We start from the raw sequence: 57,671 nt of genomic DNA on the forward strand, positions 1-57,671 counted from the left end.
GAGCTGCGCGAACGTTTCGCCCTTCTTCAAGTACGCCAGCGTCATCAGCGCCTGCATGCCCGCCGTCAGTGCCCGGCCCTTGCTGCCGGCCTGCTTGCGGTGGCGGCCGACGACCCCGGTCACGTACTGCAGCGTCTGACGCGACAACGGCAGCGAAGAACGGTAGAAAAGCATGTGAAGCCTCTGGTGGGATCGGGCGGGGGTGAGAGACCACCCGTCCTACCAGGGCTTCTTTACGTTCCAGGGCCCGCCACACCGCCCGCGATCATGATGTGATCACGCACCGTCGGACGCTGCTGGAAAAGGTTCACTGAGTCGGGTCATTGCCTGGGTCGTGGTCGTCGTAGGTTCCGGCGATGACTCGAGCCTGCTGGTCCAAACTCCTGCTGGAACCGCTGAAGGAGTAGACGTCCTCGTTCTTCTCGGGATCACGGTCGCGCCAGTACGAACTATGCCCCTCGCCGTCGGTCACCAGCCGCCGCCCCCCGAAATCCTCGTCGGAGGGGACGTTGGGGGTTCCGACCGCCGAAGCGATGCCGGGAATGTATCCGCCGCCTCCATGGCCATACCGCCCGACGCTCGGAACCGGATCGTTGTATGCCTCTTGGGCCCAGACATGACCGGCTTCGATACCCAGGGCGTCCGCATGGGCCACCCGCATACCCGGACTGCCCGCGACCACGATGTCGTCCACGGGAAGCCTGTCTTCGGGATGCCGGGCGGCCTCACCGATCACGGTGGAACCGTAACTGTGGCCCACGGCTGTCATGTGCGCACCGCCGTTGCCCGCTCCGGCCTGTGACTCGCGGAGGCCGTCGATGAAGCTGTTGAACTGCGGACCGCCCTCGTTGGCATAGTTTCCGAACGGCGAGTCCTTCTTGATGTCGTCCGGTGCGTCGTAGCCGAGCCAGGCGATCGTTGAGACAGGGCCGTCCGCGTACATGCGCGTTGCCTCGTAAAGGTTGTAGGCGCGATGCATGCTTCCGGTGAAGCGGTCCAGGTTCTCTGTGGTTCCCGGTACATAGGCGGCGCTGTGCACAGCGTGGTCCGGATTGCCGAACGCCACGATCGCGCGCCCGTCGGAGCCCTCTCCGTCACGGCTCTCGGCCTCGGCCGTGCGGGTTGAGTCGATGCCGAGAAGGTAGAGGTCGTGGCCCTTGTTCTCGTACGTCGTGAGCGCGATGTTCAGCTTCTCGAGCCGCTGGAGGTCGCGACGCTCGAACTCGCTGATGCCCCCGCCCTTCGCGTGCAGTTCCGCAAGACGGCTCTCCAGGCGGGTGCGGTTGGCCTCGTCGCGGTCTTCGGACGGTATGCCGTCGAGCCAGCCGATCTTGTCGGGGTAGGCGTTCATCATGAGGTGGCGCTGCTCTTCGGGGAGGCCGCGCCACCAGTCCGCGACTTCCTTGGGCGACGTGAGGTCGCGGGGCGGGATGCCGGCGGGGTCGAACCCGGCGAGTCCGGTCGCGACGCCCGCGTCCTTCCGGAGGCCCGCGAGCGGGTTCCTGCCGTCGAGCACGTCTGATCGGAGTGCACGGAGGGCGCCCGCGATCTCGTTGTCGGCGACGGTGGCCTTCTTGACGGCAGCGACGAACTTCCCCTGGATGTCCCGGGCGACTTTCTGTAGCTCTTGCCAGTCGGAGTAGCGTGCGGGAAGGGACTCGGGGAAGTCGATCGAGCCGTCGTGGCCGACCTTGAGGTACTGGCTCTCCGCCGAAACGATCGCGGATTTGAGGTCGTTCTGCGCGGCCCGGAACCTGCCTTGTGCGGTGTTGAGGACGCTCGCGACGGCCGACGCCTCGCCGGACGCCACGCGGATTCGTGTTCGTACCGGCAGCAGCGTCCGCATGGCGGCCTCGGCGTCCGCCCCCTGCCAGCGCGCGCCCCGGACCCCTTTGAGGAACTTGCCCTGGTACACGTCCTCGGCTTGTTCGAGGTGCTCGACCAGCTTCCGCCAGGCGCGCCAGGCCGAATCCAACTCGCCGATCTCGGCGTCCCGGAGTTGGGCGAACGAGACCACCGTCAGCGTGCCCCCGTCCGGATCCGGTTGATGCTCTCCTTCATCTCCTGTTCGGCCCACTGCGCGTTCGTGGCGCACCTCTCGACGGCGTCACCGAGAAACTCGATCTCGTCCGTCATGCGGGTGAGCGTTCGCAGCCATTCGGACGAGACCTGCCTCATGGCGTCCGCCGTCGCCCAGCCGCCTCCGAGGGCGCCGGCCGCCTGGTCGGTCTCGGGCGGAAACGCCTTGCCGCCCGCCCGGATGTGGGAGTTGACCTCCGGAGCGGTCCTCCCCGCGTTCCGCAGCGCGGTCGGGTCCATAGCCGCGACGCTGGAGCCGCCTCCGGCGTCGGTCGCCGGGGGTTTGTGGGGTGCTGGCGCGCCCTCCGTAGGAGGAGCCTGCGGCGGGGTCGGATTGAGCAGGCTGTTGATCCTGTTCTCGGTCACGCTCGTGAGTTCCTTCTACGGAGAATGAGGGCGAGAGACGCTCCGGCCAGAGTGATGAGCACCGCTATACCCGCCCCGATGAGGGCGAGGGGGCGCGAATCGAGCAGGGCGCCGCGCTTGTCGGTGGCGGTGGTGTGGGCGGCAGGAGGTGACGCGCCGGGCTGTTTCTGTAGTTCGTCCCACTCCGTGTACACGGGATTGGGAGCGTCCGCGGGCACGTCGGCGGTCAGCGCCTTGTGCGGGTTCACGACGCCGTAGCCGGTTCGGCCGTCCCAACCGGCCGGGCCGGCGTCCTTGGCGGTCGCGATGACGCGCTGCACCACCTGCCGCGCCGGCATTTCCGGGTGCTTCGAACGCACGAGTGCCACGGCGGCGGAGACGAGCGCGGTGGACGCACTCGTGCCACTGCTCCGGACGAGCCGGCCCCTCCGGTCGAGATTGGCGACGTCCACGCCCGGGGCCGCGACATCGACGGACTTCTGCGGGGTCGAGTCGGCCCAAGCCCGCAAGCGGTGGTCGACGGCTCCCACGGTGAGCACGCCCGGGCAGCCGCCGGGCATCGTCGGGATGTCGGAACGGCCGTCGTTGCCTGACGCGGCGACCACGACCACGTCATTCCGTACCGCGTGATCGACCGCGTGCTGGAAGCTGCTCGCACACTTACCGGGCCCGTAGGTGTTGACCTGCCCGGCGGACACATTGACCACCTCGGCCCCGTGGTCGACGGCCCAGCGGATACCGGTCGCGTATTCGTCGCCTTCCCTGGCGATGACCGGAAGCAGCTTCGCGCCCGGGGCGACCCCCACCATGCCGCTCGTGCCGCCTTGGGCGGCGATGAGTGAAGCCATCGCCGTGCCGTGGCCCCATCCGCCCTTGCCGTAGGCATCGGTGGCGGTGTCGACGTCTCGGCGGCCGTCCCGCCCTTGGCCGGTGGCATCGAACCCGGGGACCACGACGCCCTTGAACTCGGAGAGGTCGGCGTTCGTCCCCGAATCGACCACGGCGACGGTCACTCCTTCGCCCGTGGCGACGGGCCACACGGTCTCCTCGATGCGCCAGGTGGTGAACCACCATTCACTCTGGTGCGGTGTCGGTGTCGCCGCCTGCGCGGCCGGCAGCGGGGCGAGCGCCAGGCAGCCGGTGAGAAGACAGGCCGAAGCGAGGGCACTCCCGCGAGGCAGATGCGGCATTCACTCGCCCCGCAAGATCGGGGAGGCTTCGAGGCGCCCGGGCGGGCCTTGGACGCCTCGTCCTTCCGCTTTGCGGGCATCGACCTCGCCGTCGTTCTCCGAACCGCCGCATGCGCAACCGCATGCACAGGCCGTCGCCTGACCGTCCTGCGGCTCGACGGCGGCGGAGGGCGACGGCAGGTGGCCCAGGACATGCTCGGGGGTCGAGTCGGCGCTCCAGATCTCCGTCGACTCGTCCGCGAAGCCCGCGCCGCCCTCGGTGGCGTCGTCCGCGGACGAGGACGTGCCGATCACCGAGGCGACGGCGTCCTCCTCGGCCTTCCAGAGGTCCCGGTCCTCGGCGAGCCAGTATCGCCGGTCGCGCTCGTCCTCCCGACGTCCGGCGCCACCGGCACCCGGACCGCCCGCTGGGGAGAGCGGCATGCTCCGTGCGCTGGTGCGGCCGCCCCCGGCCGGTCCGCCGTTCGTGCTCGGGACGCTCGTGGGAGCGCCGCCGGGGGCACCACCACGGCCGGGCGAGATGCCCGCCCGTCCCCCGGCGGAGCCCGCGGGGCTGTTGAGCGGGCCCGGGCGCGGGCTCGGCGCGCCGAGCCCGCCGGCTGGGGCGCCGAACCCTGGAGGGGGAACGGGCCCGTTGGCAGGAGCGAACTGGCCTGGAGCGGCGGGGGCGAATTGCGCGGGCCGTCCACCGGCATTGCCGAACGCAGCCTGAGAATTGGCGGGCCCGCCCGTCTCCGCTCCGGCGAGCTCCGTGCGTCCGCTACCGAATGCGCCGCCCGGCGCGTCACGGGACCAGGCGGCCGGATGGACGCCGCCCGTTTCGGACCGCCCGGCTTCCGCGTGTGCGACCGCGGGACCGGCGAGTGGAGGTCTCTGCTCGCTGCCGACCGTGCCGGCCTCGTTCACGGCGGCGAATCCTCCGGTGGCGCCTCTGTCCGGTGGCACGACCGCGTTCCCACCGCGTGCGGTTCCGCTCGAAACGAGCCCCTCGGGAGTCCCGCGGTCCATGATCGCGGGCTCCGTGGTGACCGAGGCGGGGAGGCGTGTCCACGCTTCGGCGATCCGGGTGTTGAGGCGCTGCATGTACTCGCGGGCGTACTCGTCGTCGCCGTCGTCCTTGAACCACCCGCTCCCGGGCTTGTGGGCCACGTACCAGGGGAGGATCTCGCCGCCGTGCCAGTCGAGGGCCGTGCCGATCTGGCCGGTCGCGATGGCGAGGTTCTCCGCGCTGATTTGCAGCTTTCGGAGCATTCGCTGGGCGGTGGCGGCGGCCTCGTCCTCCCAAACTTCGGAGAGTGTTCTCGAGGCGCGGACGAGCAGGGCTTTGAAGCCCTCGATGTGCTGCGATGCGGCCTTGTAGGCGTCCCCGGCGGCCTTGACGGCGCCGGGATCGGTGGCATCGAGGAGGGCGCGGATCGCGTCGAGGTCGCCGTAGTCCGCCGGGTTCCCCGCAGGGGCCGCGCCGATCCTGATCGGGTAGTGGGCGCTCATGATCACTCCATCGGCTTCGCGGTCGCACGGGTCGGCGGGGCGCCGACCGGGGGATCGCTCATCTGACCGCCGACCGCGCGGATGTCGGCGACCATTCTCTCGTCGGCCCCTCGGTAGTTGTCGGCGACCTTTTCGAGGGCGTCCGCCATGGAAAGGATGCCGTCGAGGAGCTGCTGATAGGCGCGAGTGATCTGGGAGTTGCCGTGACCGACCGTTCTGCCCAGGGCTTGGGCGGCATCCCAGCCGCCGAAGGCGGACGCTGGGACGTTTCCTCGGGATGCAAGATCGGGCAGTGAGCCCGGGCCCGGGTGGGCCGCCAGCTCGCGCCGCATTTGGCGGGCTACGTCCCTGATCTGCGTGTGGTCGTATTTGGTCCCCCGGCCGGCGGGTGTCGTCACGCTTTGGTCCCCTCGTGAGCGTGTTGGACGACAAGGGCAAAAAACGACGGCCAGTATTTCGATGCGTCAGTTCGACGGTCAAGTCGAGGTCAGCGATGAGAAATTGGAACGGTCCTTTGTCTATAAGCTGGGGAAATGTAAGTTTCCTGCCGCGCCTTTGTCGGTGCCCTGGGCGGGGCCGGAACCGGTCAGGGGTGCGGAAACCTTCGAGTGCGAGTCAGGTTTCGTGCCGAGGTGGAGTGTCGCTCTCGCGGTGAAGGGAGTCGAGGGCGTCCCCGAGGTCGATCGCCCGTGGTGTCGCTCATGCGAGGAGCGATCACGTCTTCCGCGCGGAGGCGGGCCTGGGGAGAGGGGTCAGGTGAAGGTGCGGGCCATTTCGTCCAGGTGTTCGTCCACCACGGCGGCCAGGGGGCGTGGGGGGTTGGCGTCGGTCCAGGTCAGGGACGCGATGCGGAGGGTCGTCATGAAGGCGCCGGCGAGGATGCGGGCGCGGGGGCTGCCCGGGGGGAGGGCGTCGCGTTCGGCGATGAGGGACGACAGGGTGCGTTCGAAGTCGGCCCAGCGGGCGAGTTGGCGGGCGAGGACGGACGGGTGCGCGCGCGCCAGTCGGGCCTGTGCGGCCCACGCCGGGTCGGGTTCGCCGACCTCCTCCATGAGGGCGTGCAGGGAGCCGCGCAGTGCGGGCCAGGAGCGTTCGGCCGGGGGACGGGACTCGAAGATGCGCAGGAGCGACTGCATGCGCTCGCCGTCGCCGTAGAGGAGGGCGTCCTCCTTGGCGGCGAAGTAGTTGGAGAAGGTGCGGCGGGAGACGTTCGCGGCGTCGGCGATGGCCTCGACCGTGACGTTGTCGAGGCCGTGCTCGACGGTGAGGCGTATCGCGGCGCGGTGCAGGGCGCGCCGGGTGGCCTCCTTCTTGCGCTCGCGCAGGCTCTCCATGCCTCCAGGACCCTAGCGGTAGACGACCTTGCCCTCTGAGAAACTTTGCGCAGTGGGAATATATTCCGGCGCGGCGGCCTTGGAATCCCCGTTCCCACTACCTTTCCGGAGGCGTTCCTTGAGTGTGCGTGCCCCCTCGCCGCCGCCGATGACGCGGCGGCAGATCCTGGAGGCGCTCAGCGGTCTGCTGCTGGTGCTGTTCGTCGCGATGCTCAGCTCCACGGTCGTGTCCACGGCGCTGCCGCAGATCATCGGCGCCCTGAAGGGCACCCAGTCGCAGTACACGTGGGTGGTCACGGCGACGCTGCTGGTGTCGACGGCCAGCACCCCGATCTGGGGGAAGCTCGCCGACCTCTACAGCAAGAAGCTGCTGCTCCAGATCGCGATCGTGATCTTCATCGTGGCGTCGCTGGCGTCCGGGTTCGCGCAGAACACCGAGCAGCTCATCGCGGCGCGGGCGGTGCAGGGCCTCGGCATGGGCGCCCTGCAGATCCTCGTGCAGATCATCATGGCCGCGATGATCAGCCCGCGGGACCGGGGCCGGTACTACGGCTACCTCGGCGCGGTGATGGCGGTCGCGACGGTCGGCGGCCCGCTGCTCGGCGGCCTGATCGTCGACACGTCGTGGCTGGGCTGGCGCTGGTGCTTCTTCATCGGCGTGCCGTTCTCGGCGGTCGCGCTGCTGATGCTGCAGAAGACGCTGAAGCTGCCGGTGCTCCGGCGGGACGACGTCAAGATCGACTACTGGGGCGCGATGCTCATCGCCGGCGGCGTGAGCGTCCTGCTGATCTGGGTGACGTTCGTCGGCAACGACTTCGCGTGGCTGTCCTGGCAGACCGCGGCGATGGTGGCCGGCGGGCTGGTGCTGCTGGCCGCGGCGGTGGCGGTCGAGGCGCGGGGGCGCGAGCCGATCGTGCCGCTGAAGATCGTGGCGCAGCGCAACACCGCGCTGGCGATCATCGCGAGCCTGGCGGTGGGCATGGCCATGTTCGGCGGGGCCGTCTTCCTGGGGCAGTACTTCCAGATCGGCCGCGGGTTCAGCCCGACGAAGGCCGGGCTGCTGACGTTCCCGATGATGCTGGGCGTCCTCGGATCGTCCACGGTCGCGGGGCGGCTGGCGACCAAGACCGGGACGGTCAAGCGGTACATCGTCATCGGATCGGTGGTGCTGACGGCCGGGTTCGCGATGCTGTCGGTCATCGACCACGAGACGTCGCTGGTCTACCTGGGCGTCGGGATGTTCCTCATCGGCGTGGGCGTCGGCATGACGATGCAGAACCTGGTGCTGGTCGTGCAGAACTCGGTGCGGCTGAACGAGATCGGCGCGGCGAGCGGGACGGTGACGTTCTTCCGGTCGCTCGGCGGGACGATCGGGGTCTCGGTGCTCGGGGCCGTGCTGGCGAGCAAGGTCGCGGATCACATCGCCGAGGGGCTCGCGAAGCTGGGCGTCCCGGCGTCGCAGCGCGGCGGCGCGGGCGGCGACCTGGACGTGGCCGCGCTGCCGGAGCCGATCCGCGAGGTGGTGCGGGCCGCGTACGGGGACGCGACCGGGCACATCTTCCTGATCTCCGCGGCCATCGCGGTCGTCGGGATCGCCGCGGCGGCGGCGCTGCAGCCGGTGCGGCTGCGCGACAGCCTCGACCTGCCCGAGCCGGACGCGCCGGAGGACGCGGAGGCCGGCGTCCCGGCGAAGCTCGGCGGGGCCTGAACTTGTCAGCCGACTGACAACGGCGGTTCCGAAAGGCTGGGCTGAAGGAGAAGAAACCCCCAACTCCCCATCCGTACGGTCGGAAATCCGGAACGACCAGGGTGGGGAGAGCGATGAGCGGATCGGAGATCGGGCGCCGCACGGCGTCGGTCGCGCGGACGGGCGGGATGTTCGCCCGGAGCGGGCTGTGGCGCCCGGGTCCGCCGCTGCGGGTCGCGCGCCAGCTCGGCGCCCTGCGCAAGTGGGGCACCGTGCTGGGCGGGACGGTCGCGTCGGCCGCGGCCCGCGACCCGGACCGGGTCGCGGTCATCGACCACCTGGGCGAGCTGACCTACGGGGAGCTCGACGCGCGCACCGACCGGCTGGCCGCGCAGGTGCGGGGGAAGGTGGTCGCGGTGCTGTGCCGCAACCACCGGGGGATGATCGAGGCGCTGGCCGCGTGCGGCAAGGCGGGCGCCGACCTGGTGCTGATGAACACGGGGATGAGCGTCGAGCAGCTCGTCCTGGTCGTGGAGGAGCAGCAGGTCGGCGTGGTGATCGCCGACGAGGAGTTCGGCGGGTTCCTGGAGGCGCTGCCGGACGGCGTCCGCACCCTCACCGACGCGGAGCTGGAGGCGCTCGTCGCGGACGACGCCGGGGCGACGGTCGAGCCGCCCGCCAAGACGGGACGGACGATCGTCCTCAGCTCGGGCACCACCGGGCGCCCGAAGGGGGCCGACCGCAAGTCGCGGCCGGGGCTGTCGCCGCTGACGTCGATCCTGTCGCGCATCCCGTACCGGGTGCACGAGCGGATGCTCATCGAGGCGCCGCTGTTCCACACCTGGGGCTACGCGATGCTGCAGGTCGCGATCTCGCTGCGCGCGACGATCGTCCTGCGGCCCCGGTTCGACCCGGCGGAGACGCTGCGGACGATCGCGGAGACGGAGGCGACCGCGCTGGTGGCGGTGCCGGTGATGCTCCAGCGGGTCCTGGACGTCCCGGACCGGCCGGCGGTGCCGTCGCTGCGGATCGCGGCGGTGAGCGGGTCGGCGCTGCCCGCGACGCTGGCGACGGCGTTCATGGACGAGTTCGGCGACGTCCTGTACAACCTGTACGGGTCGACGGAGGCGTCGTGGGTGACGATCGCGACGCCCGCGGACCTGCGGGCCGCCCCGGACACCGCGGGCACCCCGCCGCCCGGCACCCGCGTCGCGATCCTGGACGAGTCGGGCGAGCGGGTCCCGGCGGGGACGGTCGGGCGGATCTTCGCGGCGAACGAGCTGCTGTTCGCGGGGTACACGAGCGGCGCCGCGAAGGAGATGCGCGACGGGATGATCGGGCTCGGGGACGTCGGCCGGATCGACGAGCACGGGCGGCTGTTCGTGCACGGGCGCGACGACGACATGATCGTCTCCGGTGGGGAGAACGTCTTCCCGGGGGCGATCGAGGAGGTCATCGAGGGCCTGCCGGACGTGCGGGAGGTCGCGGTCACCGGGGTGCCGGACGAGGAGTTCGGGCAGCGCGCGGCGGCGTTCGTCGTCCTGCGGGACGGCGCGTCGCCCGACGCCGACGCCGTGCGGGCGCACGTCCGCGACCACCTCGCCCGGTTCGCCGTCCCGCGGGACGTGCACTTCGTGGCCGAGCTGCCGCGGAACGCGACGGGGAAGGTCGTCCGGCGGCGGCTGTCCGCGGAATCCGAAGGCGATTCGCGAACTGTCACCTAGACGCACAAAAGCGCGGGGATCTCCGTGTCCGGCGGCGCATCGCCGCCGGGTCGCGCCATGTCACCATCCGATGAAGAACGGTTGTCCCACCGGTTAACCGGGAGGTCGGACGCCCCCGGCGTCCGGACCCACGGGAGCCGCGCCTTCGGAGGTGCGCCATGCACGCGGTCGTCCTCGCCTGCGCCGCGCAGGCGGTCTACATCGTCGCCTTCGTCATGTTCAAGACGGCCGTCGGACGGATCGCCCCGATCGGCGGCCGGCATCCGCTGCGCGCCGGGGCGGAGCTGCTGCGCCCCCGCTGGCTCGCGGCGGTCGCGCTGCTGATCGGCGGGTTCGCGATCTCCGCGGCGGCGCTGGTGACGCTGCCGGTGGTCGCCGCGCTGCCCGCCTACGGCCTCAGCCTGGTGCTGCTGCTGGTCGTCGGGATGAGCGGGTTCGGGGAGCGGCCGACGTCGCGCGAGTGGCTCGCCGCGGGCGTCACCGTCGCGGCGATGGCGACGGCCGCGCTGTCGCTGCTGGCCGGGGACGGCGGGTCGCTCGCCGGCGCGCTGCACCGGACCGGCGGCGCGGACCCGGCGGGCGCGCTGCCGCTGTGGAAGGCCGGGCTGGTGTTCGTGCCGTCGCTGGCGGTGCCGATCTGGATGTTCAGCGTCCGCGACCGTCCCGTCGCGGGCCGGCACGCGCGCCCCCTCACCGGCATCGCGTACGGGGTCGGCGCGGGCGTCCTGCTCGGCGCGACGGAGGCGTTCGGGCTCGGGACGGCGATGCTGCTGGCGGACGGCGCCGGGTTCGGCGTCCTCGCGACCCCGCACCCGTACCTGTTCCTGCTGGCGGGCGTGCTCGGCCTCGGGCTCGTGTCGATCGGGCTCCAGCGGTGCCGCCTCACGATCATCGTCACGGTCGTCACGGTGACGGCGAAGACCCACCTGCTGCTGTCGGCGACGCTGCTGTTCGGCGAGCCGTGGCCGCGCGAGGCGGCGCCGTTCGGGCTGCGGGTCGCGGGCGTGCTGCTGGCCGTGCTGGCGCTGCTCGCCTTCCCGCGCCACGAGCGCCGCCGGGCCGCCGCCGCGGCGGGCACCGCGGCAGGCACCGCGGCGGGGCCGCCGCGGGCCATCCGCCCGGGGCCGCCCGTCCCGCAGAGCCCGCCGCCCGCCGGGTGGCCCCTGCGGCCCGCGCCGCCCGTGCCGCCGGGCGTCCGTCCGGTGGGGGTGCGGCCGGACGGGCAGTGGACGGTCCCGCCCGCCCGGCGGGCGTCACGGTAGCGACCAGGCGGTCACTTCGAGGCGGCCGGTCGTGCCGAGGTCGAGCCCGCCCGGCACCCGCAGGGCCGCCGGGCGGAGCCCGCGGCCCGGCCCGACCTCGAGGAACACGCCGTCGACGGTCGTCCCGTGGGTCACCGTGTTCCGCCACACCACGACCGCCGACGCGGACCCGCCGGGCCGCACGGTGATCGCCTTCGGGCCCGGGTCGGGCACGGTCGCCGTGCCCTCGACGACCCGCACCTCGAACGGCTCGCGGGCCCCGTCGAGGACGCGCAGCGCCGGGTAGCCGTCCAGCCGGAAGGGCGCGTCGCCGCAGTTCACGAGCGTCACCCGCATCCCGCGCAGCCCCATCGCCGCGTCCGGTTCGAGGGCCTCCAGCCGGGTGCCGTCCGGGGAGCACGCCGTCCGCGCGCTCCGCGGGCCCCGCGGCGTGGGGACGGGCGGGACGGGCGGCGTCCGCGAGCCCGGCGGCGGCGACGAGCCCCGCTCGGGGACCGGCGCGGCGCCGGCGGCCGACGGGGTGTGGACCTCGGAGCCGCAGCCGGCGGCGAGCGGACCGAGCACGGCGAGCGCGGCGCCGAGCACCGCCGCCCGCACGAAAAATCGGGAGGAATGGGGCACGATGTCGATCCTCCCAGACCGACGCCCCGGACGACCGCCGCACGCGGGCGGTCGTCCGGGGCCGGACGGGCGTCAGGAGCAGAACGCGGCGTCGGCGGCCTTCGCGAGGTCGGCGCGGAACTCCTTGTCCTCCTCCAGCGCCGACTCGTTGTAGGTGATCACGGCCTGGCGCTTGCCGTCGGCGCTGGTGTAGGTCCAGGTGCGGTAGCCGGGGAAGCCGCCGTCGTGCCCCCACGCGTACCCGCAGGAGAACGCGATCCGCGCGACGCCGAGGCCGTAGTCCTCGACGATCCCGCCGTCGTTGACGGGCCGGACGGTCGTCAGCTCCCGCATCTGCCGCCGCGGCAGCAGCCGCCCGGTGAACAGGGCCCGGTGGAAGCGCGCGACGTCGTCCACCGTGGAGACGATGCCGCCGGACGCGCGGGCGCTCGACGGGCTCACCAGCGTGCTGACGTCGCCGAAGTCGTAGTAGTAGCCGTGGACGTACGGGCCGGGGAACGCGGTGCTCGTCTCCGGGTAGGACGTGCGGCGCAGCCCCAGCGGCCAGAAGATGCGCTTCTTGTACTCGTGCCCCACGGAATTCCCCGTCGCCCGCTCGATGATCATCCCGGCGAGGACGTAGTTGGTGTTCGCGTAGTTCCAGTCGGTGCCGGGCGCGTGGTGCGGCGGGGTCTCCATCGCGATCCCGACGAGCTCCTCGGGCGTCCAGGAGCGTCCGGGCTCGGCGAAGATCCGCGGATCGGACGTGTAGTCGTGCAGGCCGCTGGTCTGCGCGAGGAGCTGCCGCACGGTGATCTTCGAGCCGTCGTTGCCGTTGCCCCGGACCAGGCCCGGCAGCCACTTCTCCACCGTGTCGTCGAGCGACAGCCGCCGCTCGGCGGCGAGCTGGAGCACGACCGTCGAGGTGAACGACTTGGTGACGCTCGCGATGCGGAACAGCAGCCGGTGGTCCATGGGGCGCCCGGTGGCCTTGTCGGCGACGCCGGCGGTGGCGTGGTGCACCCGTCCGCCGCGCCGGGTCATGATGATCGCGCCGGGCGCCCCGTCCGCGACGAGCCGGTCCGCCCACGCCTCGACCGTCCGCTCGTGCTTCCCGGGACGGCCGTGCCCCCCGTGCCCGCCGTGGCGGTCGTGGGGCCCGGCCTGGGCGGCGGGGACGGCCACGGCGGTGACGGCGGTCGCGGCGGCGGCCGTCGCGAGGACGGCGCGGACGGCGGCGCGGCGCGCGGCGGGACGGCGGGTTCGGGTGCGGATGCGCGGCATGCGGACCTCCAGGGTGCGGTGCGGTTCGGCAAGATCGACTCTTCCGGCCCGCACCCCCTCCCGCACTGGGCCCAACCCCCGGCCGGGGGGTGTACCTGGCGACACCCCCGGGCCGAGAATCGCCTCCGGACGCCCCCGTCGCGAAGGAGAAGACCGTGGCCCCTCCCATCGAGCAGTGGCGCCGCTGGATCGCCGAGAACGTGCTGCTCGGCAGCGCGCCGGAGGCGATCCGCGCGGTGCTGGTGCAGAACGGCTTCGACGCGGCGGAAGCCGGCCGCGAGGTGGACGCGGCGCTGGAGAGCCCGTACGTGCAGGGCGGCTCGCGCGTCGCGAACCGGCTCCGCAAGCGCGAATGGGCGCTCACCGTCTACGGGCGCCTCGCCCGGATGCGGGCGGGCAGCGGCGTGGTCGAACGGCGCGAGCCTCTGGCTCGGCCCCGCCGGCACGAAGACGCCGTACCACCACGACCTGACGAACAACTTCATGGCGCAGGTCATCGGGCGCAAGCACGTCAAACTGGTGCCGATGCACGACACCGCGTACATCTACAACACCGTCCATTGCTATTCCGACGTGGACGGGAGCGACGTGGACGACGCGCGGTTCCCCAAGATGCGGGACGCCCAGGTGCACGAGTGCACGCTCGCGCCGGGCGAACTGCTGTTCATACCGATCGGCTGGTGGCATTACGTCGAGGGCCTTGACACCACCGCAACGATGAGTTTCACGAACTTCCGCCGCGACAACGACTTCGCTGAAAACTACACCACCTACCAGCACCTTTGATGAATCCCCGCGCCGAAGGTCAACTTTCCCGGACCGATCGACGTCATAAAACGGACAGCCGGGCGAGGGGCGGGAGCACACGTGGCCGGACGGCGCGCGACGCCGCGGGGAGCGCCGCTCCTCGCCGAGGACCCGCGGCGGATCGGGGACTACTGGCTGGCGGGCCGGCTCGGCGCGGGCGGCCAGGGCGTCGTGTACGAGGCGTACGACGAGTCCGGCGGGCGGGTCGCGCTCAAGGCGTTCCACGAGCGGGTCTCCGGGAGCCCGGAACTGCGCGCGCAGGCGGGCCGGGAGGTCGCCGCGGCCCGCCGCGCCGCGTCGTTCTGCACGGCCCGCATCGTCGCCGCGGACCTGGACGGCCCGCGCCCGTACATCGTCAGCGAGTTCATCGAGGGCCCCAGCCTGCGCGAGGTCGTCCGGGAGAGCGGCACGTACGGCGGGGACGAGCTGCTGTGGCTGGCGACCGGCGTCGCCACGGCGCTGACCGCCATCCACCAGTCCGGCGTCGTCCACCGCGACCTCAAACCGGGCAACGTGCTGATCGGCCCGGAGGGGCCCCGGCTCATCGACTTCGGGATCGCGCGCACGGACGACATGACGCTCACCGCGACCGAGGGCGTCATCGGCACCCCCGGCTACACCGCCCCCGAGGTCCTGCGCGGCGAGCGCGCCACCCCCGCCGCCGACGTGTTCGCCTGGGGCGTCGCCGTCGTCTTCGCCGCGACCGGCCGGTCCCCGTTCGGCGCGCCGGACTTCCCCGCCTCGCTGCGGCGGATCCTCGCGGACGACCTCGACCTGGGCGGCCTCGGCGAGCCGCTCCGCGCGCTCGTCCGGCGGGCGCTGTCGGTCGCACCGGACGACCGGCCGACCGCCCCGGAACTGCTGCTCGCCCTGACCGGCGGCGCCGACGCGGCGGCGATGCTGGGCGAGGGCAGCCGGATCGCCGCGGCCGTCCGGCCGCCGGAGTCGCACGCGCCGGACCCGTCCCTGCACGACCGCGCCGAACGCGCGTGCCTCGACGTCGCCGAGGACGACCGTCCGCTCGTCCCGCTGCTGCTGCTCGGCCTCGTCGGCGCCGACGGCGAGCCGCGCCCGGTCCCGCGCGCGGAGCTGCGCGCGGCGGGACCGCCCGGCTCCGCCGCCGCGCTCGACCGGATCCTCGGGGTCTTCACCGCGGCCGGGCTGATCGCGATCGACGGGGAGGAGTGCTCCCTCGCGACGCCCGCCCTCCCGCACACCTGGCCCCGCCTGCGCGGCTGGATCGCCGACGACCGCGAGGGACTGCGCGTCCGCGACGAGCTGGCCCGCGGAGCGCGCCTCTGGGACGAGCACGGCCGCAAGCCCGGCGACCTGCTGCAGGGCACCGCGCTCGCCTCGACCGCGCGGTTCGCCACCACGCAGCGGACCCGGGTCGGGCTCGGCGGGCGGGCGCAGGACTTCCTCGCCGCGAGCCGGGCGCGGGAGCGGCGGCGGGCGCACGCGCGCCGCGCCGCCGCCGCCGCGACGGCCGTGTTCCTCGTGCTGTCGCTGATCGCCGTCGGCGTCATCGAGAACCAGCGCCGCGCCATCGAACGCCAGCGCAACGCGGCGTGGGCGCGGTCCGTCGCGGCGCGCGCGGACGCCGTCCGCACGGACGACCCGCGCGCCGCGATGCTGCTGAGCGCGGCGGCCTGGCGCCTCGCGGAGATCAACGACGCGCGCGGGCCGGTTCTGGCGGCCCGGTTCCAGCAGGACGTGGCGGTGCGGGAGCTTCCCGCTCCGGGCGTCCGCACCAGGGCCCTGCTCCTCGGCGCCGACGGTCAGAGGATCCTGCACCACGACTACAGCGACGCCGGCTTCGCCGAGTTCCTGGACGTCCCGTCGCTGCGGAAGCACCGCATCGACCTCACCGGGGCGCCCGACGAGCACGGCCTGGTGGCCGCGAGCCCGGACGGCGGCCTCGCCGTCATCTGGACCGGTGCGAGCACGACGCTCTGGGACCTGGAGAAAGGACGCGCGGCGGGCGAGCCCGTCCCCGCGCTGATCCACCGGTTGCCCACCCGCGGGATCGGCGTGAGCAAGGCCCTGGAGGGTCCCGACCCGGTGCGCCTGTGGGACCTGCGGGCCGGGGAGCCGGTGCCCGGCCCGCCGGGCGGGCTGCAAGCCGGGGTCAGCGCCGACGGCCGCCGCGCGGCGATCGTCACCGACGCGACCCACGTCGAGGTCTGGGACCTGCCGGAACGCCGCCGGCTGAGCACCATCGAGATCTTCGAACCGCTCCTGGAAGGCGAGCCGGGGGAGGAGTTCGTGGCGCCCGCGTTCACCAGGGACGGCCGGACGGTCGCCCTCGCCTACGGTCAGGGCGAGGTGGGCCTCTGGGACGCCGCCACGGGCCGGGAGCACATGCACATGACGGACGGGCGCATCACCGGGACGCTCGGCGGCGTCGTCTCGCTCGCGTTCAACGCCGATGGCCGGTTCCTCCTCGGCAACAGCCCCGCGGACGGCGTGCGCATGTGGCGGACGGACGGGATGGTGGAGACGTTCGCCCGCGACGCGAAGGCGGGGCAGGCCGCGTTCGGGCCGGGCGACCGCACGCTCGTCGTCGTGGACGGTGACGCGCAGGGATCCTGGCTGCGGGTGTTCGACGTGTCCCGGCACACCCGGCCGGAGGCGGTGCTGACGTACCCCGCGGCCTCGGAGGACGACCACCGAGGCGCGTTCAGCCCGGACGGGCGCCTGTTCGCCCGGCGCGACAGGTCGTCCGTCCGCACCTGGAACCTCGACACCGGCCGGCCGGTCGGCCCGCCCGTCCCGAACGAGGTCACGGGGGTCGAGCCGGACCTGCTCGTCCGGTTCACCCCGGACGGGCGCACCGTGGTCGACAGCCACCTGCCGAGCGGCCTGCGGTTCCTGGATCCGGAGACGGGGCGGGCGACCCGGACGCTGGGGCCCGCCTACACCGGCGAGGGGCCGTCGCCGAGCAGCAGCGTGTCGTTCGGCCGCGACGGCGAGCGCGTCGCCTACACGGTCGACGGCGGGCGGACCACCCTGATCCGGGAGCTGCCCAGCGGGCGCCTGCTGCTCCGATCCCCCGCCGAAGGCGACTGGGGGATGGCGCTCATGCGGCCCGACGGCGAGGCGATCATCGTCCAGACGTCCGAGGACGTCCACCTCGTGACCGTGCCGGACGGGAAGCGCCGCGACCTCTTCGAGAGCCCCTGGGGCGGCGTCTCCGCGCAGAGCCCGGACGGCCGCCTGCTCGCCTACCACGGCCCCGCGGCGGTACGGCTGTTCGACATGGAGAGCGGGCGGATGCTGGAGCCCGGCTTCCCCCTGGACGACCAGGGCATCGTGCTGATGTCCTTCACCCCGGACGGCCGGTTCCTCGTCACGGGCGACTCCAAGGGGCGCGTGCGCCTGTGGGACGTAGAGACCCGCCGTCCGCTGACCGGCTTGATCCCGCTCCACAACGGCCCGCTGCTCGACCTGGCGTTCCGCGACGGCGGCGCGCGCCTGCTCACCGCCGGGACGGACGGCACGGTGCGGGAGACCTCGCTCGACCCGGCGGACGCCGTGCGGGAGATCTGCGACCGGGCCGGCGGCGACCTCACCGAGGCCGAGTGGCGCCGCTACGTCCCCGACGTCCCCTACCGGACGGTCTGCGGCTGAGCCCCGCGCGCGGTCGGCGTCGCCCGCGGGGCGCGTCGGGCGCGGGGCGTCAGCCGCGCGGGGCGGCGGACGCCATGACCTGCATGCAGACGGCCATCGCGCGCTGCATGTCGCCGGACGGCGTCGCGGGCGGCTGCCACTGCCGGATGTCGGCGGGGATGTCGACGCCCTTGTCGCGCATGCACTTGGTGAAGGCGTTCACGGCGGCCGGGGGTGGCCCGGTGGGGGCGCCGTTCGCGGTCCCGCCGCCGCCGGAGCCGCCCGCGCCGCCCGCGCCCCCGGAGCCGTTCGCGCCGCCGGAACCGGCGCCGCCGCCCTGGCCCGCGCCCGTCCCGCCCTGGCCGCCGCCCGCGCCGCCGTCGCCGCCGGGCTGCCCGGCCCCCGGCCCGGACGGCGCCCCGGCCGCGGGGGTCTGCGCGGACGACCCGCCGCCGGAGTCGTCCTCCCCGCCGCACCCCGTGAGGGCGAGCGCGGGGACCAGCAGCAGGGCCGCGAGATGACGTCGGTTCACGGGTGGTTCCTCTCGGCAGGGTGGGACCCGATCGGTGGCCGATCCGGCTGGACACTGCGTGCAATCCGGTCATTATGCGCCGCCCGGCGGGGGGCGGCTTTGTCACGTCGCGCAGGATCGCCGCCCCCGCCTTGTCACGCGCGTGACAACGGGCGGACGTCCGCGGTGAGGCCCCCGGGCGGCGTTCGTCCAGCGTGTCCGGCCGGTCGCGGAGGGGTTGTCAACGCGGTGACAAGTGCCCCGCCGAATCGCGTGTCCGGCTTCGTGGTGCGGGCGGGCGCGCGGGTCGATAGTCGGGACTCCGTTGCGTGTGGGGACGAGGTGGTGCGGATGGCCCGCAAGGCGTTCGACTTCGACGTCATCGTCGTCGGCTCGGGGTTCGGCGGCAGCGTCGCGGCGCTGCGGCTCGCCGAGAAGGGGTACCGCGTCGCGGTGCTCGAGGCGGGCCGCCGGTTCGACGAGGACTCGCTGCCGAAGACGTCCTGGCGGCTGCCGAGGTACCTGTGGATGCCGCGGCTCGGCCTGCGCGGCATCCAGCGGATGCACCGCGTCGGGGGGAAGGCGGGCGTGCTCGTCCTCGCGGGCGCGGGCGTCGGCGGCGGCTCGCTCGTCTACGCCAACACGCTGTACGAGCCGCCGAGCCCCTTCTTCACCGACAAGGCGTGGGGCCGCATCACCGACTGGCGGGACGAGCTGGCGCCGCACTACGACCAGGCCCGGCGGATGCTCGGCGTCGTGACGAACCCGCTGGTCACGCCCGCGGACGAGGCGGTCAAGCGGGTCGCGGACCGGATGGGCGCCGGCGACACCCACCACCCGGTCCCGGTCGGGGTGTTCTTCGGGGACGAGGGCACGACGGCACAGGACGGGACGCCGCAGGACGGGTCGGCGCAGGACGGGACGCCGCGGGGCGGGGTGACGCACGACGACCCGTACTTCGGCGGCGCGGGCCCCCGGCGGACGACGTGCACCGCGTGCGGCTCGTGCATGATCGGCTGCCGTGTCGGCGCGAAGAACATGCTGACGAAGAACTACCTGTACCTCGCGGAGAAGGCGGGCGTCCGGGTCGTCCCGGACACCATGGTGACCGCGCTGGACCCCGTCGCGTCCGGCGGCTACCGGGTGACGATCCGGCGCACCGGGTTCCTGCGGCGCCACCAGCGGACGATCACCGCGGAGCAGGTCGTCCTCGCCGCCGGGACCCACGGCACGCAGACGCTGCTGCACCGGATGCGCGGCGCGGGCCGCCTGCCGCACCTGTCCGCGCGGCTCGGCGAGCTGACCCGCACCAACTCCGAGGCGCTGCTCGGCGTCGAGCGCCTGACCGGCCGGCACCGCCCGGGGGACGTCGACCACGGCACCGGCCTCGCGATCACCTCGTCGTTCCATCCCGACGACGCCACCCACATCGAGCCGACCCGCTACGGCACCGGCAACAACCTGATGGGGCTGATCCGGACGCTGCTCGTCGACGGCGGCGGGCGGGCGCCGCGCTGGCTGAAGTTCGCGGGGCTGGCCCTGCGGCACCCGACGCTCATCCTGCGGGGGCTCTCGCTGAAGGACTGGGCGAACCGCACGGTCATCGCCCTCGTCATGCAGACCGCCGACAACTCCATCACCGTCACCGGGCGGCGCGGCCGCCTCGTCGCGCGGCAGGGCGAGGGCGCGCCGAACCCCACGTGGATCCCCATCGCGCACAAGGCCGTCCGGATGCTCGCCGAGGAGCTCGACGCGACCCCGGGCGGGACGTGGTTCGACCTGTTCGACATCCCGACGACGGCGCACTTCATCGGCGGCTGCACCATCGGCGAGACCCCCGAGACCGGCGTCATCGACCCCTACCACCGGGTCCACGGCCACCCCGGCCTGCACATCGTCGACGGTTCCGCCGTCACCGCGAACCTGGGCGTCAACCCGTCCCTCACCATCACCGCGATGGCCGAGCGGGCGATGTCGTTCTGGCCGAACCGCGGCGAGGACGACCCGCGCCCCGCGCCCGGCGGGCCGTACCGGCGCGTCGGCCGCGTCGCGCCGCGCGCGCCGTCCGTCCCGGCCGGGGCGCCCGCCGCTCTCCGCCTGCCCTGAACGGGGGGAGTCGTCCATATTGACCTATAGACTCTTGGTCACGTTTTGTAATCAAGCGACTCCATTGTGCTATAACGTGCGACATGTCGTCACTGCCGTCGGGGAGGGCCGATCCGTTCCGGCGCCGGTGTCCGTCCACGCGCCCGGAGGAGTGGAAGCACGCACATGGGGGGAGTCATATGCGGCGCGTGCGTCCAGATCCTCGCGCTGATCGCGGTGCTGTCGAGTCCCGCGTCCCAGCCGCTCGCGCGCGTCGTCGAACCGGCGCCCGCCCGCGGCTGCGTCTCCGAGCGCCTCTCCGCGGACGTCCCGGAGCCGGCCGAGGTGCCCGAGCACCGGCCCCCGCCCCCTCCCCAGGCGATGGGCATGCTGGGGAAGGTGCAGGGCTCGGAGCTGAAGTTCACGTTCTACCGCGGCATCGGCGGAGGTCTCCGGATCGTCACCACGGACGGCGGCGCGGCGTTCTCGTTCGAGGCCGGCGTCGGCCTCGGCGGCTCGTTCTCCGCGGGGACGGCCGACGACCTGCCGAACCCCGGGCCCGCCGCCGAGGGCCGCGTCTCCCTGAACACCCGCCTCCTGCCCGTCCGGCCGCCGGACTTCGGAGCGACGGTCGACGCGACCGGGAAGCTCCAGGGATACACGGACGTGAAGACAGGTAAATACCGCACCCGCTTCCACAGCAGGCCCGTCTATCTGATGGGAGACGAAGAGGCCGGGGCCGGGACGGAGGCGCCCATAGTCCGGCGCTCGTGGAGCCTCGGCAGCGAATTCAAGATCGCGATCAAGTACACCCTCCGCAGCGCGTGGGACGACGTCCTCGACCTGCTGTCCGCCCTGGCGCACATCTTCCCGTCGGCCCAGGTCCCGCCGGTCCCGCTGGCCCGGCCCGTCGACGCGTACGTCTTCACCGCGCACGCCGACCGCGGCCACACCGTCCGTCCGGCGGACGCCCCGTTCGACCGGGCGGAATGCCGCACCGCCGCGCCACCGGGCGCGGAGCGGCTGAGCCTGCTGATGGCGAAGTGCGAGCGGCGGACCCGCAACGCCCGGACGCGCCGCACGGGCCGCCGCTCCTCCTCCGCCTGACCGGCCGCCCACCCCTGGACGCCCGGCTCCCGGACGCGCGCCGGGCCGCCGTCACGCCCGTCCGGCGGCGTCCGGGAGGGCGGCGAGCTGGAGGCGGAGGGCCAGCCGCACCCGGGAGGACGCGAGGTCGAGGGGCGCCGTGTCGGCCATGCGGCGCAGGCGGTACCGCAGCGTGTTCGGGTGGATCCGGAGTTCGGCCGCCGCGCCCTTCGGGTCGCCGAAGTGGTCGAGCCAGGCGGCCAGCGTCGGCAGGTAGGACGTGCCGTGCTCCGCGTCGTGCTCGCGGAGGGCCCGCAGGGGGCCGCCGAGGACGTCCGGCCCGACCGCCCTGCGCGCGCGCTCGACGACGACGGCGTCCCACGCGTCCTCCAGCAGGACGGTGCCCGCCGCCGCGAGCCGCCCGGACGCCGCGAGCCCGTCCAGTTCGGCGGCCTCGGCCCGGGACCGGGGCAGGTCGGCCGGGGCGGCGGCGGGGCCGCCGATCGCCGCGTACAGGTCCGGGTCGCGCACGCGGGCGAGGACGTCCGCCAGCCACGGCGGCGACCCCGGCTCCCGCGCGCGGCCGCCCGGCCCGGCCGTGAGGACGGCGTGCAGCGCGCCGTCGAGGTCGGTGAGCAGCGGGCGGCGCCAGCCGAACCGGCGGGCGATCGCCTCCCACAGGTCGAGCGCCCGCCGCGCGTCGCCGCCGCCGCGGGCGCCGAGGATCGCGACCCGCCACGGCGGCGGGTCGGGCACCGCGAGCGGCGAGCCGTCCCGCAGCGCCGCCCGCAGGTGCTCCGCCGACACCCGCCGCGCGACCTCCGCGTCGGCGCGCAGCCGCAGCAGGTGCAGGGCGAGGACGGACGCCAGCTCGGTGAGCCGCCGGACCCGCGCGTCCGGGATGGGCGTGCGGGCGACCGCCCAGATCGAGCCGAGCCACTCGCCGCCCGCGCGGACCGGGACGACCAGCCGCGGCAGCATCCCGTCGGGCCCCGCGGGGACGGCGATGGGGTCGCTCGACCCGGCCATCTTCCGGAACACCCCGCAGGCGCGCAGATGCGCGGTGACCTGCGGCGGGACGCGGCGGCCCACGATCGTCGAGACCCGGGCGGGGTCGGTCGCGTCCTGCAGCCCCGAGTAGGCGAGGACGCGCGACCGGGCGTCCTCCACGGTGACCGGGGCGCCCGCGATCTCCGCGGCGGCGTCGGCGAGCGCGAACAGGTCGTCGTGCGCGCCCGGCGAGCCGGGCAGCGGGGCGCCCGCCCGGTCGACGGCCCCGCGGACGAGCCACACGAGGTGCGCCCACGAGGCGTCCGGCTGGAGTTCGACGAGCGCGGGCGCCCGGGTCCGCGCGGCGGGCGCGGCCGCCGCGGCGAGCGGGGCCTTCACGGCGACGGCGGCGGCGCCCGCGGCGTCGGCCCGCTCCAGCAGCGCGACCGCGGCCGCCGCCGAGTGGAGGCCGATGCCGAGGACCAGGTCGCCGGGCTGCCCGGCGGGCTCGCCCGGTTCGGCGAGGACGACGTCGTCCACCGGCCCGGCGCGGCCCTCGGTGAGCACCCGGAGCAGGCTCGGCCCGAGAGATCCGGCAAGGTCCGCCACGCTGATCGCCATACCCCCAGTGTTACCGACCGATTGTGCGAATCGCACAAGGTGTGCGCGCCCGATTGACCGGATCGGACGAGGCCGCGGGCGCCGCGCCGTCCCACCATCGGAGGTGAGAGGACCGCCGCAGAGAGGAACGTGGGATGGTCGCCAACGTGTCCGGTGAAACGCGCCGTGTCGCCGTCGTGGGCGCCGGGATGGTCGGCCTGTCCACGGCGTGGTTCCTGCAGGAACGCGGCGTGGACGTGACCGTGTTCGACCGGGGGGACGTCGCGGCGGGCGCGTCGTGGGGCAACGCGGGCTGGCTGACGCCGGGGCTCGCGACGCCGCTGCCGGAACCGGCCGTCCTGCGGTACGGGGTCCGCGCGGTGCTCAGCCCGTCGTCGCCGGTGTACGTGCCGCCGAGCGCGGACCCGCGGCTGCTGCGGTTCCTCGCCGGGTTCGCGCGGCACAGCACGGCCGCGCGGTGGCGGCGCGCGATGGAGGCGCTGGTGCCGATCAACCGGCTGGCGCTGCCGAGCTTCGACGCCCTGGTCGAGGGCGGCGTCGAGGCCGAGACGCGGGACGCCGCCACGTTCGTCGCCGCGTACCGGACGGCCGCCGAGCGCCGCGTCCTGCTGGAGGAGGTCGAGCACATCCGGGCGGCCGGCCAGGGGCTGGAGTACGAGGCGCTCGACGGCGACGAGGCCCGGAAGCTGGAGCCGCTGCTGTCGGACCGGATCGGCGCGGCGATCCTGCTGCGCGGCCAGCGCTACATCGACCCCGGGCGGTTCGTGCACGCCCTCGCCGCCGCCGTGCGGGCCCGCGGCGGCGACATCCGCACCGGGACGCCCGTCGGCGACCTGCACGACGGCCCCGGCGGCGTGGCCGTCCAGGGGGAGGCGTTCGACGCGGCGGTGGTCGCGAGCGGCGTGTGGCTCGGCGGGCTCGCGCGCCGGTTCGGCGTCCGCGCGCTCGTCCAGGCGGGCCGCGGCTACAGCTTCAGCGTGCCGGTGTCGGAGGCGCCGTCCGGCCCGGTGTACCTCCCGGCGCAGCGCGTCGCGTGCACGCCGCTGGGCGACCGGCTGCGCGTCGCGGGGATGATGGAGTTCCGCCGCCCGGACGCGGCGCTCGACCCCCGCCGGGTCCGGGCGATCGTGGAGGCGGCGCGCCCGATGCTGCGCGGCGTCGGCCTGGACGACCGGCGGGACGAGTGGGTCGGGTCCCGCCCGTGCACGCGGGACGGCCTGCCGCTCATCGGCGCGACCCGCTCGCCGCGCGTGTTCGTCGGCGGCGGCCACGGCATGTGGGGCATCACCCTGGGCCCCGCCACCGGCCGCCTCCTCGCGGACACGATCACGACGGGCCGCCCCCCGTCCGAACTGGCCCCCTTCGACCCCCTCCGCTGACCGCCCCGCCCCGCCGCCCGCCCCGCCGCCGGGCCGTGGGCGGCGGTCATTCGGGGGTGTCGGGGTCCATGGCGGTGCGGAGGCGGGTCAGGAGGGTCTCGAACTCGGCGAGGACGCCGGGCGGGTAGTCGGCCAGGACGGCGTCCTCGCGCGCGTTGACGGGGCCGAAGAAGTCCTCGGCGATCGTGCGGGCGTGCTCGCCGATGCGCAGCGTGACGATCCGGCGGTCGGCCCGCTCGCGGGTGCGGGTGATGTGGCCGCCCTCCTCCAGGCGGTTGAGCAGGGCGGTCATGGCGCCGGACGACAGCGCGATGCGGCGGCCGAGGAGCGCGGGGGAGAGCGGGGCGCCGCGCTGCTCGGCGGAGGCGATCTCCAGCAGCGCGAACGCGTCGGTGGCGTGGACGCCGAGGACGGTGGCGAAGCGGCGGCCCAGCTCGGTGAACTCCGCACCGTAGGCCCGCAGCCCCTCGACGAGGCGTTTCCGCTGGTCGGCGACGGCGTCGCGGTCCGCGTGTTCCATCCGGTCCTCCCGTTCGCGTTGACAACCGGTCGTGCCCAACTCTACCTTCCTCGTGAAGTAACTCCATCATAAAGATACTTCACCATGGAGGTATTCAGGGTGTCCGAACCCTCTTCCCTACGGCGCGCGCTCGGGCTGGTGACGATCTCGCTCGGCGTCGCGCTGATCGTGGTCGACGCCACGATCGTCAACGTGATCGTCCCGTCGGTCATCGAGGACCTCGGGATCGGCTCCGCCGAGGCGCAGTGGACGCAGGAGTCGTACGCGATCGTCTTCGCGGCGTTCCTGCTGCTCGCCGGGCGCGTCGCCGACATCGTCGGCGCCCGCCGGGTGTTCGTCGCCGGGCTCGTCGCGTTCGGCGCGACCAGCGTGCTCGCCGGCGTCGCACCGGACGGCGGCCTGCTCATCGCCGCGCGGTTCCTGCAGGGCGCCGGCGCGGCGATGATCCTGCCGACGTCGCTGTCCCTGCTCAACGCGACCTTCACCGGCGCGGCGCGCGGCCGCGCCTTCGCCGTCTGGGGGTCGACGATCGGCGCCGCGTCGGCGCTCGGCCCCGTCCTCGGCGGGTGGCTCACCGAGCAGGCGTCCTGGCGCTGGGCGTTCGGGATCAACGTGCCGCTCACCGCGCTGCTGTGCGCGGGCGCGCTGCTGTTCTTCGCGCCGTCGCCCCGCGCCGGCGGCCGGATCGACGCGGCGGGCGCCGTCCTGTCCGTGCTCGGGCTCGGGCTGCTCGCGTTCGGGCTCGTCGAGGGCCGCCACTACGGCTGGTTCGCGAGCGTCCGGCCGCTGGAGCTCCCCGGCGCGACCTGGGGCGCCGGACCGTCGCCCGCCTTCGCCGCGCTCCTCCTGGCGGTCCTGCTGCTCGCCGCGTTCGTCCGCCGGCAGGTGCGGCTGGTGCGGCGCGGCGACGCCGGGCGGGCGCTGATGGACGTGCGGCTGTTCTCCATCGCGTCGTTCCGCAACGGCAACGTCGTCACGCTGATCATCGGCATGGGCGAGTTCGGGGTCCTGGCGGTGCTGCCGCTGTGGCTCCAGTTCACCCTCGGGTACAGCGCGCTGGAGGCGGGGCTCGCGCTCGTCCCGCTGGCGGCGGGCAGCTTCTGCGCGAGCGGCGCCGCGTTCGGCATGCCGGTGTCGCCGCTCGGCCAGGTCCGGCTGGGGCTGGCGCTGGAGGTCGCCGGGCTGGCGGCGCTCGGGCTCGTCGCGTCCCCGGACAGCTCGTGGTGGCCGGTCGCGCTCGCCCTGTTCGGCTACGGCGTCGGCGTCGGGTTCGCGACGGCGCAGGTCACGAACGTGGTGCTCGCGGACGTCCCGCCGCGCAGCGCGGGGCAGGCGTCCGGCGTGCAGAGCGCGTTCCGCGAGCTCGGGTTCGCGCTCGGCATCGCCCTGCTGACCACCCTGTTCTTCACCGCGCTCGGCGCCCGGATCCGCGACCGGCTCACCGCGGACGGCGTCCCCGACGGGGCGGCGGACGCGCACGCCGGCGCCGTCACCGACTCCGCCGGCGCCGCGATCGGCACGCTGGCCGGACGGCCCGAGACGGCGCCGGTCGCGGACGCGGCGCGGGCCGCGATGGCCGACGGCGTCGCGCTCTGCTCCTACGCCGCCGCGGCCTGCGTCGTCATCGGCCTCGTCGCGACCGCCCTCATCCCCGCGTCCCGCCCCGCGGCGGACGGCGGGCGGCCGCGGGACGGGGCCCCGGCGGACGCCGCGGAGGTCAGGACCTGAGCGGGGACGTCGTCACGGCCTCGCGGTCGGTGGTGTTCGACCACTTGCCGAACGGGACCTCCCAGTAGCCCCAGCCGTTCCACCAGTCGAGCTTCCGCGCGGTGCCGGTGATGTTGACGATGTCGCCCCGGTACGACCAGTGGTAGAGCCACTTGGCGTCCTGGGCGGGCGACCGGACGCAGCCGTGGCTGCAGTTGCGGTTGCCGAGGCAGGCCGGGTCGGACGTGTTCTCGTGGATGTACTCGCCGCTGTTGGAGATGCGGGTCGCCCACGGGACCTGCTCGTCGTAGTAGCCGGGGTCGCCCTTCTTCTTGCCGGGGGACACCATCCGCTCCATGCGGCTGCGGTCCATGGTGAGGTGGACGCCGCTGGTGGTGAGCAGGTGGTCGACGCCGTCGGCCCACACGTCGCCGCCGGAGCCGAGGCTGACGCCCCAGCTCCGGACCGTCTTGCCGTTCTCCCGGACGACGAGCTCGTGCGTCTTCGCGTTGATGTCGACGACGTGCGAGTCACCGATCTTGAAGCGGCGGGTGACGTCCTTGGCGCCGAACACGTCGTCGCCGATCTTCAGGCCCGCGTAGTGGACGGTGACCGACACCTCCTGGTTCGGCGCCCACGGCTTCTTCGGGCGGAACACCAGGGACGGGAGGCCGTTGAAGGAGTGGCCCTTGTCGAGCCAGCGCCATGAGCCGACGGTCGGCTTCGTCGACGACAGCTCGATGCTCTTCTCGATCAGCGGCTTGGCCCGCTCGGGGACGTCCTTGGTGAACTGGATGAAGATCGGCATGCCGGTGCCGACGGTCTCGCCCGCGCTCGGCACCACGTTGCTGATCCGGGTGGCGGCGACCGCGGTCGTGGTGCGGAAGGCGCTGGCCGCGGTCGCCGTCCGCCCCTGCGGCGACGTCGCCGTGGCCTGCACCCGGTAGCTCCCGCCGGGCGCGAGCGTCCAGGACGACCGCCACGTCGTCTTGTCGGCGGACAGCGCGCCCGGCACCGGCTCGCCCTTGAGGGTCACGGCGACCGTGCCGAGCGTCCCGCCGGACGCCTTGACGACGACCCCCTGGTCCGGGCGGGCGCGCGCGTCGCCGTTCGCCGGGGTGATCGTTACCGTCGGGGCGGCGGCCGCGGTCTTCGCGGGGGCGACGCCGCCCCCGCCCCCGCCGCCGCACGCCGTCGCCAGTCCGAGGACCAGCGCCATGGCCATGGCCGTCTTGCCTCGCACCGTTCTCCTCTTGTCAGGGGGATCGAGTGATGATCTGTGACGCCGATTCTCCCGCTCGGGTTCGCCCGTCAACAGGTATTTCCCGAAGACCGCCCGGCGTTTCCGGGGAACTTCGGGGAACAGGTGCGAATTTTCGGCATTTACGCAGGTCAGGGGCGGAACTCGATCTTCTGCTCAAGAGTGGGGAGCGCCTTGTTAAAAGGCGGCGGTCCATGCCGATCCGCCCTGCGAAGCTGAACCGTGGCCACCTGCGCGGACGTCCGCGTCAGCGGCGGAGGGGACGCGCGGACGCGGCCCGTCAGGACGCCCGGCGAGGCCGGCATGGGTGAGTCTTCGGCATGGAGGGACTTGCGAGATGAGTGCCATCGACTCCGGGGCCCGCGCGGACCTCGCCGCCCCCGGCGGCGCCGCGGCGCCCGCCCCCGGCACGCCGCCGGTCCCGTACCGCCGCAGGACGCGCGGCCCGCGCCTGCTGCCGGCCCTCTACCCGGTGTGCCTCGCCGCCGCCGACGGCTGGGCGATGGCGGCCGCGGTCACGGCCGCGCAGCCCGGGCGGCCGGACCGCGCGCTGCCCGCCGCGGCCGCCGCGGCCGTCATCGCGCTGAACGCGGGCGGCGGGCTGTACCGGGCGCGGCGCGGCCCGTCGCTGCTGACCGACCTGCGGGGGCTGCTGGTCCGCGCACTGCTGGTGGGGACGGTCGCCGCGGTGCTGCTCGCGGCCGGCCCGGTCGCCTGGCTGCGGCTGCTGGCGCTCGCCGCGGCCGTCCCGGTCGCGTCCCGCGCGCTCGCGAACGGCGCGGCCCGCGTCTACCGGTGCCGCCGCTCCCGGTCCCGTCCCGCCCTGGTCGTCGGGGTCGGCGGCACGTCCGGGCGGCTCGTCGAGCTGCTGCGGGCGCGCGGCGAGTTCGGGCTCGCCCCGGTCGGCCAGGTCGCCGCCGGGCTGCCCGCCGAGCCGGTGCCGCCCGTGCTCGGCGACATCGCCGACGTGCCGGTGCTCGTCGACAAGCACGGCGTCGGCACCCTGATCGTCGTCGCCGAGGACGTCGCGCCCGAGCAGCTCGACTCCGTCCTGCGGCTGTCGTTCGGCCTCCCCTGCGAGACGCTGCTCGTGCAGCCCCCGGCGGCGGTCGTCCCGGTCGAGCCGGGCCGCCGCGAGTACCTCGCCGGGCTGCCGTGCGCCCGCGTGGACTGGCGGCTGCGCGACCCCGCCCGCCGGTACGCGAAGCGGCTGCTGGACGTGTCCGTCGCGGCCGCCCTGCTGCTCCTGGCGGCGCCGCTGCTCGCGGCGTGCGCGGTCGCGGTGCGGCTGGAGGGCGGGCCCGGCGTGCTGTTCCGGCAGCGGCGGATCGGGCTCGGCGGCGAGGAGTTCGTGCTGCTGAAGTTCCGCACGCTGAAGCCGGCGGACGAGCAGGAGGCCGACACCCGCTGGACCGTGCGGGGCGACCGCCGCATGGGCCCGGTCGGACGGTTCCTGCGAGACACGTCCCTGGACGAGCTGCCGCAGCTGTGGAACGTCGTGCGCGGCGACATGAGCCTCGTCGGCCCGCGCCCGGAACGCCCCCACTTCGTGGAGCAGTTCTCCCGCACCTGCCCCGGCTACCTGCTGCGGCACCGCGTCCCCGTCGGCATGACCGGCTGGGCGCAGGTGCACGGATTCCGGGGCGACACGTCCATCGAACTGCGCGCGCGCCTGGACAACCACTACATCGACCACTGGTCGTTCGGCGCCGACCTCAAGATCCTGCTGCTGACCGTCCGGGCCGTCCTCGGGAGGGACTCCGGATGACGGAGGCGTGGCGGGGGCGCCCGAGCTGGATCGCGGCGGCCACCGTCGCCTGCGTCGGCGTCCCGCAGGGCGGCCCGGCGTTCGGCTCCGGCGTCGAGGTCACCGCGGGCGACGTCGCGAGCGTCGTGCTCATGGCGGCCGCCGCGATCCTGGTCGTGCGGAGCCGGACGCGCGTGCCGCGCGCGGCGCTGCTCGCGTTCGGCCCGCTGGTCGCGACGCTCGGCGTCACCACCGTCTGCTCGTCCGACATCGCGGCGAGCCTGCCCGGGTACCTCCGCGACCTGCAGATCTTCGTGCTGGTGCCGCTCGCGGTCGTCCTGGTGTGCCGGGACCGCCGCGACCTCGGCATCGTCTGCGGCGCGGTGCTCGGCCTCGGGCTCGCGGAGGCCGGGTACGGGATCTGGCAGGCGGCCACCGGCAACGGCGCGTCGATCGGCGGCGCCAACATCCGCGCCGTCGGCACGTTCGGCGCGGTCGACGTCATGGCGATGTCGGTCGTCGCCGCGTTCGCGTTCGTGCTGGCGACGGCGTACCTGCTCGCGGGCGTCCGGCGGTCCCGCGGCACCGTCCCCGCCGCGCTCGCCGGGCTGGCCGTGCTCGGCGCGGCGCTCGTCCTCGCGCTCAGCCGCGGGACGTGGCTGGCGCTCGGCGCCGCGATCGTGCTGATGCTCCTCCTGTTCGACCGCCGGCTCGCGGTGCGCGCCGTCGCGTGCGGCGCGGCACTGGTGCTGCTGTTCGGGGTGTTCACGGGCGGCGACTCGTCCGCCGTGACGGCGCGCGCGCGGTCCATGGTGGGGTCCGTCACCGAACCGGACCGGTCGGTGAACGACCGGTACCACCTGTGGTCCGCCGCCCAGGGGATGTGGCGGGACGACCCGCTCACCGGCGTCGGCGTGAAGAACTTCGCGGAGTACCGCGACACCTACGCGGGGATCGAGCTGTCGTCGGGCAGCGAGACCCACGACCCCGTCAACGGGTACGTGCGGCAGTCGCTGCTGTCGCCGCACAACCAGTACCTGCTGGTCCTCGCCGAGCAGGGCCTCGTGGGCCTCGCCGGGTTCGCGCTGATGCTCGCGGCGGTCGTCCGGGGCCTGTGGCTGCGCCGCCGCCCCCGCGACCCGCTCTGGCTCGCCGCCGCGGGCGCCATGGCGTTCCTGCTGACGAACTTCTGCTACTCCGACCTCGGCGGGCCGACGACCGTGCTCACCGCGGTCCTGCTCGGCGTCGCCGCCGCCCGCGCCCTCGGCCCGCGCCGCCCCGCCCCCGCCCTCGTCGACCGGCACGGCTTCCGCGTCCACCGGCCGGCCGCCCACGCGCCCGGCGGGGCGCCATGACCGCCACCGCGCGCACCGCGAAGGGGACGCGGGGCCCCGGGTTCGGCGGGACGACCGGCCGGTCCGGCCGGTCCGGCAAGGCCGGGACGGCCGGGGCGGGCGGGTCCGTGGGGCGCGCGGCGGCGCTGTCGGGGGCGCTCGTCGCCGCCGGCACCGGCCTCGGGTTCCTGCGCGACCTCGTCATGGCGCACCAGTTCGGCGCGAGCCGCGGCACCGACGCGTTCCTCGTCGCCTGGACGATCCCGGAGACGGTGTCGCCGCTGCTCATCGAGGACGCGATGGCGCTGCTCATGGTGCCGGTCGTGACCCGGCTGCTCGCCCGGGGGGACGGGCTGCGCGGGTTCGTCGGCCGCACCCTGCCGCGCATGGTCGCGGTCCTCGCCGTCGTGACCGTCACGCTCGCGCTCGCCGCGCCCGCGGTCGTCGCGCTGCTCGCGCCCGGCCTGCCGGGGCACGGGCCCGCGGTGCTGTGCGTCCGGCTCACCGCGGTCACCGTCGTCACGTTCGGGATCGCCGGGTTCATGAGCGCGACGCTGCGGGCGCACCACCGGTTCGGCCCGCCCGCCGCGATCTACGCCGCCTACAACGTGGGCATCCTCGCGCTGATCGCGGTCCTGGCCGGGACCGCCGGGGTCACCAGCGCCGCGATCGGCGTCGCGGCCGGCAGCGTCCTGATGGTCGCGGTGCAGGCGCCCGCGTTCGTCCGGTGCCTGCGGGACGCGCCCCCGCGGCGGCTCCCCGCGGACGCGCCGCGCCTCGCCCTCGCGGCCGTCGCGCCCGTCGTCGTGTACACGGTGACGCGGCAGGCGCAGGTGTTCGTGGAGCGGTTCCTCGGCTCGGGCCTGGAGGCGGGCGCGATCTCGCACCTGAACTACGCGCAGAAGGTCGCCCAGGTCCCGATGATCATGTCGCTGATGATCGTCACGGTGACGTTCCCGCGGCTCGCCCGCGCCTCCGCCGACGGCGACGTGCGCGGCGTCGCCCGCCGCATCCGGCAGGACCTCGCCGCCGCGGGCGCGATGGTGCTGTGCGCCACCGCGTTCCTCGTCGCGTTCGCGCCCGCCGTCATCGAGGTGCTGTTCGAGCACGGCGAGTTCACCGCCGACGACACCCGCGACACCGCCGCCATCATGCGCGTGTACGCGGTCGGCCTGTGGGGCCACATGGCCGTGGGCCTCGCCGCCCGCGCGTTCTTCGCGCACGGCCGTCCGCGGTGGGGCCCCGCCGGGGTGCTGGCCGCCGGACTCGTCGTGACCGCCGCGGTCGGCGCGGCGCTCGCCGCCACCGCCGGGACGCTCGCGCTCGCCGCCGCGAACGCCGCCGGGATCACCCTCGCCGCCGTCCTGCTGATCGCCGGGCTGCGGGTCCGGGTCGCGCCCGTCGCGCTGCGCGGCATCGCCGCCGACACCGGACGGCTGCTGCTCGCGGCCGTCGGCGCCGGCGCGGCCGGCCGGCTCGCCGCGGACGCCGTCGCCGGCGCGCTCGGACCGGACGCGCCCGCACCGCTCGTCCTCGCCGCGGGCGGCCCGGCGACGGCCGCGGCGTTCGCGCTCCTGCTCGTCCTCGCCGGCCGCGACCTCGTCGCGCCGTGGTCCGCCCGGCGCGGGCCCGGCCGCCGCGGGGCCGGCGCACGGTTCACCATCCGGCCGCGGCCCGCCCGCCGCGGCCGTTCCGACTCGGGGGAGACCAGTGACACAGCCGACCGAACCGGCCCGCCTGACGGGCCCGGCGCAGATCCCGCGGTCCGGCGGGACCCGCCGGGCGCCGCTGGTGCTGATGTACCACTCGATCGATCGCCGTGACGACGACCCGCACCTGGTCACCGTGTCGCCGCGCCGGTTCGAGCGCCAGCTCGCCTGGCTGCGGGCGCGCGGCCTGCGCGGCGTCGGCATGCAGGAGCTGCTGTACGCGCACGGCGCCGGACGCGCCCGCGGGCTCGTCGGCCTCACCTTCGACGACGGGTACGCGGACTTCGCGACCCGCGCCGTCCCGGTGCTGCTGCGGTACGGGTTCGGCGCGACCGTGTTCGTCGTGTCCGGCCGGATCGGCGAGCACAACGCGTGGGACAGCGACGGCCCCGGCGGGCGCGGCCCCCGCAAGCCGCTGATGACCGCCGAGCAGGTCCGGACGGTCGCGGGCGCGGGCGTCGAGGTCGGCTCGCACGGCCGGCTGCACGTCCCGCTCCCCGACGCCGGCGACGACGCGCTCCGCGTCGAGCTCGCCGAGAGCAAGGCGGCGCTGGAGGAGATCCTCGACCGCCCGGTCAACGGGTTCGCCTACCCGTACGGCCGCGCGGGCGAGCGCGAGGTCGAGGCCGTCCGCGCCGCGGGCTACGGCTACGCGTGCCACATCGCGCCCGGCGCCGCGTCCCGCCACGCGCTCCCGCGCACGTACGTCGGCGACGCGGACGGCCCGCTGCGGCTGCGCGCGAAGGTCCTCCGCCACGAACTCCTGCAACGGAGCCGCATATGACCCCCGCCCGCCGCGTCCCGTCCGGGGGTGCGGCGTGATCCGGGTGCTGCACGTCATCACGGGGCTGGAGCACGGCGGCGCGGAGCGGCAGCTCGCGCTGCTGCTGCCGCACCTGCCGCCGGACGTGGCGTGCGAGGTCGTGTCGCTGACGCGGACCGGGACGGTCGGCGCGGAGATCGCGGCCGCCGGCGTGCCCGTGCACGAACTCGGGATGGGCGGCAACCGGGACCTCGCGGCGCTCCCGCGGCTCGTCCGGCTGATCCGCCGCGGCCGCTACGACGTCGTCCACACGCACCTCTACCGGGCGTGCGTGTACGGGCGCCTCGCCGCGCGCCTCGCAGGGTCCGGACCCCGGCGGACGCCGCCCCGCATCATCGCGACCGAGCACTCATTGGGCGACGGGCACCTGGAAGGACGCCGGACCACGCGCGGCGTCCGTGCCCTTTACCTCGCCACCGAACGCCTCGGATCCCTCACCATCGCGGTCTCCCCGACCGTCGCGCGCCGCCTGTACGCGTGGGGCGTCGCACCCGAACGGGTCGTCGTCGTCCCGAACGCCGTGGACGCCGCCGCGTTCGCGTTCGACCCCGCCCGCCGGACCGCGGCCCGCGCCGCGCTCGGCCTCGCACCCGGCGAACCGGTCGTCGGCGCCGTCGGACGCCTCGTGCCCACCAAGCGGTTCGACCTGCTCGTCGACGCCCTCGCGCGCCCCGCGCTCGCGGGCGTGCGGCTGCTCATCGTCGGCGACGGCCCGCAGCGGCACGCGCTCGACCGCATCGCCGCCGCCCGCGGCGTCGCGGACCGGGTGGTCCTCGCGGGCGGGACGGCCGACGTCGCGGGCGCCCTCGCGGCCATGGACGTCCTCGCCGCCCCGTCCGTCCAGGAGACCTTCGGCCTCGGCGTCCTGGAGGGCCTCGCCGCCGGGCTCCCCGTCCTCTACACGGCCTGCCCGGCGCTGGACGACCTGCCGTCCGGCGAGGCCCCGGGCGCGCGGCGGCTGCCCCCCGCCGCGGACGCGGACCGCTGGAGCGCGGAGCTGGCCCGCCTCCTGCCGTCCGGCGCGCGGGCGCGCGCGGCGGTGCCCCCCGCCGTCGCCCGCCGCCACGCCGTCGCGGACCAGGCGGCCCGGCTCGCCCGGCTGTACGCGGGCGGACCGGCCGGCGGCGCCGACCGGGCGCCGACCACCCGGGAAGTCATATCGACCTGAAAAGGGGCATGTCATGTCGAAAGGTGATGGAGTCGAGCAGCCGGCCCGCCGCACCGGCACGCCGGCCGCGCTCGTCCGGGGCGTCCGGCGCCGCGCCGCCGCGCTGCTGCGCCGGTACGCGGTGCCCATCGCGTTCGGGCTCGTCGGCCTGCTCGGCGGCGCCGCCTACACGCTGTTCACCCCGCCGACCTACACCGCGACCGCGTTCGTCCTGGTCGTCGAGGACGGCGACCGGCAGACCGGCGGCGGCGCGGTCGGCTTCGCGCAGGCGTACGGGCGGCTCGCCCCGCTGCCCGAGACCCTCGCCTGGTCGCGGCGGCCGCTGCCGAAGGCGCCGCCGGGCGAGGTGCACGAGCACATCCAGGCGTCCACCTCGCCCGACACGCCGCTCGTCAAGCTCACCGGCCGCGCCGCCACCGCGCGGGACGCCGCCGCGTTCGCGAACTCCGCCGCCGACGCGCTCGTCCGGTACGGCCGGGCGCACAGCGCCGACACCGGCGTGCGCGTCGCGCTGATGGGCGTCGCGCAGCCGCCGGACGCGCCGACGTCGCCGAACCCGCCGCTGAACATCGCCGTCGGGACCGCGTCCGGGACGCTGCTCGCCGGGCTCGCCGCCGCCGCCCTGAGCGGCTCGAACCGCCGCCGCGGCCGGTCCGGCGCCGCCCCCGCCCGCCGCCGCGTCCCCGAGGTCCCCGCGCCCGCCGCCGAACCGGTGGAGGTCCGCTGATGCGGGCGCCCGGCCCGGTCCGGCGGCTCGGCGCGGCCGTCCCCGCGCCGCGCGGCCCCGAGGCGCCCGGCTGGACCGCCGAGGTCCGCCGCGACGACGCCGCGCTGCCCGCCCTCGCCGCCGACCTCCGCGACCTGTACCGGCGCTGCCCCGCCGCGACCCCGTTCCAGGCGTACGAGTGGATCCGGCCCTGGTGGGACGAGTACGGGACGCCCGGACGGCTGCGCCTCGCGACCGTCCGGCGCGGCGGCCGCCTCGTCGCCGCGGCCCCGCTCGCGCTCGTCCGGCGCGCCGGGCTGCCGGTGCTCGTCCCGCTCGCCGCGCCGCAGAGCGACGTCACCGACCTCCTGCTCGACCCCGCGCACGCCGACGCCGCCGCCCCGCGCCTCGCCCGCGCCCTGCTCGCCGACCCCGGCTGGGCCGCGCTCGACCTGCCCGAGGTCCGCCCCGGCGCCGCCGCGCACCGGCTCGCCCGGCACTGGCCCGGCCGCACCTGGCGGACGCCGTCCTCGGTGTGCCTCGACCTTCCCGACGCCGACGTGTCCGGCGTCCTCGCCCGCCTGCCCGGCCGCGCCGCCGGCAAGACCCGCGCCCGGCTCCGCAGGATCGACCGCCGCGGCATCACCGTGCGCCCGGCCCCGCCCGACGAGGTGCCGACGGCCGTCCGCGAGCTGCTCGACCTGCACGTCCGGCAGTGGCGGGGCCGCCCGCTCAACCCCGAGCACACCCGCGACCGGTTCCGCCGCCACCTCGCCGCCGCCGCGCAGGGCCTCGCCCGCGACGGCGGCGCCGCCGTCCTGCGCTACCACTGGGACGGCCGCCTCGTCGCCGCCGACCTCGTCCTGCTCGGCCACGGCTTCGCGGGCGCCTACCTCTACGGCGCCGCCCCCGACCTCCGCGACCACGTCGACGTCGGCCTCATGCTGCTCCGCGAGGACCTCGCCGTCGCGGACGGCCGCGGCCTCAGCCTCCTGCGCGGCCGCGAACCCTACAAGCTCAAATGGCGCCCCGACCCGGTGCGGCACGAGCGCCTCGTCTTCGCCCGGACCCGCACGGCCCCCGCCTACGCGGCCCTGACCCGAGCCCGCGCCGCCCTGGCCGCCCGCCGCCACCCCGCCCCACCCCACCATGCCTGACCACGTCCCCCCCACCACCCGCACCCCCCACCCCTCACCAACCGCCCCGGCCGCCGAACACGACGGCTTGCCGTGGGGCGGGGGGTCCTTCGGGGGCGGGTCGGGGGTTCGGGTGCTGCATGTCAGCCAGCCGACGTCGGGCGGGGTGGCGGTGTACGTGGGGGCGGCGGCCGCGGACCAGCGGCGGCGCGGGTGGGAGGTGGCGGTCGCGTGCCCACCGGACGGCGACCTGCCGGGGCGCTGCGCGGCGGCCGGGGTGCCGTGGTTCAACTGGGACGCGGGGCGCGCGCCCGGGGCGGCGGCGGTGCGGGAAGCGATGGCGCTGCGGCGGCTCGTGGCCGGGTTCCGGCCCGACGTCGTGCACCTGCACTCGTCCAAGGCGGGCCTCGCCGGACGGCTGCTGCCCGGGCCGCGCCGGACGCCGGTGATCTTCCAGCCGCACGGGTGGTCGTGGCTCGCGGCGACCGGACGGCAGCGCGCGCTCAGCCTCGCGTGGGAGCGGCTCGCGGCGCGCCGCGCGGACGCGCTGGTGTGCGTCGGCGCGGGCGAGCTGGGGGAGGGCGTGCAGGCGGGGGTGCGCGGCGCGTACCGGCTCGTCCGCAACGGCGTCGACCGGACCCGGTTCGCGTTCGCGTCGGACGCCGGGCGGGCGGCGGCGCGGGCGCGGCTCGGGATCCCCGCGGCGGTCCCGCTCGCGGTGTGCGTCGGGCGACTCACCCGGCAGAAGGGGCAGGACGTGCTGGTCGCGGCGTGGCCGGACGTCCTGGCGCGGTGCCCGGACGCGCGGCTCGCGATCGTCGGGGACGGCGAGGACCTCGACGGGCTGCGCGCGACGGCCGCCGGGAACGTCCGGTTCGTCCCGGCGGTGGCGGATCCCCGGGACTGGTTCGCCGCCGCCGACGTCGTGGCGCTGCCGTCCCGCTGGGAGGGGCTGCCGCTGACCGCGCTGGAGGCGATGGCCACCGGGCGGCCCATCATCGGCACGAGCGTCCCGGGCCTCACCGAGATCGTCCGGCCCGGGACGGGGGCGCTGGTGCCGCCGGACGAGCCCGCGCCGCTCGCCGCGGAGCTCGCGACGCGGCTGCTCGTCCCCGGCATCGCCGAGAAGGAGGGCCGGGAGGCGGCGGAGGTCGCGGCCGACTACGACCTGGCCGGCACGCTCGACGCGCTCGCCGCCGTCACGCGCGCCGTCGCCGGGGCCGTCCCGGAACCGGACGGACGGGGCGCCGCGGGCGGCGTCGGCGCGGGCGAGCCGGGGGCGGACGGGGACGGGGCGGGGTTCGGCTTCGCGGGCGCGGGGACGCCGCCGAACAGCTCCCGGTAGGCGCGGGCCGAGCGCGGGTTGTCCGGGCACCTCCACACGCCGTGCGGGCAGTAGTCGGTGATCGTCTGGTAGGCGACGTCGTGCGCCATGATCCAGCTGTGCATTCCCCGGATGTATTCGGGATTGTCGGAATTGCGGAACAGGCCCCATTCGGCGAACGAGAGGGGCTTTCCACGGGCCCGCGCGAACTCGGCCTGGTCGCGCAGCCCGTACGGTTCGTTCACGTAATGGTCGAATGTCGTCCCGTGCGGCTGGTCGTAGCTGTCGGAGCCGATGATGTCGACGACGTCGTCGCCCGGATAGCACTTCGGCCACGGAATCGCGTCGCGCCCTCGGCTCGGCGTGAAATCGAACCGGAAGTTCGTGTCCGGAACGGCCCGCATCGTCTTCACGATGCTCCGCCAGTACGCCTTCCACGCGTCCGGGTCCGGGGCGCACCGGCCGGTGTAGCTGGTGCCGTTCATCTCCCAGCCGAGGACGATCACGGCGTCCCCGGCGCCGGCGGCGGCGAGCCGCTTCGCGAGCGTCCGGTAGTGCCGGTCGAACCGGCCCTTCGCCCCGTGGCGGAGGAGCATCGACATGACCGGGGACGGCATCCACTCCTCGTTCGCCGCCATCATCGGCACGTTCAGCACCAGCATGCGGCGGGGATCGGCGTTCGCCCAGCGGGCCCACGGCCCGATGATCCCCGCCGGGCCCTCGACGGCCACCCAGCCGTCGCCCGGCAGGTAGGTGCGGCCGACGGTCACGGCCGAGCCGAGCCAGTCGGCGAAGTGCGGGACGCGCGCGACGCCCTCCTCGCCCGAGCCGAGGAACGCCCCCAGCGGAACGTATTTCTCCTTTGTCTCGGACGACTGCGCCCGCGGAAATGTCGGAAGCGCCGGGAAAACCGCGGTCGACGCGTTCAGCGCGATGAGCGTCACCGTGGTGGTTAGCGCGACGGAGAGCGGGCAGAACGGTATAGGTCGTTTACGTGATCGCCGCGACGGCCGTCCGGATGAATGGATATCCGTTGCTCGCATGCGTATCCTTATGCCCGGTCGAATACAACCCGAACAAAACGGCAAAGTGTTCGATGGCAAATTTTACTCAGCGACAAGGAAGGCCGCCGTGCGCCGCGACCCGCAGGAACGGGCCCGTTGAACGGGACGCCCGCCGAACCCGGTGCGCCCGACCCGAGCGGGGCCCGGCCCGACCTCGACCCCGCCCTCCCGGTCCTGCTGCTGCGCACCGACCACAACCACTTCCACCACGGCACCCTCGGCGCGATCCGCTCCCTCGGACGCGCCGGGGTGCGGGTCCACGCGATCCTGGAGAGCCGCCGCAACCCGGTGGCCCGCTCCCGCTACCTGCACCGCGGCCACCCATGGGCGCCGCCCGCGCAGCGCCCGTCCGCGCTCCTCGGCCACCTGCGCATGATCGGCGAACGGATCCCCGGCGGCCCCGCGCTGCTCCTCCCGGTCGACGACGCCGGCGCGATCTTCGCCGCCGAGTACGCCGACGCGCTCGCCCCCCGCTTCGTCGTCCCGCCGCAGGACCCGGACGTCCCGCGCCGCGTCGCCGACAAGGCCCGCCTCCTCGCCGCCTGCGAAGAGCACGGCATCCCCGCCCCGGAGTCCCGCGTCCCCGCCGCGCGCGGCGAGGTCGACGACGCCGTCAAGGCGCTCGGCCTGCCGATCATCGCGAAGTGGGCGCGGCCCTGGCTGCTCCCGCGCGGGCTGCGCAGCACCACGCTCGCCCCCACCGCCGACGACGTCCACCGGCTGTTCGCCACGGGCGCCGACCACGACGCGGGCCCGCTCGTCCTGCAGCGCCGCATCCCGCCCGACGGCGGCGACTGGTTCTTCCAGGGCTACTTCGACGCCGCCCGCACCTGCCGGTACGGCGGCGTCGGCCGCAAGCACCTCGCGCACCCGCCGCAGGCCGGGCACACCGTCGCCGGCGAGTGGGTCGACAACCCCGAGGTCCGCGACCTCGCCGTCCGCGCCGCCGGGCTGCTCGGCTGCCGCGGCCTCGTCGACCTCGACTTCCGCCGCGACCCCGCCACCGGCGACTACCGCCTCCTCGACTTCAACCCCCGCCTCGGCGCCCAGTTCCGGCTGTTCACCGACGCGCGGGGCCTCGACCTCGCCCGCGCCCTGCACCTCGACCAGTCCGGCCGCGCCGTCCCGGCCGCCCGGCCGGTCATCGGGCGCACCCTGCTGGTGGAGAACCACTACCTCCGGCAGGCGATCGGCCGGCGGCCGCGCACGGGGGCCCTCCGCCCGCTGCGCTCCGCCGACGAACTCGCCTGGTACGCGGGCGACGACCTGCGGCCCTTCCTCGCGATGGGCCGGCAGAGCGCGCTGCGCGCGGCCGAACGGTTCCGCGACGCGCACCGGGACCGTCCGTCCCGACCCTGATCCGCATCTACACACGGGGGAATTGCACATGAGCGACTCGGCCATCGACGTCGTGATCGTCGGCGCCGGGCCCTACGGGCTGTCGACCGCCGCGCACCTGCAGAACATCGGCCTGGACGTCCGCGTCATCGGCACGCCGATGCAGTTCTGGGACGTCGGCATGCCGCCCGGCATGTACCTGAAGTCCGAGCCGTTCGCCTCCAGCCTCGGCGCGCCGCAGCCCGGCATGGCCTTCACCGACCGCAACCCCGGGTGGCGCATCGGCCAGCCGATCCCCTTGGAGACGTTCGTCGCCTACGGCCGCTGGTTCGCGTCCGTGTGCGCGCCCGGCACGACCCCCGGCGAGGTCGTGAACGTCGACCGCGGCGGCCCCGGGTACATCGTCACCCTCGCCGACGGCGAGGAGATCCCCACCCGGACGGTCGTCGTCGCCGTCGGCGTCGGCCCCTTCGCGCACGTCCCCGAGGAACTCACCGGCATGCCGTCGTGGCTCGTCTCGCACAGCACCGACCACAACGACCTCGGGCTCTTCCGCGGCAAGGACGTCGCCGTCGTCGGCGCCGGCCAGTCCGCGCTCGAGACCGCCGTCCTGCTCGCCGACATCGGCGCCCGCCCGCACGTCCTCGCCCGCCGCGTCCGGCTCGACTGGAACCCGCGCCCGAACGAGCGCCGCTCCCTGCCGGAGAAGCTGCGCGGCGGCCCCCGCTCCGGCCTCGGCAGCGGCTACCGCACCTGGCTGTGGGCCGAACGGCCCGGCCTCGTCCGGCACCTGCCGGAGGCGACGCGGCAGCGGCTCGTCCGCTGCGACGAGCGCATCCGCGTCACCACCGGCGTCCACCTGCTGAAGGCGATCGAGCAGGACGACGGCATCGCCGTCACCACCACCGACCGGCACGGCCGCCGCGACGTCGCCGAGGTCGAGCACGTCATCTGCGCCACCGGCTTCGCGCCGGACCTCGCGCGCCTCACCCTGCTCTCGTCCGACCTGCGCGCGCGCGTCAAGTCCCGCCTCGGCTCGCCCGTGCTGTCCCGCGACTTCGAGTCGTCCGTGCCGGGCCTCTACTTCGCGGGCCTCGCCGCCGCCGCGACGTTCGGACCGGTCATGCGGTTCGTGCACGGCTCGGGCTTCGCCGCGCGCCGCATCTCCGGACACATCATCCGCACCACCCCGCGCGGCCGCACACCGCTCCGCCGCCCCGGCACCGTCCCCGGCCCCGACGCCCTCCGCACCTGACGGCCCCGGGCCACAACGACACCCCACCCACACGACCGCCCGCCCGCACCGGGGCCGGGTGCTCACGCTCGGCGAGGTGCCGCACCTGGCGGCCTGCCGCGCCTGGCGGCGTCCCGCATCTGATGGTGCCTGTGCCCGACGGGGCCGGCCCGTGCCGGACGGGTTCCGCACCCGACGGTTCCCGGGCGTGGGCGGGCCAGGGGGGGCGGAGCACCCGAGTGAGGGCGCGGCGGCATTGGGCGTTCGGTGGACGGGGGGGGCGCGGGCGGCCGGGCTGGTTCGGCGCCCGGCTCCTCGGCGGGCGGGTGCTCGCCGCGTCGGGCGGCCGCTGGCGCGGGCGGCGCGGGTGGGGCGAGCGCCCTTGGCGGTCAACCTGCCAGGCCGGGGTCCGCCAGGCCGGGGTCCGGCAGGCCGGGGGTCCGGCAGGCCAGGGCCCGCCTGGCCGGGGTGCGCCTGGCCGGGGGCTCGCCAGGCCGGGGGCCGCCTGTCCTAAGGCAGCGCGGCGGGCTCGGGGCGGTGGGCTCGGGGCGGCAGGGGTAGGCGGGGTGGGCTCGGGGTGGCGGGGTTAGGGGTGGCGGGTGGCGCGGCGCCATTGCCAGCGGGCGTAGAGCGTCCATGCGGACGGGCGGGTGCGGGGGGCCGCGACGAGCTGTGCCTCGGGCACCCGGCGGACGGTGCGGCGGCGCGGGCGGGGAGCCGGGGTGCTCGGGAGGCTCGGCACGTCCGGGCGGGCCGCCCGTGCGGCGGCGTCCGCGGGCTCGGCGCGGGGTGCGGGGTCGGTCATCGGGGACTCCTCGCCGGGACGGCCGGGTCCGCCGAATCTAACGCACCCCGATACCGGTCGGCATACATGTCCCGGAGAACGAGTTTCGACATATCCCCCAGAATCGGACGAATAGCGGAGTAATGGCGCGCCGGCCTCCGGGGAGGTCCCGGGCGGGAAAAGGCGGACGCGCGGCCTCCGGGATTCACCGAGAGACACGCACGACGTAAATCGAAATCGTCCCGTGATCGCGCGCGGGAAAGTGCTACGGTCGTTCTCGACCGATCAGGAACCGGTCCCGAACGGGGGCCGGGATCGCGGGCGAAGGGGGCATCCGGACGTGGACGCGGCATCGATCCGGCGCGAGGCCGACGGCCTCCGCGGGCGGCATGTCTGCGTCCTGCGCTCGGTCGCCCGGCTGCTCGCGGTCGCCGGATTCGCGTTCGCGGGCTGGCTCGCGCTGGCGGCGCTCAACGACGCCGCGATGGCCGACGACGGGACGCCGCGCAGCGGCGCCCCGCGCGACCTGGCCGGTCCGCTCGCCGTCCCGGACGGCCCCGGCCGGAGCACCGGCCCCGCCGCCGGACCGGCCGCGCGGCCCGAGCCCGGCCTGGCCACGCTGCGGCACTTCAAGGTGCAGCGCGACTGGTCGCCCCGGGAGACGGCCGAGGTCGTCGCCGACGACGTGCACGAGGTGGGCGAGCGTCCGGTGGGCTACCTGCGCGACCGCGGGAGCGACCTCGCCCGCGACAAGGACACCGCCGTCCGCGCCGTGCGCGACCTCGGGACCGCCGCCGGCGTCCCGGACGTGCGGCTCCGCGGCGACGCGAACACCGGACGGCCCGTCCTCACCGGGCTCGTGCGGGGAGTGGCCGACACCGTGCCGGCACCCGCCGGTGACGCGTCCGCCGCGCCCGGCGCCGCGCCCGGCGCCGCGGCCGAGGGCCCCGAGCCGGAGGCCGCCGGGCAGCCCGCGTTCGCGGGCGAACCCGTCCACGTGGGCGACGGCAAGATCGTTCCCGCGCCGTTCGCCGACGCCGTCAAGGCCGACGACCTGCCCGAGCCCGACGGCTGCACCGCATGCCGGGGCGGGCACGGCCCGGCCGACACGCCGCCCGTGCTGCCCGGCCAGGACGGCAACCAGCGGGGCGGCTCCGCCCCCGGCGGGCACCCGTTCGCGCCGTTCGCCGACCTCGCCGCCGCGGTCGACCCGGCCGCGCCCCTCGGCATGGACCTGCGCGCCTTCCGCCGCACGTCCCTGACCGACATCGCCGCGCCGGGCGGCCCGGCGGTCGTCCCCGACTAGCGGTTCCCCGCCCCGGCCGCCGCACCCCCGGGTGCGTCCCGCCGCAGGGCCTCCGCGGCCGTTCCCGGCCGCCCGAGAGTTCACCTTCCTCACCGCGTTTCCGCATGGCGCCCGGCTCACCGGGCCGGGCGGGATCCGCGATTCCGAAATGAGCATCGGCCTCGTCCGGCCGTTGCGCGCTGCGCACATCCGGAAGATGTCGTGCAGCCGATCCACCGATTCATCGATCGCAGAAAAGACAGGAGCAAACAAATGCGCAACTGGGCCAAGAACACCAGCCGCGCCGCGCTCGTCGCCGCGGGCGCGGTCGCCGTCGGCGCGAGCTTCGGCGCCACCGGGGCGGTCGCCCACGCCGACATGCGGACGGCCGGGAACTTCTCCATCCTCGGCGGCAACCAGGTCCACCTGCCGGTCTCCATCCCGGTCGACGTCAGCGGCAACTCCGTCGCGGTCCTCGGCGCGTCGGAGGCGTTCTCCGAGGGCGGCGCCGAGGTCGAGTTCGACGACAAGCGCCACGGCGGGCACGGCGCCGGCGACATGAAGACCTCCGGGAACTTCTCCATCGGCGGCGGGAACCAGGTGAACGCGCCGATCAGCATCCCGATCAACGTGTGCGGCAACTCCGTCGCCGCCATCGGGATCTCCCAGGCGTACTGCAAGGGCGGCGCCGAGGTCGAGTTCGAGAACGGGAAGGGCCACGGCAAGGGCCACGGCAAGGGGCACGGGAAGGGCCACGGCAAGGGCCACGGCAAGGGGCACGGCAAGGGGCACGGTGACGGCTACCGCGCCTCGTCCGCGGACCGCTGGGACGGCGGGTACCGGCACGGCGGCGGCAAGGACGCCGACATGAAGACCTCCGGGAACTTCTCCATCCTCGGCGGCAACCAGGTGAAGGCGCCGATCTCGGCGCCGATCAACGTCTGCGGCAACTCCGTCGCCGTCATCGGGATCTCCCAGGCGTACTGCAAGGGCGGCGCCGAGGTCGAGCGGTCGGGCGGCACGCCGGACATGAAGACCTCGGGCAACTTCTCCATCCTGGGCGGCAACCAGGTGTACCTGCCGATCTCGGCGCCGATCAACGTGTGCGGCAACTCCGTCGCGGTGCTGGGGCTGTCGAAGGCGTCCTGCAAGGGCGGCGCGTCCGTCGGCGACGGCGGCGACCACGACCTGCCGCCGACCCTGCGCAAGGGCAGCACCGCGCGCGAGGGCGGCGCCGCCGGGGCCGCGCCGGGGCCGGACCAGCTCACCGGCCAGCTCACCTCCACGCTGGAGTCGGTCGCCAAGGGCACCGTGACCCGGGCCGGGAAGCCGGTCAAGCCGGTCGCGCAGCCGGTCGCGCAGCCGGTGCGGCCGGTCGCGAACCAGCGCGCCGCCAAGCCGGCCAAGCGGAGCCGCGTGGGCGACACCGTGCGGAACCTCGTCGGCACCCTGAAGCGGACGGCGCCGGTGTCCGAGGTCACCGACCTGACCGTGAACGAGGCCGGCCCGCGCCTGCCGCTGAACGAGCTGCCCGTCGAGGTCAACACGCCGGCGAAGAACTGAGCGGGACCCGTGTGACCGGGTCCGGAACGGACGGGACGGCGCGGTGCGGCTCCGCGCCCGACGGTCCCGGAACGACCCGGAGCTGAACGATCGCGACGATCGATCGATCGGACGGAGGGGACGGCAGACGTGCCGTCCCCTCCGTGCCGTCACCGGACGCGGCGGCCGCGCCGCCGTCCGTCCAGCGAGAGGAACGAGACGACATGTCCGTGCGCAAGCTGATCCCCGCGGCCGTCCCGGTGGCGGCCGCCCTCGCCGTGTCCGCCGCCGGTGCCCCGGCCGCGCGGGCGTCCGCGGGCCCCGCCGGCGCCGGCCCGGCCGCGGCCGTCTCGTCGGTGACGTCCGTGCTCGAACTCGACCCCGGCCGCGCCGCGCCCGCCCGTCCGGGGGCCCCCGGCGCGGCGGGCGCGGCGGCGGAGCCCGGGACGGCGCCGGACGGACGCGCCCGCCCCGGCGAGCAGATCGGGAGCATCGCCATCGACCGCATCTCGGTTAAGGCGAAAGTCCTTGAGGGCGTGTCGGAGCGCGTCCTGCAGTACGGCGTGGGGCACTACCCGGGGACGGCGCGTCCGGGCGAGCAGGGCAACACCGTCCTGCTCGGGCACCGGACGACCCACCTGCACCCGTTCCTCGACCTCGACAAGCTGAAGACCGGCGACGCGATCAAGCTGCGCGCGGGCGGCCGGACGTACACCTACCGGGTGCGGGACAAGCGCATCACGATGCCCGACGACCGCGACGCGCTCGAGCCCGTCCCGTACCGGCCGTGGAGCCCGCCGGACGGCGCGTACGTCACGCTGATCACCTGCCACCCGAAGGGGACGGACGAGCGCCGCCTCATCGTCGTCGGACGGCTCGCGCCCCGGGGCTGACGGGCGCGGCGCCGCCCGGCGGCGTCCGTCCGTCCGTCCGGCGGGCGGGCTCAGCGGGCGCCGTAGAGCGCGATCAGCCCGTCGTAGTCGCCCTTGCCGAGCGTGGACGGCCCGTTGTCGCACGGGCCGAGGCGCGGCGCCATCGTGAGGTTCGAGCCGCCGGCGCCCGAGACGTGCGAGAGGCCGAGCACGTGCCCGGTCTCGTGCGTCGCGACCGCCGTCGTGGAGAACGCGCCCTGCGGGCAGGAGCCCGCGCCCGTCCACCAGCGGCGGCCCTGCGTCTGGAGGGCCATGTCCGTCTCGACGGTGGTCGGCCCGGAGGACCAGGAGCACGTCGCGGCGAGCACGTTGCCCTCGGCGGCGGCCATGGCGAGCCAGCCGAACGTGTTGACGCCGTCGCGCCGCCCGCAGGCCGCCGCGCTCGTCAGGTTCGGCGGCTGCGCGGACGCCCCGAGGTACCGCGCGGACACGTTCGGCAGCGGGTTGAACTGCCCGTCGCTGCGGCAGTCGGTGTGCGCGTTGACGGCGTTGGAGACGCCCCTCGCGACGGTGGTGCTCGCCCGTCCGGTGCCGCCCGCGTGGTACCGCCACTGGACGGTCGTGCCCTTCGGCCACTTGCTCGGCTGCGTGCGGTACCGGCCGTCCGTGCAGGCGTCCTGCGGGGCGCGGGCGCCGCGGGGGCGGCCCTGCGGGGCCCGCATGCCGCCGGTGCGGATGACGATCCGGTTCGTCCGGTCGTCGAACTGGATCCGCAGTTCGGCGGCGCCGTCGGTGCGCAGCCAGTGCGCGGCGACCGAGGTGCCGTCCCGGGGGACGGTCGCGCTGAGCCCGCCGGCGCCGGTCACCACGCGCCCGCGCAGGTCGCACTCGGCGATGTCGATGGTGGTCGGCAGCATCCGGGCGGCGAGCGGGCCCTTCCCGGCGCACCACGGCGGCGCGGCGTCGGCGGTCGCGGACGCCGTGCCCGGCAGGCCCGCGGCGGCGACGGCGGCGGCCGACAGCGCCGCCGCGACCAGTGCGGCGCGCGGGCGGCGGGCCGCGGGGCCGGTGCCGGTGCGCTCCGCGCTCCGGCCGATCGTCGGCATCGCCCGTCGCCGCCGGGGTGCGGGTGGGAAGTCGTCCATAGCTGATCTCCGATGTGTCGCAGGCGTCCTCGCGCCCCGATCACCGGGCGCTTCCGTCGACAATGTTGCGCAACACGGGAAAAAGGAAACTGCGGATTCATAAAATGATCTCCATGCCGGGATTTTTCGCCATCAGTTAATGGCTGTTCGTCGCTTTTGTGTGATTCATTCTCGGTGACGCTGCGTAGATCGCCGGGCGTCCGCGCCGTGGGGCCGCAGGTAAGAATCTGGTAGATAGTCACCGAGAGTTACGTCAACGGGTTTACCGGCGTCCCATGCGGTTACCCCCGAGGTGAAATCCGGCAACTCGGGATCAATCACAACGAAGGGCACCGGAGTCCGGCGCCGGCGCCCGACTTCGGAATCGCCGCGGCCGAGGGACGCAAGCCGGGCGCGCCGCCGCACCGGCAGGGGCCGTCCGCCCCGCCGGCCGGACGCGGTCGCGGAAGCGGAGGTGTTCAACGTGCAGACGCAGACACAGGTGCGGGAGCTCATGGGAATGAGCGTCTCCGACACCAACGGGACCAAGGTCGGCACGATCAAGCAGGTCTACCTCAACGACGACTCCGGCGCCCCGGAGTGGATCACCGTCCACACCGGCTGGTTCGGGATGCGGGAGAGCTTCGTCCCGCTGACGGGCTCCCACAAGGAAGCCGACATGCTCCAGGTCCCCTACGACAAGGAGACCATCAAGGGCGCCCCCAACGTCGACGCCGACGAGCACCTGTCGCACGCGCAGATCGTCGACCTGTACCGGCACTACGGCGTCCGGCCCCCGGCCGGCGGCCGCACCGGCGAGCAGGCCCCGGCGGGCGGCACCGGCCGCACCGACACCCCCGCCGAGGGCCGGACGGCCGAGGGGCGCGCCGCCCCGGCCGGACCGTCCGGGACGACCGGCGCCGCGGGCGCCGCCGGGACCGCGGGGGCCGCGGGCATGGCCGTCCGCCCCGACCGGGCGAAGCGCGGCGAGCAGGCCGGCCGGACCGCGCCCGACGCGGCCGCCGGACGCACGATGCCCGAGCAGCGCACCCGCACGGAGGCCGAGCCGGGCGCCGAGGGCGGGCTCACGGAGATCGTCCGGTGCGAGGAGCAGATCCACGTCGGCACCGAGCGGCACGAGGCCGGACGGGTCCGGGTCCGCAAGTGGATCGAGACCGAGACGGTCGAGCGCACGGTGCCGTGCACGCACGACGAGATCAAGATCGACCGCGAGCCGATCACCGGCGCGCAGCCGGGCACCCGCGTGACGATCACCGAGGACGACAAGGAGATCGTCCTCTACGAGGAGCGGCCCGTCGTGACGAAGGAGGCCGTGCCGGTCGAGCGGGTGCGGGTGCGCACCGAGCAGGTGCAGGACGAGCAGACCGTCCGCAGCGAGCTGCGCAAGGAGCGCGTCGAGGTGACCCGCGAGGGCGAGGCCGGCCGGTCCCGCGACACCGCGGGCGGGCGGCGCACCGGCGGCGGCCGGAAGAGCTGACCGGGCCCGGGACGGCGGCGGCCGACTCCGGCCACGCCGTCCCGCGCTCCGCACGCGCCTCCCTCCTTGACAGGTGATCTCCGTCGGGGGACCTTCGCGGTGACGCAGAGCCGGTGAGGGGTGCACGGCCGTCCGGGCGAGCCGTGCCCCCCGGACGCCGGCCGCGCGGTCCGCCCGGGCCGCGCGGCGTCGCGGAAGCGACCCACGGAGGGACGACGTGCGACACCCCCTCGGACCCGCCACCCGGATCGGGCGGATCATGCTGGCGCTGGCGGTCACCGCCGCCGTGCCGTCCGCCATCGCGGCACCGCCCGTGCTGGCGCAGGAACGGCCCGCCCCCTATCTGAACCCGCGCCTGCCCGTCGAGAAACGCGTCGACGACCTGCTCGGCCGGATGACCCTCGCGGAGAAGGCCGGCCAGATGACGCAGGCCGAACGGGGCGCCGTCGCCGGCGACCCCGAGATGATCACCCGGCTGGGCCTCGGCTCCGTCCTGTCGGGCGGCGGCTCCACCCCCGCCTCGAACACCCCCGAAGGCTGGGCCGACATGGTCGACGGCTTCCAGGCCCGCGCCCTCGACACCCGGTTGAAGATCCCGCTGCTGTACGGGGTCGACTCGGTGCACGGCCACAACAACCTCGTCGGCGCCACCGTCTTCCCCCACAACATCGGCCTCGGCGCGACCCGCGACCCCCGCCTCGTCCGGCGGGCCGCCGCGATCACCGCCGAGGAGACCCGCGCGACCGGCCCGCAGTGGACGTTCGCCCCGTGCGTCTGCGTGACCCGGGACGTCCGGTGGGGGCGCACGTACGAGAGCTTCGGCGAGGACCCCGCGCTCGCCACCCGCATGGCCGCCGCCGTCGAGGGCTACCAGGGGCGCCGCCCGTCCCGCGACCTCGACGACCCCGACCACGTCCTCGCCACCGTGAAGCACTACGCGGGCGACGGCGACACGCGGTTCGGCTCGTCCACCACCGGCACCTACACGATCGACCAGGGCGTCACGGTCACCGACCGGAAGGCGTTCTGGAAGACGAACCTGGTCCCGTACGTCCAGGCGATCAAGAAGCACGACGTCGGCAGCGTCATGCCGTCCTTCTCCAGCGTCGACTGGACCGAGGACGGCGTCGGGAACCCGCTGAAGATGCACGCGCACAAGGAGCTCCTCACCGGCGTCCTCAAGGGCCGGCTCGGCTTCGAGGGGTTCCTGATCAGCGACTGGGAGGCGATCCACCAGATCCCGGGCGACTTCCCGACGCAGGTCCGCACGGCCGTCAACGCGGGCGTCGACATGTTCATGGAGCCCAACAGCGCCCCGCTGTTCGTGGAGACGCTGATCGCCGAGGTCGAGGCGGGCCGCGTCCCGGTGTCCCGCATCGACGACGCCGTGGGCCGCATCCTCACCGCGAAGTTCGAGCTCGGACTGTTCGAACGCCCGTACACCGACCGCTCGAACGCGTCCCGCATCGGCTCCCGCGAGCACCGCGCCGTCGCCCGCGAGGCCGTCGCGAAGTCGCAGGTGCTGCTGAAGAACGACGGCCGGGCGCTGCCCCTCGACCGCCGCGACGCCATCTACGTCGCCGGGGTGAACGCCGACGACATCGGCAACCAGGCGGGCGGCTGGACCGTCACCTGGCAGGGGCGGTCCGGCGACATCATCCCCGGCACCACCGTCCTCGAGGGCATCGAGCAGTACGCCGACGACGTCACCTACAGCGCCGACGCGTCCGCCCCCGTGGACGGCTCCGACGTCGGCGTGGTCGTGGTCGGTGAGACGCCGTACGCCGAGGGCGTCGGCGACGTCGGCAACGGTCACACGCTGAACCTCTCGGCCGCCGACCGGGCGAACGTCGAGAAGGTCTGCGCCGCCGTCGGCACCTGCGTCGTCCTGGACGTCGCGGGCCGCCCGCAGATCGTCACCGACCTCCTCCCGAAGATGGACGCGTTCGTCATGTCCTGGCTGCCCGGCAGCGAGGGCGGCGGCGTCGCCGACGTCCTGTTCGGCCGCCGCCCCTTCACCGGCAAGCTCCCCGTCTCCTGGCCCCGCAGCGAAGCCCAGGAGCCCGTCAACATCGGCGACCGCGGCTACGACCCCCTGTTCCGCTACGGACACGGCCTCCGCACCCGAACCCGCTGACCCGCGCCCGGGGCCGGTCGTCCACCGGACGGCCGGCCCCGAGGCCGTGCGGGCGGGGGCGGGGGAAAATGGGGTGACCGGTGGGACGGGGGCTTGGCTACAGTCGTCACCATGGCAGAAGACGGGTCGGTGCGGATCGACCTCTGGCTGTGGTCGGTGCGGCTGATCAAGACGCGGTCGCAGGCGACGGCGGCCTGCAAAGCGGGGCACGTCCGGGTCAACGACGAGCGCGCGAAGGCCGCCACGGCGGTGCGGGCGGGGGACGAGATCCGGCTGCGGCACGAGGGGCGCGAGCGCATCGTGGTGGTGCGGAAGGTGATCCGCAAGCGGGTCGGCGCGCCCGTCGCGGCCGAGTGCCTGACCGACAAGAGCCCGCCCCCGCCGCCGCGCGAGGCGCTCATGCCGATCGCCCGGCGGGAGCGCGGCGCGGGACGTCCCACCAAGCGCGACCGCCGCGAGCTCGACCGGCTGCGGGCCCTCAACGGGGACGCGCTGGCGGCCAGCGCCCGGGAGGCGCGGCGCACGCGTCCCCAGTGACGGCGCGGGCCCGCTCCCGGCGCGTCCGTGACGGGGCAGGCGGGTGACGGGCCGCCGGTGAGCCCGGCGACGCGGGTTTCCGGACGTCCGGAAACCCGCGGGATCGGCGTCAGACGGCCGCGCTGCTGCGGGTGTTGAGCGGGGTGGAGCGGGCGAGTTCGGCGCCGCCGGCGTCGAGCGCGACGGCGACGGCGGTCGCGGCCCGCTTGACCTGCGCTGACGTCTCGAACCCGGAGCGCCGGACGGTCGCCGCGGGGGACAGCCGGGACGAGTCGGGCCCGGTGAGGAACCGCCAGGCGGCGACCTCGGTGGCGCCGTTCCAGCTCGCGTACAGGCGCATGCCGCTCGCCGTGGAGCGGGACGCGAGCAGCGGCGGGGTGCCGGGCTGGGCGGTCCACGCGTGGCGGTACGCGCGGTAGGACGACTGGCCCGTCTTGAGCTCGAAGACGACCTCGCCGGACGGGGTGTACTCGATGGCGGCGGCGGTCGAGCCGTAGCCGAGGAACACGTTGCCGCCGGGGAGGATCTGCATGTTCGCCATGTAGTGGGCGAACGTGGTGCCGTCGGTGTACTCCCACACGAGGTCGGCGCGGCGGGCGCGCTCGTCGACCTTGATCATGATGCCGCGGGACGGGCCGGTCTCGGCCTCGGTGATCGCGTTGTCGAACAGCGTGATCGTCCCGTCGGGGCGGCGGCGGGCGTCGTGCTGCCACTTGAACTCGACGCCGTCGCCGAGTTCGAAGTCGCCGCGGGTGCCGCCGAGCCGCCAGCGGATCGCGCCGGTGCGGCGGTCGATCCGGTAGAGGGCGCTGGTGTTGCGGGCGGAGAGCAGGAGGGCGTCGCCGTCGGCCTCGACGGAGTTGACGTGCACGGGGTCGAACGGCTTGCCGTCCGTCCCGTCGGCGTTGTCGGCGAGGGGCGTGACGGTCTCGGCGATGTCGATGTGGTCGAGGGCGCTCCAGTCGAACAGGACCCGGCCGGTCCGGACGTCGATCTCCTGGACGCGGTTGTCGAAGACGTGCCCGTCCCGCGGCCCGCCGATGGCGCGCATGTCGGCGCGGACCAGCGGGTACGCGACGATCAGCGCGGTGCCGCGGTCGGTGAGCTGAAACTCGTGCAGGTCGACGTGGACGCCGTCGCCGCCGCCCGCCCGCACCTCGGCGATCTTCCGGTAGGTGTCGTCGAGGATGACGCCCTTGCCCCAGCCGTAGCCGCCGGTGCGGCGCTCGCCCTCCCAGTAGGTGAGGACGGGCCGCCCTTCGAAGGTCTGCACGCGAAGGTCCGTGACGGTCTGCTGGGACGGGTTGACCCAGACGGGCTCGCCCCGGTCGTCGACGATGAGGCCGTCGGCGTGCGCGGTGCCGCGGAACGGGCCGAGGAACACCAGCCCCTTCTCGGGGGCGCCGCCGCGGCGCGCGCTCATCTGCGGGGGCCGCAGCTCGGGCATCGTCACGTACGGGCCGGTCGCGGGGGCCGCCGGGGCCTCGGCCCCGCGGAGGGGGGCCGTACCGCTGACCAGTGCCGCCCCGCCGGTGAGCCCGACGGCGCCGCCCAGGACCAGGAACCTTCGACGTGTGAAGCGCATATATCCGGTTCTATGCGATGAGTCTCAAGAAATCATGAGAAATGACCATGGAATCGTGCACGCATCCTGCCACGGGCCGCCGTCCCGGTGGGGGAGGCGCGCTGACGATCATCGTCGCCGGATGCGGGTCACAGGGAGTGGACGACGCGCAGGTGCTCGCGGAACGCGGCCAGTTCGAGCACCGCGTGCTCGCAGCGCTCGCAGACCCAGACGCCGCTCGGCACCTGGAACCCGCGGCCGGCCGCGTCGTCCCGGGCGCAGGCATGCAGGTAGGCCCGGGCGACTCGCCGCCACGCACGTCGTGCCGTCCGCCGGACCTTGATCGGCATACCCGTCTCCCCTGGGCCTCGTGGGTCATGTGCGGCCCAGGATAGGGGAGCGGGACGGTAAATCCGACAAAAGGGGACCCCATGCCGCAACCGGGAGGGAGCGGCATGGAGTCGGGACGGGTCACTGGCCGATCTTGACGCCCGGCTGGCCGTACCGGTACTCCAGCGGCCTGCTGGGTCCGGGGCCCTCCGGGACGTACTTGCCCCGGCGGGTACGGAAGAGCGGCATGACGGTCCGCCCGACGGTGTTCTCCATCATCATCGCCGCCGCCGTGTAGACCGCGATCGCCGCGGACACCACGAACAGCCAGCCGCCGATGCGCAGCGGCCAGGTCGATCCGGCGAAGAACCCCGCCGCGGTGAACCCCGCGGCCGCGGCCAGCGCCGCCAGCACCAGCGTCAGCATCATGTTGCGGCCGAGCGCGGCGAACGCGCAGAAGCCGGTGATGACGGCCAGCGGGACGAACCAGAACCCGAACGCCGCGTTCGTCTCACCGAAGGCGGGAACGAGCTCGATGGGGAACACGCCCGCGGAGATCATGAGCCACATCAGCCCCCACGCCAGCCAGAACGCGCCCCACGTGCCGTGCAGGGCCGTGGCCAGGCCGTCCTGCGCCCGGTACGACCACATTCCCGCCAGGAACTGCGCGAGCCCCCCGAACATGAGGACGAACGGGAACAGCACCAGCGGCGTGGTCGGATTCCCGTACCAGTCCGCCTGCCAGGCGCCGACCATCATGGTCGCGCCCGCGAGCGCGAACAGCCCGAGGATGGACGGTGCGGCGACCGGCTGCAGGAACACCCGCGTCCGGTCCTCCCACATCCGGTACTCGTCCTGTTCGAGCTCGCGACCCCCCGGAGCCGCGTGCGCCGAGGTCTCTCTCCGTTCCGCCATGACTTCCCCCTTCGGAATTGGAGAGCTTTCACCCCTTCTAACCTGAATGCCGCAGGTCAAACAGGTGTTCATGACGCACGGTGAGCGCCCGTTCCGCGGGGGGCCGGGGCCGCGTGCACGCCCGCGATGACGAACCCGCTGCGGGGCCGGGTCGGGACGCGCCGCAGCGGGACGGCGAGGTCCTGCGGCGGCACGTGGTACTGCAGGCGTGCCAGCCGGACGCCGAGGCACTTCAGCACCTCGACGGTGATCGTCTCGCCGGGGCAGCGGTGCCCGGTGCGGGGGTCGCCGCCGCCCTGCGGGACGAGGACGTCCGGGTCGGGCTCGGCGCCGGCGAACCGGTCGGGGTCGAACCGGTACGGCTCGTCCCACAGGCCGGGGTCGTGGTTCTGCCCGAACAGGTCGAGCAGGACGAGCGCCCCGCTCCGGATCTTCTCCCCCCGCCACCGCATGCCGCGCACCGCCGCGCCCCCGACGAACGGGGCGAACGGGTAGAAGCGCCGCACCTCGTGCGCGAAGGCCGTCGCGAACGCGTCGTCCCCGGACGCCAGCCGCTCCCGGTGCTCCGGCCACCGGTGCAGCGCGTGCGCCGCGAACGTGACGAACCACGCGACCGCGACCGTCGGACGGACGATGTTCAGCAGCTCGATCGCGGCCGTGCGGGGGTCGAGGGGCCGCCCGTCCGCGTCCCGGTGCCGGGCCACCACGGCGATCGCCGACCGCGCCGGCGGGCCGCCGCCCTCCCCGGACGTCCGCGCCCGCGCCTCGCTCACCAGGCCCGCGACCCACGCCTCCTGCCGCCGCCGCGCCGCCCGCGCCCGCCAGTGCCGGGGGCCGGGCGTCGCGAACCCGTCGACCATGGTCGTGACGTCGCGGGCGAGGTGGTCGGCGGCGGCGTCGTTCAGCGGCATGCCCGCCCACCGGCACACCCCCCGCGCGAGCACCCGGCTCGCCTCGTCGAACACCACCGCGCGCGGACTCTCCTCCCACGACCGCACCAGCTCGTCCCAGGCGGCCCGGACGTGCGCGACGAGCCCCTCGACGCCCTCCGGGTCCTCCAGGAGCGACACGAACAGCTCCTTCCGGACACGATGCGCGTGCCCGTCCAGCGTCTGGACGCCCCCGTGCCCGAACAGGGTGCTGAGCACCGGCTCCGGCAGCGCCGTGCGCCGCTTGATGTGGTCGTCGTCGTAGAAGAACCGCACGGCGTCCGGTCCGCGCAGCGCGACCGCCGGCTTGCCCAGGAGCCGGGTGCGGACGGCCGGCCGGTCGGTGCCCCGGAAGAGGCCGGGCAGCCACGCGTACCCCTCGGCGAGCAGCAGGAGGGTGTTGTCCAGGATCAGACGATGAGGTCGACGCATGGGCGCCGCATCCCCGAACCGGACGTCCGCAAACGCCCCCGCCCGCCGCCGCCGGGCCCCGGACCGGACGCGCGGGCCCGCGAATCGGCCCGTCCGAAACAGGCACCCTGACGCTGTGTGCGGGGATGAGTCGCTATTGTTCGGGAATGCCGGGAAAGAAGATCAGCCCCCTCTTCGCGATCTGCGCGGGCATCGGGGTCGTCCTCATCGCGTTCGCCCTGTTCGGCACCCTCGTCTCCGGCGCCCGGGTCGACGAGCCCGACGGGGACAAGGCCGAGATCCAGATCCAGCTCGCCACGTGCCTGAACTTCATCGTCGCCGGACTGACGTTCGTCCTCATCGGCCTCGGCTTCCAGATGTCGTCCGGCACCCGCGCCGCCGCGCCCCCGGTGCCGCCGGGCGGCTGGCAGCAGCCCGCCGGGCACGCCCCCGCGCCCCAGCAGCCCCCGATGCAGCAGCAGCCGATGCAGCAGCCGCCGCACCAGCAGCGCTGACCCGCTACCCGGCCGTCCGCGCGGGCCCCTCGAACCGGCGCAGGAACCGCTCGACGACCTCGTCGGTCTCGCCGTGCCCCACCGACATCCCGAGCGACTTCTCCATCGTCACCAGCCGGGACAGGCTCGTCAGCAGCGCCGACAGGAACGGCGCCGGATACTCCCCGAGGTCGACCCCGTACCGTTCCGCCAGCCGCTCCATGGCCTCGGCCTGCCTCACCCGCATCCGCTCGGCGTACCGGCCGATCTCGTCACGCAGGCTCTTGCGGTGGTTCGCCAGCGCGACGTACTCCATCGTCAGCGCGGTCGCCGCCGGATCGGTGCTGAACGCCCACAGCTCCCGCAGCGGCTGCGCCGACGCGAGCGCCCGCTCCTGGTGCTCGACGCCCTCCTCGGCCCGCCGCCGGAACGCCTCCAGGAACAGTTCGTCCATCGTGCGGAAGTAGTAGTGGACGAGCTGGGGCTTGAGCCCGGCCTTCGCCGCGACCCGCCGCGACGTCACCGCCGCGTACCCCTCCTCGAGCATCAACTGCTCCGCCGCGTCCAGCAGCGCCGCCCGGTTCTTGGCGTCCGGCGCACCGATCCTGCGCGGCGATGTCATGCACGTCCTCCACGAACTCCCGACCGAACCCGCGGCAATCGTAGTCACCGCGGCGTCCGGCCAGGGGCCCGCCGGGCGTCACTCCCTGCGCGCGGACCGTCCCGCGCCGGTGCCCGCCTTCGGCCTGCCGAGGTGGAAGTGCCGCTTGCGCTGCGCCGGGACGGCGCCGTGTTCGGGCCCCGCGCGGTCGTCGACGGGACCCCGCTCGCGCTCCGCGCGCCGCGCCTCCCGGACGCCGACCACCAGGAACCGTCCCAGCGCCAGCGCCGCCAGCAGGATCATCACGGCGCCGAGCCCCTCGAAGAAGGTCAGCCGCTCGGTGATCTGCCGCGCCTCACCCCCGAGCGCCGTCCCCACGCCCGAGTTCCACAGCGCGGCGATGGTGGTGCCGACGACGAACCACAGCCCGCCGAGGGCCGCCAACCACCCGCCGAACATGGCGACGGGCCGGTTCGCGGTGAACATGAGGATCAGCCCGCCGATCCCCACGGCGACCGCCGGCAGGATCGAGAGCACCAGCCAGTCGTTCGAGTAGACCCACGGATCGGTCGACCCGAAGCCGAAGTCGAAGTACGGCCCGATGAACGGAATGAGCCCGCCCCACAGGGCCAGCAGCACCAGCAGAAGCCCGCTGAGCATGCCGCGGCTGCGGGGAGCTCGCATCGTCCCAGTCATGAGAACCCCTCCCTGACCAGGTGATATGCCAATATTTCAGGCAAGCGATACCCGGCCAGCCGAGCCCCAACCGACCCCGCCCGGCAAAGAAACCCCCCACCGCCCCCGCACAGCAGAGCCGAAGAGCGCATCGAACGCGCCGACGACCACGTCGGCCGCCTCAGCGCGACCGGAATCAGCGGTGGGTGGTTCGGAGCCAGTCGGGGTAGTCGGTTTCGCCGAGGGCGGCGCCGTTGCCGGGGACGAGGTCGCCCTCGTGCATCTCCGCGCCGAAGTAGTGCGCGTGCGGGTCGGTGACGACTTCGCGCGGGTCGTTCCAGGCCGCGAGGGCCGTGCGGAAGAAGTCGTCCATCCGGTACTGCGTCGGGCCGGCGATCTCGACGGTGCCGTTCAGCGGGGCGCCGGACGCCGTCCGGGCGACCGCCGCGGCGACCTCGTCCCCCGCGATCGGACGGAACAGGACCGGGGCGATCCGGACGGCGTCGCCGTCGGCGGCCTCGTCGGCGATCCGGGGCGCGAACTCGAAGAACTGCGTGGCGTGGACGATCGAGTAGGGGACCCCCGACTCCTCGATCAGCTTCTCCTGCGCGAGCTTCGCCCGGAAGTAGCCCACGTCGGGCCGCCGCCCGGCGCCCACCACCGACAGCGCGACGTGGTGCCGGACGCCCGCCCTGCGCCCCTCGGCGAGCAGGTTGCCGGTGGACGTCTCGAAGAAGCGCAGCACCGCGGCGTCCTCGAAGGACGGGGAGTTCGACACGTCCACCACGGCGGACGCG

General features: G+C 74.8%; 47 protein-coding genes and 2 pseudogenes (1 of these 49 running past the window's edge). 26 read left to right on the plus strand and 23 right to left on the minus strand.

Annotated features, from left to right (window positions below; genetic code table 11):
- From H505_RS51735 to H505_RS0118835, 7 genes and pseudogenes are all read right to left on the minus strand, one after another.
- Positions 1 to 174 (minus strand): annotated as a pseudogene (locus tag H505_RS51735) (IS5/IS1182 family transposase); the annotation flags it as partial.
- A 133-nt stretch (positions 175 to 307) separates the two neighbouring features.
- Positions 308 to 2,017: an alpha/beta hydrolase gene (locus tag H505_RS0118810; protein WP_026403228.1), complete on the minus strand. Its 1,710-nt coding sequence runs from the start codon at positions 2,015 to 2,017 to the stop codon at positions 308 to 310.
- A gap of 2 nt (positions 2,018 to 2,019) precedes the next feature.
- Positions 2,020 to 2,445 (minus strand): hypothetical protein, encoded by a 426-nt coding sequence (locus H505_RS0118815; protein WP_157433053.1) that lies wholly within the window; start codon positions 2,443 to 2,445, stop codon positions 2,020 to 2,022.
- Positions 2,442 to 3,635 carry a S8 family serine peptidase gene (locus tag H505_RS42820; RefSeq protein ID WP_051300864.1) on the minus strand — a complete coding sequence of 398 codons (1,194 nt, stop codon included), beginning with the start codon at positions 3,633 to 3,635 and terminating at the stop codon, positions 2,442 to 2,444. Before H505_RS42820 ends, H505_RS0118815 begins: the two co-directional genes overlap by 4 nt.
- Positions 3,636 to 5,126, minus strand: a complete 1,491-nt coding sequence (locus H505_RS0118825; RefSeq protein WP_034518627.1) for a hypothetical protein — start codon at positions 5,124 to 5,126, stop codon at positions 3,636 to 3,638.
- Positions 5,127 to 5,128: 2 nt separating this feature from the next.
- Positions 5,129 to 5,524 (minus strand): hypothetical protein, encoded by a 396-nt coding sequence (locus H505_RS0118830; RefSeq protein WP_026403231.1) that lies wholly within the window; start codon positions 5,522 to 5,524, stop codon positions 5,129 to 5,131.
- 354 nt (positions 5,525 to 5,878) lie between these two features.
- Complete coding sequence (locus tag H505_RS0118835; protein WP_026403232.1) at positions 5,879 to 6,460, minus strand: TetR/AcrR family transcriptional regulator; 582 nt, start codon at positions 6,458 to 6,460, stop codon at positions 5,879 to 5,881.
- 148 nt (positions 6,461 to 6,608) lie between these two features.
- Here H505_RS0118835 and H505_RS0118840 point away from each other — a divergent pair, with 148 nt between their 5' ends.
- The 3 genes from H505_RS0118840 to H505_RS42825 all read left to right on the plus strand — a co-directional run bounded on the left by H505_RS0118840 (position 6,609) and on the right by H505_RS42825 (position 11,133).
- Positions 6,609 to 8,168: an MDR family MFS transporter gene (locus H505_RS0118840; RefSeq protein ID WP_051300865.1), complete on the plus strand. Its 1,560-nt coding sequence runs from the start codon at positions 6,609 to 6,611 to the stop codon at positions 8,166 to 8,168.
- Positions 8,169 to 8,281: 113 nt separating this feature from the next.
- Positions 8,282 to 9,871, plus strand: coding sequence for an AMP-binding protein (locus tag H505_RS0118845; protein ID WP_084550492.1), 1,590 nt, complete (start codon positions 8,282 to 8,284; stop codon positions 9,869 to 9,871).
- 158 nt (positions 9,872 to 10,029) lie between these two features.
- A complete protein-coding gene (locus H505_RS42825; protein WP_051300866.1) occupies positions 10,030 to 11,133 on the plus strand; it encodes a hypothetical protein in 1,104 nt (367 codons plus the stop codon).
- Here the strand turns inward: H505_RS42825 and H505_RS42830 are convergent.
- Together H505_RS42830 and H505_RS42835 are read right to left on the minus strand one after the other, a co-directional pair.
- Positions 11,125 to 11,730: a DUF4232 domain-containing protein gene (locus tag H505_RS42830; protein ID WP_051300867.1), complete on the minus strand. Its 606-nt coding sequence runs from the start codon at positions 11,728 to 11,730 to the stop codon at positions 11,125 to 11,127. The genes H505_RS42825 and H505_RS42830 overlap by 9 nt on opposite strands.
- 96 nt (positions 11,731 to 11,826) lie before the next feature.
- Positions 11,827 to 13,017, minus strand: coding sequence for a serine hydrolase domain-containing protein (locus H505_RS42835; protein ID WP_051300868.1), 1,191 nt, complete (start codon positions 13,015 to 13,017; stop codon positions 11,827 to 11,829).
- Between the two features lie 18 nt (positions 13,018 to 13,035).
- On the opposite strand from H505_RS42835, the gene H505_RS48550 reads away from it, so the two are divergent.
- A complete protein-coding gene (locus H505_RS48550) occupies positions 13,036 to 13,803 on the plus strand; it encodes a cupin-like domain-containing protein (protein ID WP_211238510.1) in 768 nt (255 codons plus the stop codon).
- A gap of 81 nt (positions 13,804 to 13,884) precedes the next feature.
- Positions 13,885 to 17,454, plus strand: coding sequence for a WD40 repeat domain-containing serine/threonine protein kinase (locus H505_RS47815; protein ID WP_051300869.1), 3,570 nt, complete (start codon positions 13,885 to 13,887; stop codon positions 17,452 to 17,454).
- A 49-nt stretch (positions 17,455 to 17,503) separates the two neighbouring features.
- Here the strand turns inward: H505_RS47815 and H505_RS47820 are convergent, their stop codons facing one another.
- Entirely contained in the window at positions 17,504 to 17,965 is a 462-nt protein-coding gene (locus H505_RS47820; RefSeq protein WP_051300870.1) for a hypothetical protein, read from the minus strand.
- Between the two features lie 330 nt (positions 17,966 to 18,295).
- On the opposite strand from H505_RS47820, the gene H505_RS0118885 reads away from it, so the two are divergent.
- Positions 18,296 to 20,050, plus strand: coding sequence for a GMC oxidoreductase (locus H505_RS0118885; protein ID WP_026403236.1), 1,755 nt, complete (start codon positions 18,296 to 18,298; stop codon positions 20,048 to 20,050).
- Between the two features lie 165 nt (positions 20,051 to 20,215).
- A complete protein-coding gene (locus H505_RS0118890) occupies positions 20,216 to 21,136 on the plus strand; it encodes a hypothetical protein (RefSeq protein WP_026403237.1) in 921 nt (306 codons plus the stop codon).
- A gap of 51 nt (positions 21,137 to 21,187) precedes the next feature.
- Here the strand turns inward: H505_RS0118890 and H505_RS0118895 are convergent, their stop codons facing one another.
- Positions 21,188 to 22,726: a PucR family transcriptional regulator gene (locus H505_RS0118895; protein ID WP_026403238.1), complete on the minus strand. Its 1,539-nt coding sequence runs from the start codon at positions 22,724 to 22,726 to the stop codon at positions 21,188 to 21,190.
- Between the two features lie 134 nt (positions 22,727 to 22,860).
- Here H505_RS0118895 and H505_RS0118900 point away from each other — a divergent pair, with 134 nt between their 5' ends.
- Positions 22,861 to 24,105: an NAD(P)/FAD-dependent oxidoreductase gene (locus H505_RS0118900; RefSeq protein ID WP_026403239.1), complete on the plus strand. Its 1,245-nt coding sequence runs from the start codon at positions 22,861 to 22,863 to the stop codon at positions 24,103 to 24,105.
- A 46-nt stretch (positions 24,106 to 24,151) separates the two neighbouring features.
- On the opposite strand, the gene H505_RS0118905 is transcribed toward H505_RS0118900, so the two are convergent.
- Entirely contained in the window at positions 24,152 to 24,625 is a 474-nt protein-coding gene (locus H505_RS0118905; RefSeq protein WP_026403240.1) for a MarR family winged helix-turn-helix transcriptional regulator, read from the minus strand.
- A 99-nt stretch (positions 24,626 to 24,724) separates the two neighbouring features.
- Between H505_RS0118905 and H505_RS42855 the strand changes: the two genes are divergently transcribed.
- Positions 24,725 to 26,353: a DHA2 family efflux MFS transporter permease subunit gene (locus H505_RS42855; protein ID WP_051300871.1), complete on the plus strand. Its 1,629-nt coding sequence runs from the start codon at positions 24,725 to 24,727 to the stop codon at positions 26,351 to 26,353.
- Here H505_RS42855 and H505_RS42860 read toward each other — a convergent pair.
- Positions 26,343 to 27,575 (minus strand): L,D-transpeptidase, encoded by a 1,233-nt coding sequence (locus tag H505_RS42860; protein ID WP_245592568.1) that lies wholly within the window; start codon positions 27,573 to 27,575, stop codon positions 26,343 to 26,345. The two genes, H505_RS42855 and H505_RS42860, sit on opposite strands and share 11 nt — an antisense overlap.
- Before the next feature lie 355 nt (positions 27,576 to 27,930).
- Between H505_RS42860 and H505_RS0118920 the strand changes: the two genes are divergently transcribed.
- The 8 genes from H505_RS0118920 (at position 27,931) to H505_RS42895 (ending at position 37,561) form a co-directional block, all read left to right on the plus strand.
- Complete coding sequence (locus H505_RS0118920) at positions 27,931 to 29,361, plus strand: exopolysaccharide biosynthesis polyprenyl glycosylphosphotransferase (protein WP_051300872.1); 1,431 nt, start codon at positions 27,931 to 27,933, stop codon at positions 29,359 to 29,361.
- Positions 29,358 to 30,695: an O-antigen ligase family protein gene (locus H505_RS42865; protein WP_064743666.1), complete on the plus strand. Its 1,338-nt coding sequence runs from the start codon at positions 29,358 to 29,360 to the stop codon at positions 30,693 to 30,695. Before H505_RS0118920 ends, H505_RS42865 begins: the two co-directional genes overlap by 4 nt.
- Positions 30,692 to 32,497, plus strand: a complete 1,806-nt coding sequence (locus H505_RS42870) for a lipid II flippase MurJ (RefSeq protein ID WP_064743667.1) — start codon at positions 30,692 to 30,694, stop codon at positions 32,495 to 32,497. Before H505_RS42865 ends, H505_RS42870 begins: the two co-directional genes overlap by 4 nt.
- Positions 32,472 to 33,167, plus strand: a complete 696-nt coding sequence (locus H505_RS42875) for a polysaccharide deacetylase family protein (RefSeq protein WP_084550525.1) — start codon at positions 32,472 to 32,474, stop codon at positions 33,165 to 33,167. The genes H505_RS42870 and H505_RS42875 overlap by 26 nt, the downstream gene beginning before the upstream one ends.
- A 34-nt stretch (positions 33,168 to 33,201) precedes the next feature.
- On the plus strand, positions 33,202 to 34,374 hold the full coding sequence (locus tag H505_RS42880; RefSeq protein ID WP_245592569.1) for a glycosyltransferase: 1,173 nt from the start codon (positions 33,202 to 33,204) through the stop codon (positions 34,372 to 34,374).
- Positions 34,375 to 34,387: 13 nt separating this feature from the next.
- Positions 34,388 to 35,101, plus strand: coding sequence for a Wzz/FepE/Etk N-terminal domain-containing protein (locus H505_RS42885; protein ID WP_051300873.1), 714 nt, complete (start codon positions 34,388 to 34,390; stop codon positions 35,099 to 35,101).
- Positions 35,101 to 36,237: a GNAT family N-acetyltransferase gene (locus H505_RS42890; RefSeq protein WP_051300874.1), complete on the plus strand. Its 1,137-nt coding sequence runs from the start codon at positions 35,101 to 35,103 to the stop codon at positions 36,235 to 36,237. Before H505_RS42885 ends, H505_RS42890 begins: the two co-directional genes overlap by 1 nt.
- A gap of 112 nt (positions 36,238 to 36,349) precedes the next feature.
- Positions 36,350 to 37,561 (plus strand): glycosyltransferase, encoded by a 1,212-nt coding sequence (locus H505_RS42895; protein ID WP_169528845.1) that lies wholly within the window; start codon positions 36,350 to 36,352, stop codon positions 37,559 to 37,561.
- A 284-nt stretch (positions 37,562 to 37,845) separates the two neighbouring features.
- Here H505_RS42895 and H505_RS52730 read toward each other — a convergent pair.
- Positions 37,846 to 38,583: pseudogene (locus H505_RS52730) on the minus strand (glycoside hydrolase family 26 protein); the annotation flags it as partial.
- A gap of 117 nt (positions 38,584 to 38,700) precedes the next feature.
- On the opposite strand from H505_RS52730, the gene H505_RS42905 reads away from it, so the two are divergent.
- Positions 38,701 to 39,963: a carboxylate--amine ligase gene (locus tag H505_RS42905; RefSeq protein ID WP_064743669.1), complete on the plus strand. Its 1,263-nt coding sequence runs from the start codon at positions 38,701 to 38,703 to the stop codon at positions 39,961 to 39,963.
- A gap of 28 nt (positions 39,964 to 39,991) precedes the next feature.
- On the plus strand, positions 39,992 to 41,197 hold the full coding sequence (locus tag H505_RS42910; RefSeq protein WP_064743670.1) for an NAD(P)-binding domain-containing protein: 1,206 nt from the start codon (positions 39,992 to 39,994) through the stop codon (positions 41,195 to 41,197).
- Positions 41,198 to 41,762: 565 nt separating this feature from the next.
- Here H505_RS42910 and H505_RS0118975 read toward each other — a convergent pair.
- A complete protein-coding gene (locus H505_RS0118975) occupies positions 41,763 to 41,981 on the minus strand; it encodes a hypothetical protein (RefSeq protein WP_026403242.1) in 219 nt (72 codons plus the stop codon).
- Positions 41,982 to 42,300: 319 nt separating this feature from the next.
- Between H505_RS0118975 and H505_RS0118980 the strand changes: the two genes are divergently transcribed.
- The 3 genes from H505_RS0118980 (at position 42,301) to H505_RS47825 (ending at position 45,680) form a co-directional block, all read left to right on the plus strand.
- Positions 42,301 to 43,266, plus strand: coding sequence for a hypothetical protein (locus H505_RS0118980; RefSeq protein ID WP_026403243.1), 966 nt, complete (start codon positions 42,301 to 42,303; stop codon positions 43,264 to 43,266).
- 252 nt (positions 43,267 to 43,518) lie between these two features.
- On the plus strand, positions 43,519 to 44,808 hold the full coding sequence (locus H505_RS0118985) for a chaplin (RefSeq protein WP_026403244.1): 1,290 nt from the start codon (positions 43,519 to 43,521) through the stop codon (positions 44,806 to 44,808).
- Between the two features lie 203 nt (positions 44,809 to 45,011).
- Positions 45,012 to 45,680: a class E sortase gene (locus H505_RS47825; protein ID WP_051300876.1), complete on the plus strand. Its 669-nt coding sequence runs from the start codon at positions 45,012 to 45,014 to the stop codon at positions 45,678 to 45,680.
- A gap of 50 nt (positions 45,681 to 45,730) precedes the next feature.
- Here H505_RS47825 and H505_RS42920 read toward each other — a convergent pair whose 3' ends face one another.
- On the minus strand, positions 45,731 to 46,804 hold the full coding sequence (locus tag H505_RS42920; RefSeq protein WP_157433055.1) for a matrixin family metalloprotease: 1,074 nt from the start codon (positions 46,802 to 46,804) through the stop codon (positions 45,731 to 45,733).
- A 463-nt stretch (positions 46,805 to 47,267) separates the two neighbouring features.
- Between H505_RS42920 and H505_RS0119000 the strand changes: the two genes are divergently transcribed.
- The 3 genes from H505_RS0119000 (at position 47,268) to H505_RS0119010 (ending at position 50,955) form a co-directional block, all read left to right on the plus strand.
- A complete protein-coding gene (locus H505_RS0119000; protein WP_026403245.1) occupies positions 47,268 to 48,281 on the plus strand; it encodes a DUF2382 domain-containing protein in 1,014 nt (337 codons plus the stop codon).
- Between the two features lie 217 nt (positions 48,282 to 48,498).
- A complete protein-coding gene (locus tag H505_RS0119005) occupies positions 48,499 to 50,418 on the plus strand; it encodes a glycoside hydrolase family 3 protein (protein ID WP_026403246.1) in 1,920 nt (639 codons plus the stop codon).
- Between the two features lie 111 nt (positions 50,419 to 50,529).
- On the plus strand, positions 50,530 to 50,955 hold the full coding sequence (locus H505_RS0119010; RefSeq protein ID WP_026403247.1) for an RNA-binding S4 domain-containing protein: 426 nt from the start codon (positions 50,530 to 50,532) through the stop codon (positions 50,953 to 50,955).
- 109 nt (positions 50,956 to 51,064) lie between these two features.
- Here the strand turns inward: H505_RS0119010 and H505_RS42925 are convergent, their stop codons facing one another.
- From H505_RS42925 to H505_RS0119030, 4 genes are all read right to left on the minus strand, one after another.
- Positions 51,065 to 52,540, minus strand: a complete 1,476-nt coding sequence (locus H505_RS42925) for an arylsulfotransferase family protein (protein ID WP_051300878.1) — start codon at positions 52,538 to 52,540, stop codon at positions 51,065 to 51,067.
- A gap of 128 nt (positions 52,541 to 52,668) precedes the next feature.
- Positions 52,669 to 52,869, minus strand: coding sequence for a hypothetical protein (locus H505_RS0119020; RefSeq protein WP_026403248.1), 201 nt, complete (start codon positions 52,867 to 52,869; stop codon positions 52,669 to 52,671).
- Positions 52,870 to 52,990: 121 nt separating this feature from the next.
- A complete protein-coding gene (locus H505_RS0119025; protein ID WP_026403249.1) occupies positions 52,991 to 53,764 on the minus strand; it encodes an acetate uptake transporter family protein in 774 nt (257 codons plus the stop codon).
- Positions 53,765 to 53,832: 68 nt separating this feature from the next.
- A complete protein-coding gene (locus tag H505_RS0119030; RefSeq protein WP_026403250.1) occupies positions 53,833 to 55,125 on the minus strand; it encodes a cytochrome P450 in 1,293 nt (430 codons plus the stop codon).
- Between the two features lie 146 nt (positions 55,126 to 55,271).
- On the opposite strand from H505_RS0119030, the gene H505_RS0119035 reads away from it, so the two are divergent.
- On the plus strand, positions 55,272 to 55,619 hold the full coding sequence (locus H505_RS0119035) for a hypothetical protein (RefSeq protein WP_026403251.1): 348 nt from the start codon (positions 55,272 to 55,274) through the stop codon (positions 55,617 to 55,619).
- A 4-nt stretch (positions 55,620 to 55,623) separates the two neighbouring features.
- On the opposite strand, the gene H505_RS42930 is transcribed toward H505_RS0119035, so the two are convergent.
- From H505_RS42930 to H505_RS0119050, 3 genes are all read right to left on the minus strand, one after another.
- On the minus strand, positions 55,624 to 56,220 hold the full coding sequence (locus tag H505_RS42930) for a TetR/AcrR family transcriptional regulator (RefSeq protein ID WP_034518635.1): 597 nt from the start codon (positions 56,218 to 56,220) through the stop codon (positions 55,624 to 55,626).
- A gap of 78 nt (positions 56,221 to 56,298) precedes the next feature.
- Positions 56,299 to 56,895, minus strand: coding sequence for a hypothetical protein (locus tag H505_RS42935; protein WP_125620997.1), 597 nt, complete (start codon positions 56,893 to 56,895; stop codon positions 56,299 to 56,301).
- 175 nt (positions 56,896 to 57,070) lie between these two features.
- Positions 57,071 to 57,671: the 3' portion of an SDR family oxidoreductase gene (locus H505_RS0119050; RefSeq protein WP_026403252.1), read on the minus strand. It continues 149 nt past the right edge of the window; only the last 601 of its 750 coding nucleotides appear in the window; its start codon lies off the right edge, out of view; the stop codon is at positions 57,071 to 57,073.

It is taken from the genome of Actinomadura rifamycini DSM 43936 (assembly GCF_000425065.1).
GTDB lineage: Bacteria > Actinomycetota > Actinomycetes > Streptosporangiales > Streptosporangiaceae > Spirillospora > Spirillospora rifamycini.

Coding starts and splice junctions, on each gene's coding strand:
- H505_RS0119025 (WP_026403249.1), bottom strand. CDS start 53,764: ATGGCGGAACGGAGAGAGACCTCGGCGCACGCGGCTCCGGGGGGTCGC.
- H505_RS0119020 (WP_026403248.1), bottom strand. CDS start 52,869: ATGCCGATCAAGGTCCGGCGGACGGCACGACGTGCGTGGCGGCGAGTC.
- H505_RS47825 (WP_051300876.1), top strand. CDS start 45,012: ATGTCCGTGCGCAAGCTGATCCCCGCGGCCGTCCCGGTGGCGGCCGCC.
- H505_RS42865 (WP_064743666.1), top strand. CDS start 29,358: ATGACGGAGGCGTGGCGGGGGCGCCCGAGCTGGATCGCGGCGGCCACC.
- H505_RS0118840 (WP_051300865.1), top strand. CDS start 6,609: ATGACGCGGCGGCAGATCCTGGAGGCGCTCAGCGGTCTGCTGCTGGTG.
- H505_RS42885 (WP_051300873.1), top strand. CDS start 34,388: ATGTCGAAAGGTGATGGAGTCGAGCAGCCGGCCCGCCGCACCGGCACG.
- H505_RS0118895 (WP_026403238.1), bottom strand. CDS start 22,726: ATGGCGATCAGCGTGGCGGACCTTGCCGGATCTCTCGGGCCGAGCCTG.
- H505_RS0118835 (WP_026403232.1), bottom strand. CDS start 6,460: ATGGAGAGCCTGCGCGAGCGCAAGAAGGAGGCCACCCGGCGCGCCCTG.
- H505_RS42935 (WP_125620997.1), bottom strand. CDS start 56,895: ATGACTGGGACGATGCGAGCTCCCCGCAGCCGCGGCATGCTCAGCGGG.
- H505_RS0118975 (WP_026403242.1), bottom strand. CDS start 41,981: ATGACCGACCCCGCACCCCGCGCCGAGCCCGCGGACGCCGCCGCACGG.
- H505_RS0119035 (WP_026403251.1), top strand. CDS start 55,272: ATGCCGGGAAAGAAGATCAGCCCCCTCTTCGCGATCTGCGCGGGCATC.
- H505_RS42835 (WP_051300868.1), bottom strand. CDS start 13,017: ATGCCGCGCATCCGCACCCGAACCCGCCGTCCCGCCGCGCGCCGCGCC.
- H505_RS0118920 (WP_051300872.1), top strand. CDS start 27,931: ATGAGTGCCATCGACTCCGGGGCCCGCGCGGACCTCGCCGCCCCCGGC.
- H505_RS42875 (WP_084550525.1), top strand. CDS start 32,472: ATGTACCACTCGATCGATCGCCGTGACGACGACCCGCACCTGGTCACC.
- H505_RS0118845 (WP_084550492.1), top strand. CDS start 8,282: ATGAGCGGATCGGAGATCGGGCGCCGCACGGCGTCGGTCGCGCGGACG.
- H505_RS0118885 (WP_026403236.1), top strand. CDS start 18,296: ATGGCCCGCAAGGCGTTCGACTTCGACGTCATCGTCGTCGGCTCGGGG.
- H505_RS42925 (WP_051300878.1), bottom strand. CDS start 52,540: ATGCGCTTCACACGTCGAAGGTTCCTGGTCCTGGGCGGCGCCGTCGGG.
- H505_RS42825 (WP_051300866.1), top strand. CDS start 10,030: ATGCACGCGGTCGTCCTCGCCTGCGCCGCGCAGGCGGTCTACATCGTC.
- H505_RS0118905 (WP_026403240.1), bottom strand. CDS start 24,625: ATGGAACACGCGGACCGCGACGCCGTCGCCGACCAGCGGAAACGCCTC.
- H505_RS42920 (WP_157433055.1), bottom strand. CDS start 46,804: ATGGACGACTTCCCACCCGCACCCCGGCGGCGACGGGCGATGCCGACG.
- H505_RS0119010 (WP_026403247.1), top strand. CDS start 50,530: ATGGCAGAAGACGGGTCGGTGCGGATCGACCTCTGGCTGTGGTCGGTG.
- H505_RS42930 (WP_034518635.1), bottom strand. CDS start 56,220: ATGACATCGCCGCGCAGGATCGGTGCGCCGGACGCCAAGAACCGGGCG.
- H505_RS42870 (WP_064743667.1), top strand. CDS start 30,692: ATGACCGCCACCGCGCGCACCGCGAAGGGGACGCGGGGCCCCGGGTTC.
- H505_RS0118985 (WP_026403244.1), top strand. CDS start 43,519: ATGCGCAACTGGGCCAAGAACACCAGCCGCGCCGCGCTCGTCGCCGCG.
- H505_RS0119030 (WP_026403250.1), bottom strand. CDS start 55,125: ATGCGTCGACCTCATCGTCTGATCCTGGACAACACCCTCCTGCTGCTC.
- H505_RS0118900 (WP_026403239.1), top strand. CDS start 22,861: ATGGTCGCCAACGTGTCCGGTGAAACGCGCCGTGTCGCCGTCGTGGGC.
- H505_RS42890 (WP_051300874.1), top strand. CDS start 35,101: ATGCGGGCGCCCGGCCCGGTCCGGCGGCTCGGCGCGGCCGTCCCCGCG.
- H505_RS42910 (WP_064743670.1), top strand. CDS start 39,992: ATGAGCGACTCGGCCATCGACGTCGTGATCGTCGGCGCCGGGCCCTAC.
- H505_RS42820 (WP_051300864.1), bottom strand. CDS start 3,635: ATGCCGCATCTGCCTCGCGGGAGTGCCCTCGCTTCGGCCTGTCTTCTC.
- H505_RS0118825 (WP_034518627.1), bottom strand. CDS start 5,126: ATGAGCGCCCACTACCCGATCAGGATCGGCGCGGCCCCTGCGGGGAAC.
- H505_RS0118890 (WP_026403237.1), top strand. CDS start 20,216: ATGGGGGGAGTCATATGCGGCGCGTGCGTCCAGATCCTCGCGCTGATC.